Below are 56,876 nucleotides of genomic sequence, written 5' to 3' on the forward strand. Positions count from 1 at the left end.
TCGGCCCAAGCCCGGACTGGTCGGCACCGCGTAACCAGTAGGAGTGTGAACAAAATGGCGAGAGTCGACAAAGACAGCATTCGAAGCGGGCAGCAGGATGGTTCGGATCACATGCCGATGTTCCTGCGCTACCCCGCCGATCAGATCGATTTCGGCTATGAGATCGTTGCATCCAGTCTGACCAGTAAAGGTCATCGGCACGGCCCCGAAGGGTTGTCGCTGGTGGCGCGGGTTTACGAGTAACTTACCGTCCGGGCGGGTGGCTGACGACCCGCCCGGGCAGTTTCCCCTTTGGACATTCTAACCGGCCGCGGCACGATCACTTGCTTGCGGCGGTTGCGCGCAAGGCCGGCAGGCCGACCCCCGAGGCTTCGAACCCCCCATCGACAGCAACGGTCTGGCCGGTCAAGTAGCTGGCCTTGCGGCTGCACAAGAACAGGATCACCTCGCCGATCTCGGCCTCGCTGCCATAACGGTTCAGCGGGATGGCGTCGTGATAGGCGGTGATGATCTCGGGGCTGTGGACGGCCATGGCAAGCTTGGTCCGGACCGGGCCGGGGGCCACGCAATTGGCGCGAATCCCGTGTTCCCCCAGTTCCACCGCCTGCTGCCGGGTCAGTTGCATGACCGCCGCCTTGGACGTGCCATAGGCCACCCGCAGGGTTGAACCGCGCAGGCCCGAGATCGAGGCGATGTTGCAGATCGCGCCGCCCTGCCGCTTCAACAGCGGAATGGCCGCCTGGCTGACCAGGAATACCCCGTCCAGATTGGTCTGCATGACCCTGCGCCAGCGCTGGAAGCCGGTGTCCTCGATGGGGCCGAAATCGGCCACCCCGGCATTGTTGACCAGCGCATCCAGCCGGCCCGCCCAACCGGCAACCTCATCCATCATCTGGGCGACCTGCGCCTCGTCCGAGACATCGCAGGTAAAGGCGCGGGCGGCGGGGTTGGCCAGGTCGGCCTCGGCCACGGCCAGTTCCGGCGCGTCGCGATCGACCAGCGCCACCCGCCAGCCCTCGGCCAGGAACAGCCGCGCGGTGGCAAGCCCGATGCCGCGCGCGGCGCCGGTGATCAGGGCTGTGGGCTGGCTCATGGGGATTCTCCTCGGGTGATCGCGTCGCGCGGACGGCGAGTGTCGGGTCGGCAGGGGCGGCGGTCAAGAGCTGGTCGCCTGCGGGCCAGCAGCGCGTATCCCGCGCAGGCGCTGCGTCCGGGGACGATTGCGGCGACAGGGGACGATTGCGGCGACAGGGCGATCCGAGGGACTGAACCAAATAGTATGAAAACGATACAACTCTATATTTGCAACGTTACACTTTCTTCTATGCCCGGGCGATGCAACATGATAGTAACTCAACCGTGAGCGCTATCAGAGAATCTTGACCTGGGAGGATTGGATGGGAGTTTTCAACATTGTCATGTTCATCGGATTCACCGCCCTCGTGGCGGTGTTGTCCTATTACTGGACCAAGGGAACCGATGAGCATCATTCCGAGGGTTATTTCCTCGGCGGCCGCTCGCTGACCGCGCCGGTCATCGCCGGCTCGCTGCTGCTGACCAACCTGTCGACGGAACAGATCGTCGGCCTGACCGGCCAAGCCTATACCGAGGGTATCCTGGTCATGGCCTGGGAAACGCTGGCGGCCATCGCCATGGTGGTGACGGCGCTGGTGCTGCTGCCGAAATACCTGCGCTCGGGAATCTCGACCATTCCGGGTTTCCTCGAGGAACGCTATGACGCGCAGACCAAGACCATCACCTCGCTTCTGTTCCTGTCGGGCTATGTGATCGTGCTGTTGCCGATCGTGCTCTATTCGGGCGCGCTGGCCATGTCGACGATGTTCGACGTGCCGGGCCTCTTCGGGGTCAGCGAGACGGCAGCCTTGTGGATCACGGTCTGGGCCATCGGCATCATCGGCTCGATCTACGCGATCTTCGGCGGGTTGAAGGCGGTTGCGGTCTCGGACACGATCAACGCCGTCGGCCTGTTCCTCGGTGGCCTGCTGGTTCCGGTCTTCGGTCTGATGGCTATTGGCGGCGGCAGCATCTTCGAGGGTCTGAACGTTCTCTGGACCGAGAACCCGGAGAAATTCGACGCCATCGGCGGGCCGGAGGCCTCGGTGCCCTTCGCCACCATCTTCACCGGCATGATGCTGGTGCAGCTGTTCTACTGGGGCACCAACCAGGCGATCATCCAGCGCGCGCTTGGCGCAAAGAATCTGGTCGAGGGTCAGAAGGGCCTGCTTTATGCAGGCGTGATGAAGATCCTCGGCCCGATCATCGTCGTGTTGCCGGGCATCATCGCCTACCACTATTTCGAGGGCGGGCTGGACGTGGCAGATCAGGCCTATCCGAGCCTTGTCAGCGAGGTGCTGCCCTTCCCGTTGCGCGGCTTCTTTGCCGCGGTGCTGTTCGGGGCGATCCTCAGTTCCTTCAACTCGGCGCTGAACAGTTCGGTCACGCTTTTCGGGGTGGATATCTACCGCCAGTATTTCAAGCCCGAGGCCAGCGACGCGCAGGTGGTGAACGCGGGCAAGAATTTCGGCTGGGTCCTGGCCATTGCCTCGATGACCATCGCGCCCTTCATCGCCAATGCGCCGCAGGGTCTGTTCGGCTACCTTCAAGAGGTGAACGGCTGCTACTCGATCCCGATCCTGACCATCATCCTGGTCGGCATCTTCACGCGCAACGTGCCGCCGGTCGCGGCCAAGATCGGGCTGGCTTCGGGTGTGGGTCTCTACATCATCAGCCAGTTCGTGCTGAAGCCGATGGTCGGGGCCGAGAACTACCCCCACTTCCTGCATGTCATGGCGATCTTGTTCGTGCTGAACGTCTGCATCATGCTCTGGATCGGCAAGATGCGCCCGATGGTGCCGGCATACCAGCCGCGTGACAGCCGTGCGGTGGACATGACGCCCTGGGCCTATGCCAAGCCCTTCGGCGCGGCGATCGTGCTTGTGGTCGTCTCGACCTATTTCATCTTCACCTGAGCGGTCTGTTCCGACCACCCAAGATTGCGATCCGCCTCAGCCCCGGCTTTGGCGGATCGTGTTTTCCAGACGCGGCGCGTCAGCGGCTGCGGCATGGGCCAGATCGGCGAAGAAGCCGCGCAGGCCGACATAGAGGTTACGGATGGTCATGATGATCTCCTTTCGATCCGTGTTCCGATAGCGGTAACGTAAGGGATCTCAAAGGGTCGTAAAACGGCTGCGGGCGCAAAGCCGCTATGCGCCAAAAGGGATGCCGGGATCGGGGCTGCTGCCGCAGCAGCTCAGAACGGGCTGATCTCCTCGGGCCAGCGGCGGGGATAGCCCGTCACCAGCAGCAGCACATCGCTGCCCGGCAGCGCCTCGCGCATGTCGCGGATCATCCGCAGGTTCAGCGCATCGATCTCGGCCGCTGTCACCGGGCGCAGGGGGTCGTAATAGGCGGTAATGAGGAAGCTGCGCCCGGTCTTCATCACCGAAAGATCATGTAGCCGCCCGCCATCCTCTGCCAGTGCCGGGCGCAGGCTGCGCCGCGCCAGCGCCACCCGGTCGGGCGGGGCGGTGACCCCCGCCAACTCTCCCAGTCCGGCGCGAAAGCCGCTGAAATACTGCCCGATGACGGTGAGGCAGAGGAAGAGGACGATGATCGAATCGCCGACCGGTGCGATCACCGCCAGCGGTCCGTCGCGCAGGACATAGATCAGCGCCAGACCGACCCCGGCCGAGGCGGTGATGATGCCGTCAAAGGCCGAGGCCCGCGCCTCGAGCCGCAGGATGTCGCTCTGCCTCCCGGTCTTGATCCAGGCACTGCGATGGCTGAACCAGAGGCCAAGGCAGGTGCCGCCGATGATGACGAAATAGCCGATCATCGGGCCGAAGATCAGCGGCTCGGGCGGCGTTCCCGTGGCATAGTCGAAGATGTTCTTGGCTGCATTCGTGACCGCGAAGAGCACCAGCCCCAGAAGCGACAGGGAACGGAAGGTGATGAAGATCGCCTCGTCCGCTGCATAGCCGAAGGGCCTGAGCCGGTCCGGCCCGGCCTCGACCCGGCGGCTGATCCGCCGCCCCAGCAGGGCCGAGAAAAAGCCGATCAGCGAGAAGAGGCCATCCATCATGATGGCGTTCGAATTCGACAGGAACCCGGCCGCAAGCCCCGCCACCGCCATGAACAGATTTCCCCACATGGCCAGCGTCAGCGCGCGGGCCTCCAGCGGGCGCAGGTCGGGAGTGGTCGGCTCGGACATTCGGGCGCCTCGTCAGGTCATGCCGGGGTGTCCGACCTGGGTAGCCGCTGGGGCAGCGTTGGGCAAGGGCAGGGGCTGGCAGGATCAGGAACTGCCGGTCGTGAACAGTTGATCGAGGAAGGGATTGGTGAACAGGTTCGCGGCATCGTAGGATTGCAGGGTCGCGACCTGCCAGGCCCAGGTTGCATCGGCGGGGCGACCTGTGGTGCAGGTGTCGCGAATGGACTGGATCACCGCCGCATCGGTCCAGGCACCGCCGGGCACGCTATAGGCCCAGCCCTTCGACCATTCGACATTGGCGCGGAACCCGGTGCCGAAATGCGCATAGAACCAGGTCTCGAGCTCGGTATAGAACTGGTAGGCCCTTTGCGGGTCTCCGTCGGGAATGATGGTCAGGACATCGAACCAGCAGCCAACGTCCCAGCCATTCTGCTGGACAATCGGGTCGACACCGAGAGACGAAATCACCGGGCTTTGCGCCACTTGCCCCGGCGGCAGGCCCAGATGCGCGGTGTCGTCCAGCCCGGTCACCCGTATCTCGAGCGGCGAATTGATCGGCCAGAGGCTGTTCGTCTGATAGGACAGCAGCATGTCGGTGAACTTCGTCGTGACATCGGCGATCGCCTGCTGCACCTGATCGCGCTTCATCAGCACTGCATAGCCGTTCGCCGTTACCCGCAAGGTCTCGTCCTTGACATAGAGCAGCGTGTTCTTGGACTTGCCCCAGAGGTCCGCAACAGAGGTCAGCTGGCCGGCGGTGTATTGCGCCACTGTCGAGCAGAAGGTGGGGGTGATCTCGGGTGCCGAAGTCACCATCTGCCGCAACAGGGCGGTGATGAAACTGGGCAGATTGTCCGAGAACGGGTAGTTATAGGGTCCCGTCGCGATCGAGGCATAGGTCGGCTTCTTCGGCGAAACCGTCCACACCTTGAGCCAGGGAAAGCTGGGCTGCGCGGGATCAAAGGCCGGGAACCAGATCACCTCGATGCGGCCGGACTGCTGCAGGAAATCGCCGACGCTGCGCGCCGGATCCTTGCCGCCGACGGGTTGGGCAAACAGCGTCGTGGCCGGAATGTTCATGAAGCTCTGGCATCTCAGCATGTAGTTGTCAGTGACCTGCAGCGTCACCTCGGTCAGCAGCGCCCGACCGCAATGGGTCAGAAAGGCCTTGGCATCGGCATCTCCGCGACTGAAGCGACGCGCGGCATAGGTGCCGGTTCCGGGTTGGGTTACGATGGCGGTGAAGCCAAGGATCTGGTTGCTGAGCGAGCCATAGGGCAGGTTCAAATCGTCATGGGGCGGCGTTCGCACGCCCGTCCCGTGGCCGTTGATCGCCAGCACCCCGCCAACGGTTAGATTGCCCGGCGCCGGGATATGGGCAAAGCTGAAACCGATGTCGGGGTTCGGGCCGACCCGCGTGGTCTCGAGCGCGGTCATCAGGTCCAGCATGGTGCAGCCGGTCTGAACAGTGACCTGTGCGGGACTGCCGGCCGAGCCGGGGCTGATCGACAGGACCTTGTTCAGGTTGGTCCGCAGATCGACCAGCATGACATTGTCGGTCGCCTCGCCCTCGGTCACGGTCAGCGGTGACCAGCCATGGGCGACCCCGCGTGCCCGAACGGTAAATTTTGCCTGCGCCGCCCAGTTGCAGACGGCGACGACATCGGCCTCGGTCGCGGGGGTGCAAGTCCAGACATTCGGGACCGAGATCATCTGGGCCCAGTTCTCGTAGGTCTGGAGGGACACCGGAACATTCGCGGGAAAGCCCGCAGGCGCGCTGGTCGTGGCCATGGCAATGATCCTTGTTGCGGGTTGGCGATCGATCTGCCGGCACGGCGACATGCCATGTCGGCCCGGCAGACCGGTTGTCGCATCCGGAGGCTATTGCACCGAGACGAGGACCAGGTCGTTGTTCAACGTCGTTCCGCTGATGGCGTAATTGGCCGTGACCGTGCTGCTGGAGTCATAGTAGAAGATCTGGTTTGCGGTATTGTCGCTACCCCAGACGACAAAGGCATAAAGCGAAACCAGCGCCCCATCCGGCACGCCCGACTGGTCGGGTGACCGGCACTCGGTCTGCAGCACGGGATAGCCGGCCGTCCCGTCGGTATGGACCTTGTTGCCTTTCTCGTCCCAGAAGACGAACTGCAGTTTCACGACGAAACCGCCATCATTTTTCAAGCAGAAATTTCCGACTTTCTGTACCATTTTCTATTTCCTCCGATTGATGAATGATATGAGAAACCGGATGCCAAGCGCGTGGTGGCACCAGGTCGTGGGTTGTTGCGGTCCTTGCGTGCTGGCGCGGATAAAATGCCATATCACTCGGTCTATCGAACCGGTCGGCCTGCGCTGAAATGGTGAAGTAACCCCAAGTTGTATGGTGTGATCGAGAGAGATCACATTTTGGAGCGTTTTATGAAATTATCCTGAGCCTACTGTGCCATTAAGGCGCCAATAAGTTGAGTGGCTAGATTTTTGATTGAATTCTTGCGAGTTGTCAAGATTCGTCTAAAGGTGCGAACCATTTAGTTTGTCAATGATAAATAATAATATTTATTTCCGTTGCGAATGCGTGTCTTCGCGGAAAGCCAGTTCCAGCGAGAAACACGAGGTTCTTCGCAAGCAGCTTCCTGCAAGCCGCGCCGTCGGAACCCGAAGGGTGAAAACCGCTAACCGGGGGCTAATTGATTCTCAGAGGATAGGCTCAAGGCGGGATCGAGACCTGGGAAACGCGTGATCCAATCCAACGCCCACGAAAAAGGCCGCCCCTCGGGGCGGCCTTTCCGTTCTGCCAGAGGGCAGGGGGTGATTACATCATCCCGCCCATGCCGCCCATGCCGCCCATGTCGGGCATGCCGCCAGCGGCGCCCTTGGGTTCCGGCTTCTCGGCGACCATGGCTTCGGTGGTGATCAAGAGGCCAGCAACCGAGGCTGCATCTTCCAGCGCGGTGCGAACCACCTTGGCCGGGTCGATGACGCCGAACTTGAACATGTCGCCATATTCTTCGGTCTGGGCGTTGAAGCCGAAGGTCTTGTCGGTCGACTCGCGGACCTTGCCGGCCACGACGGCACCGTCAACGCCGGCGTTTTCGGCGATCTGGCGCATCGGCGCTTCCAGCGCGCGGCGCACGATGGCGATGCCGGCTTCCTGATCGGCATTGCTGCCTTTCAGATCGCCAAGGGCCTTGCCGCCCTGAACCAGGGCCACGCCGCCACCGACGACAACGCCTTCCTGCACGGCCGCACGGGTCGCGTTCAGGGCGTCATCGACGCGGTCCTTGCGCTCTTTCACTTCGATCTCGGTCATGCCGCCGACGCGGATCACGGCAACGCCGCCGGCCAGCTTGGCCACACGTTCCTGCAGCTTTTCCTTGTCGTAGTCCGAGGTGGTTTCCTCGATCTGCTGACGGATCTGGCCAACGCGGGCTTCGATCTCGGCCTTCTCACCGGCGCCGTCGACGATGGTGGTGTTGTCCTTGTTGATCGAGACCTTCTTGGCGCGGCCCAGCATGTCGATGCCGACATTTTCCAGCTTCATGCCCAGATCTTCGCTGATCACCTGACCGCCGGTCAGGATGGCGATGTCCTGCAGCATGGCCTTGCGGCGATCGCCGAAGCCCGGAGCCTTGACGGCCGCGATCTTCAGACCGCCGCGCAGCTTGTTGACGACCAGCGTGGCCAGGGCCTCGCCTTCGACGTCTTCAGCGATGATCAAGAGCGGCTTGCCCGACTGGATGACGGCTTCCAGCAGCGGAACCATCGGCTGCAGCGACGAGAGTTTCTTCTCGTGCAGCAGGATATAGGCGTCTTCCAGATCCGCGACCATCTTCTCGGGATTGGTCACGAAATAGGGCGACAGGTAGCCGCGGTCGAACTGCATGCCCTCGACGACTTCAACGTCGGTGTCCATGCCCTTGTTCTCTTCGACGGTGATGACACCCTCGTTGCCGACCTTCTGCATCGCGTCAGCGATGAAGCGGCCGATCTGGGTCTCGCCATTGGCCGAGATGGTGCCGACCTGCGCGACTTCGTCGCTGTCGTTCACCGGGCGGGCGGCGGATTTGATCGCATCGACGACCTTGGCGGTGGCCAGGTCGATCCCGCGCTTCAGATCCATCGGGTTCATGCCGGCGGCGACGGCCTTCATGCCTTCGCGGACGATGGCCTGGGCCAGGACGGTGGCGGTGGTGGTGCCGTCGCCGGCCTCGTCATTGGTGCGCGAAGCGACTTCGCGGACCATCTGGGCGCCCATGTTCTCGAACTTGTCCGACAGTTCGATTTCCTTGGCGACGGTGACGCCGTCCTTGGTGATGCGCGGGGCGCCGAAGGATTTGTCGATGACCACGTTGCGGCCCTTGGGCCCAAGCGTGACCTTGACCGCATCGGCGAGAATGTTCACGCCTTTCAGCATACGGTCGCGGGCGTCGGTGCTGAACTTAACGTCCTTACCAGCCATGGTGTCTCTCCTAGAATATCGTGTGAAATGAAGCGTCTGTCAGGGATCGGATCGGCAGATCAGCCGATGATGCCCATGATGTCGCTTTCCTTCATGATCAGCAGCTCTTCGCCATCCAGCGTGACCTCGGTGCCCGACCATTTGCCGAACAGGATGCGGTCGCCGGCCTTGACGGCGGGTGCGATCAGTTCGCCCGAATCCTTGCGGGCGCCTTCGCCGACGGCGACGACTTCGCCTTCAGCGGGTTTTTCTTTCGCGCTGTCGGGGATGATCAGGCCGCCCTTGGTTTTCTCGTCCGACTGGACGCGCTTGACCAGAACGCGGTCGTGCAGCGGTTTGAATGCCATAATGAACACTCCTGTGTTTCAGGTTGCAGTGCCGGTTGTTGGCACTCACCTGATGCGAGTGCCAATGGCGGATGATCTAGGGCCGTGGCTCCGACCTGTCAACGGGCGGGTCCGAAAATATCCGACGCGGCTCTCGGTTGTCAGGACTTTACCCATTCCGCCGCCCGCACTGGCCTGTCACGGCGCGCTATGCAATCCTCGCCGCCGAAATGACCGACCGGAGTTGCCCATGCCCCGCCTTGCCGCCCTGCTGACCCTTGCCCTTCTGGCCGCGCCCCTGCCGGCGCTGGCGCAGGATTGCGTGGGTCGGAACCTGATCGCGGATATGCCTGCAGATACCCGTGCGCTGCTGAACCAGGCGGTGGCGGGCGTGCCCTATCATCGCGGTCTCCTGTGGCGGGCGACCAAGGGCCAACAGCGCATCACCATGGTCGGCACCTATCACTTCCAGGACCCGCGACACGCGGCGATGATGGAACGGATGGAACCCGATCTGGCCGATTCCGCGCTGCTGATGGTCGAGGCTGGCCCCGAAGAAGAAGCCCAGCTGTCGCAAGCGCTGACCCGCGATCCCTCGCTGACGGTGACGACCGACGGCCCGACCCTGCCCGAGCGGCTGACCCCCGAGGAATGGAAGGTGCTGTCCGAGGCGATGGCCGAGCGCGGCACGCCCGCCGTCATCACCGCCAAGCTGCGCCCTTGGTATGTGTCGATGATGCTGGGCATCTCGCCCTGCATGCTGAAGGGTATCGCCAAGGATGGCGAGGTGCAGGGGCTGGATCACCTGCTGGTGGCGCGGGCCGAGGCGCTGGACCTGCCGGTCCGCGCGCTCGAGCCTTGGGATACCGTCTTCACCCTCTTCGCCGATCTGACCCCGGACGAGGAAGAGGACATGATCCGCGCCACCCTGCCGGCGGCGGGCTATGCCGATGACTATGCCGTCACCATGACCGATGCCTATTTCGGCGCCGATGTCTGGACCATCTGGGAATTCGGCCGCTTCGATGCCTATGACAAGTCGGGCCTCAGCCGGGCCGAGGTCGATGCGCAGATGCGCCTTGCCAAAAGAAAGCTGATGGATGACCGCAATGCCAGCTGGATCGCGCCGCTGACCAAGGCGGCCGCCGAGGCGGCAGCGAAGGGCAAGGGCGTCGTCGCGGGCTTTGGCGCGTTGCATCTGCCGGGCGAGCAGGGGGTGCTGCGGCTTCTGGAAAAGGACGGCTGGACCGTCGAGCGGCTGGACGGATGAGCGGGGCGGTGAAGCCCCGGCTGCACGTGCTGCGCGCGACATGGCGGCGGCATACGCGCATCATCCTTGCCGCCGCGCTTGGTCTGCTCGCCGCGCTGATCGTGCCGCTGGATCTGGGCAGCCGGGCGCTGGTCGGGGCGGACCTGTTCTTCTTGACCTACCTGGTGATGACCTCGCGGGTGATCCGGCACCTGACGCCCGAGGACCTGCGCCGCCATCATGGCGAGGATACCGACGAGGGCGCGCGACTGATCCTGCTGCTGGCCTTTGCCGGCGTGGCGGTCAGCCTGCTGGCGGTGCTGGGCGCGCTCTTGGGCCATGGCGCGCAGGGCCCATGGCTGCCGGTGCTGGCGGTGGCCTCGGTGCCGCTTGGCTGGGCCACGCTGCACACGGTCATGGCCTTCCACTATGCCGGGCTCTACTACGCCACCAGCGGCGACGGGCGCGATGCTGGCGGCCTCGGCTTTGCCAGCCGCAAGGGGGATAGCGACACGGATCCCGGTGTCTGGGAGTTCCTTTATTTCAGCCTGACCCTTGGCATGTGCGGCCAGACATCGGACGTGACGGTCGAGACCAGCGACCTGCGCCGGATCGTGGCACTGCATTCGGTTCTGTCCTATTTCTACAACACGGTGATCCTCGCACTGGCGGTCAATGCCGCGCTGGCCATCGGCGGTGCGGGCGGCAGCTAGCACCCGACGGCTCAGTCCTGACGCGCATCCTCGGTCACCGGTCGCACCTTGCGACCGCCGGGGCGTGAGGGCATCTTCAGCCCGTGCTCGGGGTCCTCGTCGGCCCCCTCGTCATCGGCATCGATCGGCGCCGCCGAGGGGCCATGGGCGAACCGCTCCATCAGCGCGTTTTCCAGCACCTTGTTCAGATCCTGCGAGCGCTGAACGTAATCGGCATTCTGGTCCAGCGGCAGGTCGGGCTTCCAGACCTCGGCCAGTTCGCGCAAGTTGGCCCGGTCGAGCTTGTAGAAGATCTTCTCCAGCTCGGCCGCCTCATATTCCGACAGGCCTGCGTTTTCAAGCACATAGCGCCCGACCCTCAGGCTGGAGTCGAACAGTTCGCGGACGATGTGATCGGCCCCGGCGGCGTAGAGCTGGTAGACCACCACCCGGTCGCGCGCGCGGGCGATGATGACCAGATCGGGCCGCTTCTCGCGGGCATAGCGGACGAGCTTGATGTTCGAGGCCGGGTCGTCCAGCGCGGCCACAAGGATCTGCGCCTTCTCCAGCCCGGCGGCGGCGAGGATCTCGGGCCGGGTCGGATCGCCGAAATAGCCCTTGAAGCCAAAGCTGCGCATCAGTTGGATCAGCTTCAGGTCATGGTCCAGCACCGTGGTCTGGAAGCCGGACATGGTGACCAGCCGGTTCACCACCTGCCCGAAGCGCCCGACGCCCGCGATGATGATCGGCTGCTGCTCGTCGATCTCGTCGGGGTCGTGATGCTCCGCGCCGTCGCCAAGCCGCTTGGCCACCTGATCGTAAAGGATGAACAGCAATGGCGTCGCCAGCATCGACAGCGCGATGACCAGCAGGAAACCCTGCGCCATGCTGCGCGTCAGGATCGCCAGCGAGGCGGCATAGGAAATCAGGACAAAGCCGAATTCCCCGGCCTGCGCCAGCGACAGGGTGAACAGCGAGCGGTCGCGGTCGGCCATGCCGGCCTGCCGGGCGATCAGGTACAGCACCCCGGCCTTGGCGGCGATCAGCAGCGCCGTGGCCGAGAGGATTGGGACCGGAGTGGCGGCCAGCATGTCGAAATTCATCCCCGCGCCGACGGTGATGAAGAAGAGGCCCAGCAGCAGACCCTTGAAGGGTTCGATCTGGCTTTCCAGCTCGTGCCGGAATTCCGAACCGGCCAGCATCACCCCGGCGAGGAAGGTGCCGAGCGCCGGCGAGAGGCCGACGAGGATCATCATCGAGGCGATGCCCACCACGATCAGCAGGGCAAAGGCCGTGTCCATTTCGCGCAGGCGGGCAGAATGGACATAGCGGAAGACCGGCCGGATCAGATATTGCCCGATCACGATCACCCCGGCCACGGCGGCCAGTGTCGTCAGCGCCGCGGCCCAGCCCGGCAGGCTGGCCATGATCGCCTGCGCGACGAATTCCTCGCCCCCGGCTCCGCCATTCTCGGCCGGGTGGCTGGCGCTGCGCTGGAAGGCCAGCAGCGGCATCAGCGCCAGCATCGGGATGACGGCGATATCCTGCGTCAGCAGCACAGCAAAGGCCGAACGCCCGCCGCCGGTCTGCATCAGGCTTTTCTCGGACAGGGTCTGCAGCACGATCGCGGTCGAGCTGAGCGACAGGATCATGCCGAGGACCAGCGAGACCTGCCAGCTTTGCCCGGCCAGCATGGCGACGGCAAAGATCAGCGCGATGGTGCCAAGGATCTGCGCACCGCCAAGACCCATCAGCTTGCGCCGCATGTTCCACAGGTTGCGCGGTTCAAGCTCCAGCCCGATGAGGAACAGCATCATCACCACGCCGAATTCGGCGATATGCTGCAGTTCCGACATCTCGCTGCCGGCCAGCCCCAGAACCGGGCCGATCAGGATGCCGGCAATCAGGTAGCCCAGCACCGACCCCAGCCCCAACCGCGCCGAGAGCGGCACGGCAATGACCATTGTAACAAGAAAAATCGTTGAAAGTAGAAGGAAATTTTCCATTAACGACCGTCGAGCACCGCCAGATCGCTGCTGCGCCCGCCCTTGACATAGGTGACGCGGCTATTGCCGATCGCGGTGATCGTGCCGCCATTGATGCGGTCGCCAAGACGCAGGGTGATGACCCGGCCATTCGACAGCCTGACCAGCGCCCGGCTGCCCTTGCCGGCGCCGATCGTGCCGATGATCTGGGTGCGGTTGATGGTGATGCCGTCCTTGACCGTGGCATTGGCGGCGACCCCTGCGGCAGTGGTGCCGCGCGGGACATTGGTGGCGACCTCGGGCTCGTTCTCGGCCTCGGGCGGGGTATAGGCCTGGTTCCTTTGCGCGGCGGCGCGGGCCTCGGCCTCGGCCTGCGCGCGGGCGCGGGCTTCGGCGGCGGCACGGGCCTGCGCCTCGGCCCGGGCATCGGCTGCCGCGCGGTCGCGGGCGCGTGCCTCGGCCTGGGCCTGCAACTGGGCATCCTCGCGGCGCTGCGCCTCGATCGCGGCGGCCTCATTGGCGCTTGGTTGCTGCGGCGTCGGGATCGGCGCGGCGGCGACCGCCGTTGCGGCGGCGGCGGCAGGCGCGACCAGCGCCACCACCCCGCGATTGCCGCTACGGCGCGGCGGCAGCGGCGACGAGGAAAGGGCGGTTAGCGCCCTGGCGCCGGGGGCGAGAGGACCCGAGGCGACGGCGGCGGCGATGGCCTTGTCGACCGCCGCGCCCGAGACACTGCTGCCACCCGCGCGGGCCGACAGCGAACCGGGCCGATGCGAAGGACGGGCCGAACGCGAAAGACCGCCGGTCGCTTTGGGCGAGCCGGCGGTGCGCTGCGGTTCAGATTGTGGCTTCTGCGCCGGTGGCGGCGATTCCCCCATCGCCGCCGCCACCGCATTGTTCACCGCCTTTTGCGTGCCGGCGCGCACATCGACCGGGCGCCGCACGGGCCGGGCATCTGCCAGCCGGATCACCGCATCACGCTCGGCCTTGCTCAGGCTGTCATTGCCGGCCTGCGCGGTGCGCAGGTTCTTCAGGATATCCTCGTAGTACCGGATTTCGTCGGGGGTCAGCGCCGCCTGCCGGGGTTTCTCGGCGTCGCGCGGCAGAAGGTTCATCGATTGCCGATCGGGGCGCGAGCGCGGTCGGGTCGAGCGCTGCAAGGCGTCGGTCGGGCGCTGCGCCGCAGGTGCCGGGGCGGCTGCCGGCTGCGCGACGGGTTCGCTCCTGGTGCGTCGGGTCGAGGACGGACGCGAGGGCGGACGGATCGCCGTCACCCGCGACGGCGCGGCTTGCGTGCGCTCGGCAAAGGGTCGGGGATTGGCGGGGACCACCGGGGTTGCGTCGTTCGCTTCCGGCGCGGCGGAACGGCGCGGCGGCGCGGCGGGCCGGGTCGAGCGGGTCAGGGCCAACGTGCGCAAGGGTGCGGGCTGGGTCGCACGCGGGGCCGGAGCAGCGGCTTTGGGCACCGCAGCTTTCCGGGCCGCAGCCTTGGGGGCAGGGGCCGCAGCCACCGGCGCCGGGCCGGACGTGTGCGTGGGCGTGTGCGTAGCTGCCGGGACCTGGGCCACGGGGGCTTCGGCAACGGCCTCGGCCTCGGCCTCGGGTTCCGCTGCGGGTTCAGCCTGCGCCTCGGTCAATGCGGCCCGCACGGCGCTTTCGCGCGCGGCCAGCGCCTCGTCAGTGGCAGCTTCCGTCTCGGGAGCGGCAGCGGCCTCGTTCACCGGCGCCGGGGATTCGACGGGCAGCACGGCGGCGGTGGCCGGCTCTGCCTCGGCGACCGGAGCGGTCACGGGGTCGGTTGCCGCGAGTTCCGCATCCGTCGGCACATCCGGTTCCTCGGCCATCTCGGCCTCGTCCACCGGCTCGGTCGTATCCTCGACCAGCGCCTCGTCCGAGACCGGCGCTGCGGCGGGTTCCGCGACTTCTGTGGCCGGGGCGGACGCGGCGATCTGATCGGCTGCGGGCGTCTCGGTCTTGCCGCCGAAGAACAGCAGCACCACGACCAGCGCCAGCATCAGCAGGCCCATCATCACCGTAAACGTGCTGGGCGCGCGGCTGTTCATCGCACGCGCCGCGCCGATCAGCGAAGCCATCGCGCCGGACGTGGCCGGCTCGGTCTCCTCGACCGCACGCCGGCTGCGGGCCTCGGCGGCGCGGCTGTGGAAGGCCTGCGCCCGGGGCGGCATGGTCTTGCCGGGGGTGGCCGGTTCGACCTGCGGGGCAAGGTGACGGATCACCTGGGCGTCAGTCTCGGCGGCCTCGGCTTCGAGCGTCTCAACCGGGGTCTCGGCGGGCAGCGCCGGACCAACCCGCAGGTTCCGGGGCGCGGGGCTGGCCGTTGCACCGCGTTCCGCCGCCACCGAAAACTCCGACATGATCGGACGCTTGGGCTTCGGAGCTGCGGTCACGGCCGGCTCGGCGGGATAGGCATGGGCGATCACCCGCGAGACGACCGGATCGGCCGAGGCCACCTTCGCCGGCGTCTCTGCCATGCCGGCAATGCTGGCCGAGGTGACGCCGGCGCGGCGCAGATCGGGTTCGGTGACAGTGCTGCGGCGGGTCAGGTCGCGGACTGTGGCCGAGGGGCCGAAATCGGGCTGGCCGGGAAAGCGGTCGTCACCCGGGCGGGCGATGAAGCCGGTCGGGCGGAACCCCTGGCTCAGCGCGAATTGCTCGGCCTCTTCCAGCGTGCGGCGGGCGACGGCGGCGATGCGCAGGCTGTCGGCCTGGTCCTCGCCTGCGGGCGCAAAGGCAAAGGCCAGATCGGCAACTTCATAGGGGGTCAGCCCCTCCAGCGCGCGGGCCACTGCCAGCGCCGGTTCCGGACCGGGCGGGACGGTCAACGTGGTGTAGAGGATCTGGTCATCGGGAATGACCAGCAGCGTATCGGGGCCGCCGGCCTGATCGGCCTCGGTCCCGTCCCGCTCGCGCAGGCTGCCCAGTTGCTGACTCAGATCGCCACGGGTGAAGCGCACGGACCCCAGCCGTCGCCAGCCCTCGGGGTCGCGCTTTTCCAGCACGACCTCCTCGTGGGTAAAGCTCATTGCGAATGCAGCGGTAAAATGCTTGGTCATGACGGTCTGCTAAGCCTCGGCGCGCGGGTTTGTCCCGATCTGGTGTTGTCTTCATGATTTACCTCAATTCCTTGTGTGGGGAAAGGGAAACTGGCGAAGCTGTGAACGCAAATCGATGAACAAATCCCTAAGATCGGCGTTCAGCGGGGCAGGCATCCCCCAACAGGAGTTACCAAATGAAATCACGAGACACCGCCGCCACCACGAGGCCCGTTCCGACCCGCAAGGCGCGCGGGCGGGGGATTCTGGCCGGGCTGCTGGCAGGCGCGGCGCTGATGGCTGCCGCCCCCGCGATGGCGGCGCCCGGCGACAAACCCGGCATGGGCGGGCATCAAGCCTGCCACGGCAAGGGCATGGGTCCTCACGGCGCCCGCATCTCTGTCACCGGCGAGGGCCAGGCACTGGGCCAGCCCGACATGGCGACGATCAATCTGGGCGTCACCACCCAGGCCGAGACGGCAGCGGCGGCGATGGCCGCGAATTCCGAGCAGCAGACGGCGGTGATCGCGGCGCTGACCGGATCGGGCGTCGAAGAACGCGACATCCAGACCTCGGGTCTGAACCTGACGCCGATGATGGACTATTCGCGCGAGGGCCAGCCGCCGCGCGTCACAGGCTACCAGGCGCAGAACATGGTGACGGTGCGGGTGCGCGACCTCGAGGGTCTGGGCGGCACGCTGGACGGGCTGGTCACGGCGGGCGCGAACGAGATCAACGGCATCACCTTCGGCCGCGACAATTCCGACGAGATGCAGGACGAGGCGCGCCGCGACGCGGTGGCCGATGCCCAGCACCGCGCCGAGGTGATCGCCGAGGCTGCCGGCCTGACGCTTGGCCCGGTTCTGACCATGCGCGATGTCGTCTATACGCAGGGCGGGCCCGAGCCGATGATGATGCGGCAGGCGATGGATGCCGGGGCCGCCAAGGCGGTGCCGGTGCAGGGTGGTGAGCTGACCATGATGGCGCAGGTCGAGATGCAGTTCGCGCTGCGCGACGAGGCGGCGATGGCAGAATGCGCCGCGATGGGTCCCGGGCAGGGCGAGCATGATGCCGCGCCCGAGGCTGGACCCGGGGCCGAACCCGAGCCCGAGGGCGAGATGCCCGAGGGCGAAGCACCGGAGGCCGAGGCACCCGACGCGGAGGCGGCGCCCTCGAACTGAGGTCAGGCCGAAGCTGTCACACAGCCGTTCGAAACACGGCAATCGAAAAGGCCCGGGGAAACGCTCCCCGGGCCTCGTCATCTGGGCAGCACTCTCAGGCCGTCGCCTTGGCCAGCGCCTGGTCCAGATCGGCGATCAGATCGCCCACATCCTCCAGTCCGATCGACAGCCGCACCACTTCGGGGCCTGCACCGGCGGCGCGCTGCTGATCCTCGTTCAACTGCCGGTGCGTGGTCGAGGCGGAATGGATCACCAGCGAGCGGGCATCGCCCAGGTTCGCCACATGGCTGAAGAGTTGCAGCGCATCGACCAGCTTGACCGCCGCCGCATAGCCGCCCTTGATCTCGAAGGTGAAGATCGCACCCGCGCCCATGGGATAGACGCGCTTCGCCGTCGCGTTCCAGGGCGAGGAGGCGAGGCCCGCATAGGTGACAAGGTTCACCCGCGGGTCTTTCTCCAGCCATTCGGCGACCTTCTGGGCGTTCTCGACATGGCGCGGCATGCGCAGGCCAAGGGTCTCGATCCCCATCAGCGTGTAATGCGCGCCCTGCGGGTTCATGGTCATGCCCAGATCGCGCAGCCCGATGGCGATGCCGTGGAAGGTGAAGGCGAGGTTGCCGAAGGTCTCGTGGAATTTCAGCCCGTGATAGGCGGGTTCCGGGGCCGAGAGGCTGGGGAACTTGTCGCTGGCCGACCAGTCGAAATTGCCGCTGTCCACCACCACGCCGCCGGTCACGGTCCCATTGCCGGTCATGTATTTGGTCAGGCTGTGGACAACCAGCGTCGCGCCCATCTCGAGCGGCTTGCAGAGATAGGGGGTGGCCAGGGTGTTGTCGACGATCAGCGGGATGCCGGCCTCGTTCGCGATGCCCGCGACGGCGGGGATGTCGGTGACATAGCCGCCCGGGTTGCTGATCGATTCACAGAAGATCGCGCGGGTGTCACCGTCGATGGCGGCGCGGACGGCCACGAGATCGTCGAGATCGACGAATTTCGCCGACCAGCCGAAGCGGCGGATGGTCTGGCTGAACTGGGTGACGGTGCCCCCGTAAAGCCGGGTCGAGGCGATGATGTTCAGCCCCGGTCCCATCAGCGGGAACAGCGCCATGATCTGCGCCGCGTGACCCGAGGAACAGCAGACCGCGCCGGCCCCGCCCTCCAGCGCCGCGATGCGGTTCTGCAGCGCGCTGACCGTCGGGTTGGTCAGCCGCGAATAGATATAGCCGACCTCTTGCAGGTTAAACAGTTTTGCCGCGTGATCGGCGTCGCGGAAGGCATAGGCGGTGGTCTGATAGATCGGCACCTGCCGCGCGCCGGTGGCGGGGTCGGCTGCGGTGCCGGCATGGATGGCGGTCGTGTCGAAGCCCTGGGTCATCTGGCTGATCCTCCTGTGGTCGCGGACAACCTAGAGGCCGAGACCCGCCCCCCGCAACGGGAAAACGGGGGGCAAGCGGCGGGACCAGATCAGTGCCTCTGGTCGCTTGCCGGCTGGCCGTGGTCCAGCACCGTGCCGGCTTCGGGCGCGGGTTCGTGGATCGGGCAGCGCCACAGCACCGCCACGACCGCGATCAGCGCAAAGCCCCAGGTCGGCAGGTCAAGGAAGGCCCCGACGACCGAGACCCCGGCCATGACCGGCAGCGCAAGGCTGCGGATGCCGTGGTGAAAATGCCGGTCGCGCGCCACCCAGAGCGCCAGCATGAACACCGCGAGCGGCAGGCCCAGCCACATCGCCAGCTCTGCCGGTGTCGCCTTGCTGTGATCGCTGGCCAGATCCAGCTCGGCCGCGACCCCGGCGCCCAGCACCGCGACCGAGCCGAAGATGAAGACATGGGAATAGCCCCAGATGAAGGCGGTCTTGGTATCGGCGCGGGGCAAGTGATCCTCTTCGGTGAAATAGAGCCAGAAGATCGCCAGCACCATCACCGCCCCGCCAAGCGCGACCACGCCCGGCCACATCAGGCCATCTTCGCCATACATCATGCTGAAGCCGACGCTGATCGCCAGCATGATCTCGCCCATCGAGATGATGGTCAGCAGGCCGTAGCGTTCGATGATGTGGTGGCGGTGAAAGGGCGTGGCGCCGGCGCGTTCGGCAAAAACGGGCACCGAGAACTCGATCAGGAAGACCAGACCGGCCCCGATGAAGAAGGCAGTCGAGCCGGGCGCGCAGAGCAGATAGACGAGGATCCAGCCGACCTGCGCGATCAGGATGCCGGCGGCAAAGCGGCGGCAGGTGGCGCGATAGGCGGGATTGCTGCTGGCCCTGAGCCACAGAAGCGCCATGGCGACCCGCATGATGCACCAGCCAAGCACGCCCCACTGCATGTCCAGCGTCTCGAAGATATGTCCGGCCCCGCCGGCGAAGATCAGCGCCCCGATCATGATGGTCATGGTCAAGAGCCGATAGAGAGGGCCGTCATTGTCGAAGGCGCTGGCGAACCAGGTGAAGTTCATCCACGACCACCAGATCGAGATGAAGAGGAAGAGGAAGCGCGGCAGCACCTCGATGCCATGGCCCCCGCTGATGCCGTGATGCAGCGCCGCCGTGACCGAGGCGATGGCGATGACGAAGACCAGATCGAAGAACAGTTCCAGCTGGGTGGCCGCGCGATGGTGCTGCGCGGGATTGCGGGCGGGAAGGGCGGGGAGGTGAACCATGAGAAGCCTCGTCGGGGATTGCCGTCCCAGATAGGAGGAGATTTCGCGGAAAACTCAAGCCTTCAGATGCGACGACCTGCCGCAGGCCCTGCTGCTGTCACGGCCAGAGGGTCATGGTCATAGATCCAGTCGAACCGCCCGGCCAGCCGCTCGGGCGAAAGGCGCGAGATCACCCGCAGCCCGGCATGGGCGACCAGCCGCTTTGGCCCGGTCAGGTGATAGGCGCGGGCATTTGCGCTGGCCAGCGCCACGACCTTCGTCGCCCGTTCGGCCCGGAGCGACTGGTATCGGGCCAGCGCGGCGGTCTGGTCTGGGTCAGCATCGAGACAGGCGGCCAGCACCGCCGCATCCTCGATCGCAAGCGCCGCGCCCTGGGCCATGAAGGGCAGGGTCGGATGGGCGGCATCGCCAAGGATGACGCGGCTGCCATCCTGCCAGCGCCGCGCGACCTCGTGGCGGAAAAGGCCCCAGATGCCGGTCTCGCTGACCCGAGCCAGCCAGTCGGGCACCGGCCCGCCGAAAGCCGCGAAGGCAGCGCGCAGATGGGCCGGGTCGTCGGCCTGCGACCAGCCCTCGGCCTGCCAGTCCGGGCGCTCGACCACGGCGACGATGTTGCGAAGTCCGCCAGCCAGCGGATAGCTGACCAGATGCCGTTTCGGCCCGAGGAACAGGTCGGCCCAGCCCGTGCCATCGGCGGGCGGTTCGGGGTCGCGGATCAACGCGCGCCACGCGGTCTGGCCGGTGAAGAAGGGCGCCTCGGTGCCGTTCAGCACCTGCCGCACCCGGCTGTTGATCCCATCCGCGCCGATGACCAGCGGCTCGCGCGGCAGGGCGTCGATCATGTGGCCAAGCCGCAGGGTCACGCCTTCGGCCTCGGCTGCGGCACCCAGCACCTCGACCAGCCTGGCGCGGTGAATCATGCGGAAGCGGGCAGCGGGGCGTCGCGCGGCAAGGTCGAGCCGGGCGATGGGTCGGCCTGCCGCATCCCACATCCGGACCCCGCGCCCGTTGACCGACACCGCATCCAGCGCCGGGCCGAGCCCCAGCGCCTCGAGCACCCGGCCCGCATTCGGAGAGATCTGCAGGCCTGCACCGACCTCGGTCAGCTCGGGCGCGCGTTCAAGCACATGCACCTCGGCCCTGCGCCGGGCCAGCGCCAGCGCGGCGGTCAATCCGCCAATGCCCGCGCCGATGAGGGTGGCCGGGCGGTCTTTCAGATTGTTGCCGCGTCGCGCAGACAGGACGGCTGGACTCGGACCCTCGGTGCTTTCCGACATGATCCTTGTCCTTTCGCCGTCCTTGTGCCGGGGCGTCGATCCCGCAGGTCGCCGCCCCGTCAGCAGTCCGGATCAGTCGTCCCGGTGAACGCGCTCGCGCCGCTCGTGCTTTTCCTGCGCTTCCAGCGTCATCGTGGCGATGGGGCGCGCGTCCAGCCGCTTGAGGCTGATCGGCTCGCCAGTCACCTCGCAATAGCCGTAATCCCCGGTTTCGATCCGGCGCAGCGCCGAGTCGATCTTGGAGACCAGCTTGCGCTGGCGATCGCGGGTGCGCAGTTCCAGCGCCCGGTCAGTTTCCTCGCTGGCGCGGTCGGCAATATCCGGCACGCTGCGGCCACTGTCCTGAAGTCCTTCGAGCGTTTCGGCGGATTGCTCGAGCAGTTCCTGCTTCCATGCCTGCAATTTGCGACGAAAATACTCTAACTGACGGTCATTCATAAAAGGTTCGTCCTCGGCGGGACGGTAATCCTGAGGCAGGAAGGTTTGAGCTTTCATATTTCCTCCGGCTCGGCCGGGACGTTGGGGGGTCCGGGTCCTCGAGCGGACCCATAAAGGAAGGAATCCCCCTTGTCGATATAAGTTAGGGTTAACGTCTGCGCCAATCTTGCGGGCGGCGGGACAGCGTCCTAGGTTGCCGCCGAGTTGGAGCAGGTTCAGGAGTCCTTACATGCAATTCACCGGCACCCGGGACTATGTCGCACCCCCCGAACTGGCCATCGCCGTCAATGCCGCCGTGACGCTGGAGCGACCCCTGCTGGTCAAGGGCGAGCCGGGGACCGGCAAGACCGAGCTGGCGCGGCAGATGGCCGCCGGGCTGGGCCTGCCGATCATCGAATGGAACGTGAAATCAACGACCAAGGCGCAGCAGGGTCTGTATGAATACGACGCGGTCAGCCGGCTGCGCGACAGCCAGCTGGGCGATGAACGCGTGCATGATGTCGGCAATTACATCCGCAAGGGCAAGCTGTGGCAGGCCTTCGATGCGCCGGGCAAGGTCGTCCTGCTGATCGACGAGATCGACAAGGCGGATATCGAGTTCCCGAACGACCTGCTGCAGGAACTCGACCGCATGGAATTTCACGTTTACGAGACCGGCGAGACCATCCGCGCAAGACACCGGCCGGTGGTGGTGATTACTTCGAACAATGAAAAGGAACTGCCCGACGCCTTCCTGCGCCGCTGCTTCTTTCATTACATCCGCTTTCCCGATGCCGAGACGTTGAAGCAGATCGTCAGCGTTCAATACCCCGGGTTGAAACCGCGCCTTCTGGATACCGCGCTGACCCAGTTCTTCGAGCTGCGCGAGGTGCCCGGGCTGAAGAAGAAGCCCTCGACCAGCGAGTTTCTGGACTGGCTGAAACTGATCCTGGCCGAGGATCTGGCCCCCGAGGATCTGCAGCGCGCGCCCGACCAGATCCTGCCGCGCCTGCATGGTGCGCTGCTCAAAAACGAGCAGGACGTGGCGCTGTTCGAGAAGCTGGCCTTCATGGCCCGGCGGCAGGGGCGGTAAGGTTGGCGATGCAGGTGACAGTCCGGCCGGTCACGGCTGCCGACAAGGCAGGGTGGCAGGCGCTTTACGACGGTTATCAGCGGTTCTACGAACGCCCCGACCTGCCGCAATCCTTTTTCGATCACGCCTTCGACCGGCTGCTCTCGGGCGATCCGCGCGATTTTCACGGGCTGGTGGCAGAGGAGGACGGGCAGCTGCTGGGGCTGACGCATTACGTCTTTCACCCCAATCTCTGGCGTCCGGAAGGGGTCTGCTATCTGCAGGATCTGTTCACCGCGCCGCAGGCGCGCGGCAAGGGCGTTGCGCGCGCGCTGATCGAGGCGGTCTATGCGGCGGCGGATGCCAAGGGCGTTCCTGCGGTCTACTGGCTGACGGCCGAGAATAACTATCCCGGCCGCATGCTCTATGATCGCCTGGCGGTGAAATCGCCCTTCATCCGCTATAACCGCCCGCTTTAGGCAGCCTTCTCGACGGCGGCGACGATGCCGTCGACGACCTCGCGCAACATGGTCTCGTCCTCGGCCTCGGCCATCACCCGGATCAGCGGCTCGGTGCCCGATTTGCGGATCAGCACCCGGCCCGAACCGTTCAGCCGCCGCTCGGCCTCGGCGATCACCGCCTTGACCGGTTCGGTCGACAAGGGATCGGCCCCGGCGGCATAGCGGACATTCTTCAGCATCTGCGGCACCGGGTCGAACTGGCTGACCAGCTGGCTGGCGGGCTGGCCGCTATCGGCCATGGCGGCGAGGAATTGCAGCCCCGCGATCAGCCCGTCGCCGGTGGTGGCGTAATCGGTCATGACGATATGGCCCGACTGCTCGCCGCCGAGGTTGAAGCCCTGACCGCGCATCCGCTCGACCACATAGCGGTCCCCGACCTTGGTCCGTTCAAGCCGCAAGCCGCGCCCCTGCAGATAGCGTTCGAGCCCCAGATTGGACATGACGGTCGCCACCAGCGCGCCGCCTTTCAGCCGGCCCGCATCGGCCCAACGGCTGGCCAGCAGCGCCATGATCTGGTCGCCATCGGCCAAACGGCCCTTTTCGTCGATGATCGCCACCCGGTCGGCGTCGCCGTCAAGGCTGATGCCCAGATCGGCGCCATGTTTCAGCACCGCTTCGGCGCAGGCCTCGGGATGGGTGCTGCCGCAGCCCTCGTTGATGTTGAGGCCATTGGGCTCGACCCCCACCGGGATCACCTCGGCGCCCAGTTCCCACAGCACATCCGGCGCGGCGCGATAGGCGGCGCCATTGGCGCAATCCACGACCACCTTCAGCCCGTCCAGCCGCTGGCCGGTGGGGAATGTGGTCTTGGCATATTCGACATAGCGCCCGCGCCCGTCATCGATGCGCTTTGCGCGCCCGATATTCTGCGGCTGCGCCAGGTCGAAGCTGCCGGCGACGATACGCTCGATCTCGGCCTCGGCCTCGTCGGACAGCTTGAAGCCGTCGGGGCCGAAGAACTTGATGCCGTTGTCCGCCGCCGGGTTGTGGCTGGCCGAGATCATGATCCCCACATCCGCCCGCATCGAGCGGGTCAGGAACCCCACCGCCGGGGTCGGCACCGGACCCAGAAGCAGCACGTTCATACCGGTCGAGGTGAGTCCGGCGGTCAGTGCGTTCTCGATCATGTAGCCCGACAGGCGGGTGTCCTTGCCGATCACCACGCGGTGGCCGTTGCGCCCGTCGCGGCGGAAATAGCGGCCGGCGGCGGCGCCAAGACGCAGCGCCATTTCGGCGGTCATGGGAAAGGTATTCGCGCGGCCCCTGACGCCGTCGGTTCCGAAAAGCTTCCTGCTCATTCTTGTTCTGCCCTGTACTCGTTGACGGCTGCCCAAAGCCGCAGTCCCTGTTTCATCATGGCCACGTCATGGACGCGGTGAATCTGTATGCCCTGCGCCAGCGCCTCGATGGTCAGCGCCAGGGTGCCCGGCCCGCGATCCGCTGCGACCTCGGCCCCGCCGACGGTGCCGATGAAGCGTTTGCGCGAGACGCCCAGAAGGATCGGGCAACCCAAAGCATGAAACAGCGAGATGCGCCGCAGGATGGCAAGATTATGCGCCTCGGTCTTGCCAAATCCAATGCCCGGATCGATCACGATCCGGTCGCGGCGAATACCCGCCTGAACCGCCCGGTCTATCCGCGCCTTGAGCGCGTCATAGACATCCAGGAGCACATCGCCGTAGCGCGGATCGTCCTGCATGGTCTCGGGCAGGCCCTGCGCGTGCATCAGGCAGACGGGAACGCCGGCCTCGGCCACGAGGCCGGGCAAAGCGGGGTCAAAGTCGAAGCCCGAGACATCGTTGACCATGCCCGCGCCGGTGTCCAGCGCCGCCCGCGCCACCCCGGCCTTGCGGGTATCGACCGAGATCGGCGCGCGGCCCCGCGCGGCGTCGATCACCGGCAGGATGCGCGCAAGCTCTCGATCCTGCGGCATCTCTGCCGCGCCGGGGCGGGTGGATTCGCCGCCGATGTCCAGAATATCGGCGCCATCTGCGATCAACGCCAAGGCCTGCGCGCCCGGATCATAGGCGCCGCCATCCGAGAAGCTGTCCGGCGTGGCGTTGACGATGCCCATGAGGCGCGGGCGATCGAGGGTGAGACCGAGGATCGGCGCGCGGGGGGCGGTCAGCGCAGCGATCACCTCGTCCGGGGCTGTGTCGCTAATGCGGGGCAACGCGCCGCGCTGAAGGATCTCGAGCTGCGAGAAGCGGGTCCAGCCACCGGCCAGCGGCCAGCGCCCGGTCAGGGGCGCGGGGATAGGGCGATAATAGAGCGGATCGGTCATGGCAGGCGGGCGATGGTGAGATCAGAGCCGGCAGGGGCGTCGGGCAGGGATGTGCCCTCGGGCAGGGCCAATTCCAGCCGCTCGGCATTCAGCCGCCCGGCCAGCCAGAGTGCAAGTTCTACAGTGTCGGCGGAAAGGGCGATCTCGTCGGCCACCATGCGATAGGGCGCCCAGACCGTGGACAAGCCATTGGCGATGGACCAGTCCATCTCGGTGCGGCTGTCTGAGACATCCAGCCCCAGCCGCCCGGCCAGCGCCCACGCCGCCTGATCCAGCGCCAGAAGCGCGATCCGGCGCTGATCGCCCGTTGACGGCAGCGGCAGGCCCGGCGCGGCGGGCACGATCACCGCCCCGGCGGGCGAGGTCAGCGGCCGGTCGGTGCCGAGATGGATCACCACGGGACGACGCGTCACGGCCTCGGCGGTGACCCGGCCCTTCTGGCGGATGATCGACAGGCCAAGCGCGCCGGGCACCCGGTCGAGCTTCTCGATGGTCACGTCGATCCGGGCGGCACGTGGATGGGCCAGCACCTCGGCGGCGATCTTCTCGGCCAGCGTTTCGAGCAGGTTGTAACGCTGATCGGCCAGTCCGGCGGCAACCGCATCGGTCAGCACGTCATAGGAGAGGATCTGATCCACCTGGTCGCCGGCGCCCGAAACCCGCTGGCCCAGTTCCACGGTCAGGTTGAAGCGCAGGCGTTGTGTCTGGCCGCGCTCGGACTGGAAGGCGCCGATATCGGCACTGACCAGATAATCGCGCAGATGAAGGCGGTCGGGGTGATCCATGCGCCCCGTTATCCGGCAATTCCCGCCCCGCGCAAGGGGGATCGGGCCCGTTGGTCGCCGGGGCGCTGGTATTCCAGCGTCAACCGATTACAAACGGTTTCCTGTTACCTTGACCGTTCCAAGTCCGAGTGCCCATGCAGATCCTGTCCTTCACCATCCACCTGTTCAGCGGTGCCTTGCTGCTGCTCTTTGCCGTGCGCTTCATGCGGGTGGGGATCGAGCGGCAATGGGGCGGCGGCTTGCAGAGCCGGCTGCGCGACGGTGCCGGCACGGTCTCGCTTCTGGCCAAGGGCGGGGTGCTGGGCTTCGTGCTGCAGGGCGCCACCGTGGTCATGCTGATGGCGGCGGGGCTGGTCGGCAGCAATACCATTCCGATGGTCTCGGCGGTGCTGCTGGCGATAGGGGCCGATCTTGGTTCGGCCTTGGCGGTGCAGGTGCTGACCCTGCCGATCAGCGCCATCGGGCCGCTGCTTCTGGTCGTCGGTGGCTGGCTTTATCTCAATTCGGCCGAGGCTGGGCGGCGCAATATCGGCCGGGTGATCCTCGGTCTGGGGCTGATCTTCCTGTCGCTGCGGTTAATCCGCGAGGCGGTCGAGCCGCTGCAGGCGCTGCAGAACGCCAGCGGCGTGATCGGCGCGCTGAATGCCGATCCGGTGACGGCGGCGATCTGCGGGCTGGTGCTGACGCTGTTGATGCATTCGAGCCTCGCCGCCATCCTGACCGGCCTTGCCTTTGCGGCGCATGGAGCGCTCGGGCCGGTGGCGGGGCTGGGCTTCGTGCTGGGCTGCAACCTGGGCAGCGCGCTGCTGCCGCTGTGGCTGCTGAGAAACGAGGCCGGGCCGGGGCTGGCCGTGGCCCGCATCGTGGCGAGCTTGCGCTGCGGGTTGGGGGTGGTGCTGACCGCCGGTCTGGCGTTGGCGGGCGAGCAACTGGCGGGGCAGGTCGAGCTTTCTGCCCATGACGCCATGCTGGGCGGGCATCTGGGCTTCAACCTGTTCCTGCTGCTTCTGGCCCCTCTGGCCCGTCGGATGGCCGGGCGGGCCGAGCGCCGGGATGCAACGGGCGCCCACGCCCGCTTCACCCTGCCGGCCGATACATCTGACCCGACTCTGATCGTGGTGGCGCTGAAGACGCAGGTGGGGCGAATGCTCGAGATCCTGTCGACCATGTTCGCCCGCGCCATCTCCCATCCCCCCAACGCCGAGGGTGTGCGCGAGGCCGAGCGGCAGCTGAACACGGCGCTGGCCGAAACCCGCAACGCCTTTGCCGGCCTGCCGGAACTGCCCGAGCGGCAGGCAGCCGAAGTGCAGAACGCGCTGGAATTCTCGATCCGGCTGGAACGCTGCGGCGACATGATCTCGGGCAAGTTCCTCGAGGTGCGCCAGCAGGTCGAAAGCGGTGAATACCGTTTCACCGCCGAGGGCGCGGCCGAGATCGACGGGCTGATGGAGGCGCTGGATACCGGCCTTCTACTGGCGCGCAACGTGCTCTGGACCGAGGACGAGGAGGCGGCGCGGCAGCTGGTGCTGCACAAGCAGCGAGTGACGGGGCTGGAACAGCAGAGCCGCAACCGGCATCTTCAGCGCGTGGGTTCCGGCAACCTGACCAGCCTCAGTTCCAGCAACCAGCATCTCGAGCTGATCGCGGCGGTGAAAGAGATCAACAGCAAGCTGGCGACGGTCGGCTATGCGGTGCTGGAACGTCAGGGCCAGCTGGAGGCGACGCGGTTGAAGCCCACGGAGACCACCCTGCCGCCGCGGGCGCAGGCGGGATCGCAAAACTGACAAGGCGGGACCGAAGCCCCGCCTTGCCGATTTTCTACAGTTGGATGCGCTGACGCGAACCTCAGTTCGAGGCGATGCGCTGGCCGGTGCGATAGAAGATGTGACGGCCGATGCGGACGGTGCGCTCGAAGCGGCGCGACCAGGCCGGGCGCACGGCGGGGGTGTGGAAATAGGTGGCGCCGCCGGTCAGGTTGCCGGTGCCGCCCGCAAGGGCATTCTCGGCCACCTGCCGCACGCGCAGATAGGCGGCCTTGCTGCGGATGGTCTTGCGACCGCCGATCGTGTAGCTGAACTGGCTCGGCTGGTTGATGACGCCGCAGACCGAGTTCGGGAAACGACCGCTGGCGACGCGGTTCAGGATCACCTCGGCCACGGCGGCCTGACCCTGGCGACCCTCGCCGCGGGCCTCGAAATACAGCGCCTCGGCCATGCAATCCAGATCGCGGCCGGAATAGGCGGTGGTGGCGCGGGTCTTGTAGACCTGTTCCGGCCCGCCGGCGACCTGCACCGGCTCGGCATCGACATAAAGCAGCGGCTTGGGCCGCGGCATATCCATGGGCGCTGCGATTCCGTGCAGCGCCTGACCATCCGAAGAATAGACAGAGGGCAGGCCAGTGGCATTGGCCGAACCCGCAACAACCGCGGAAACAATCGCAACAGAGAGACAATGACGCATCAGCTTTGGCAGCAGCGAGTGCATGATCGGACCTGTATCGTCGTTTACATTGATGGGCCTGGTGCGGCCCGGGAACCGGTCAGAGCAGATGACCGGCTGAACTTCGACGATCTGGATAGGTGCAAGCGCGCCCGGCGATCTAGCGCACAGATGGGTGAGTTCCGGTTTCGCGATGCTGCAGCGCAGAATTGGCGATATCTCGCCGAGCCTCACGGCGATAACTGGCGAGAATCAGCAATTTGCACCCGATATTAGGACCGCTTCGGGCCTAATCGGGGAACCGTTTCGGGGGTTTATGGTCCGAATCGTTGTAGCTCGCCCGAATCGATTCCTGCGCGCCTGCCAACCTCGCGACCGGTACACGAAAGGGAGAGCAGGAAACATAGGAAAAGCCGGCGCGATGGCAGAATGCGATCGATTCCGGGTTGCCGCCATGTTCGCCACAGACCGACAGCGTGATGCCGGGCGTCTTCTGACGCGCACGCTCGGCCCCGATCATCAGCAATTCGCCCACACCCTCCTGGTCGAGGATGTGGAACGGGTCCTCGGCATAGACGCCCTGGCCAACATAGGCGCCCATGAAGCGCCCGGCATCATCGCGCGACAGGCCATAGGTCATCTGCGTCAGGTCATTGGTGCCGAAGGACAGGAAGGCGGCATGGGCCGCGATGTCGCCGGCGCGCAGGGCGGCGCGCGGGGTCTCGACCATCACCCCCAGCCGATAGGTGAAATCGGCGTGCATCTTGTTCCTGACCTCGGCGGCCACGGCATCGACCCGGTTCTTGACCAGCTCGACCTCGCGCATGGCCGAGACCAGCGGGATCATGATCTCGGGCACCACGGGGTCGCCCTTGCGACCGGCCAGCGCGGTTGCCTCGAAGATGGCGCGGGCCTGCATGTCGTAGATCTCGGGCATGACGATGCCGAGGCGGACCCCGCGCATCCCCAGCATCGGGTTGAACTCGGACAGCGCATCGACGCGGCGCATGACATCCGACAGCGGCAGGTCCAGCGACTCGGCCAGCTCGCGCATGCCCTCGCGGTCATGGGGCAGGAATTCGTGCAAGGGCGGATCGAAGAGGCGGATCGTGACCGGCAGCCCGGCCATGATCTCGAAGAGCGCGGCGAAATCGTCGCGCTGCATCGGCAGGATGCGCGCCAGCGCCAGCCGCCGGTCCTCGGGCTTGTCGGCAAAGATCATCTCGCGCATGGCCGGCAGGCGCTCGGCGTCGAAGAACATGTGCTCGGTCCTGCAGAGGCCGATGCCCTGCGCGTTGAACATGCGCGCGGTGCGGGCATCCTCGGGCGTGTCGGCATTGGCGCGGACATCGATCTGGCGGAACTCGTCGGACCATTCCAGTAGCTGCGCGAAACTGTCATCCAGCGCCGGTTCCAGCATGGCGGCGGCGCCGGCCAGCACCTCGCCGGTGGTGCCGTCGATGGTGATTTCCTCGCCCTCGCGGAAGCTGCGGGTGCCGGCGCGCAGGGTGCGGGCGCGCGGGTCTATGCTGATCCCCGAGGCGCCAACGATGCAGGGCAGGCCGAGGCCGCGCGCGATCACCGCGGCGTGGCTGGTCATGCCACCGCGCTCGGTCAGCACCGCGACCGAGGCGTGCATGCCGCGGATATCCTCTGGCACGGTCTCGCGGCGGACCAGTACACAGGGCTCGCCCCGCGCGGCGCTGGCCTGGGCGGCGGTGGCCGAGAAGACGATCTTGCCGGTGGCGGCGCCGGGGCTGGCATTGATGCCGCGCGCGATCAGGTCGCGCGGCGCGCGCGGATCGACCTGGTGGTGCAAGAGGTCCGACAGCGCCCGCGGCTCGACCCGCATCAGCGCCTCTTCCGGCGGGATGATCCCGTCCTTGGCCAGCGCCACCGCGATCCTGACCGAGGCGCGCGAGCTGCGTTGCAACCGCACCGCGTCGATGATCGAGACGCGGCTGTCATTCACCACGAAATCGATCATCATCTCTTCGCGCAGACGCTCGCGCGCGGCGACGCCAAAGCGGACCAGGTCGGCAAAGACCTCGGGCGCGGCCTCTTCCAGCGAAAGCCCGCGCGGATCGCGGGTCAGGTAAAGCGTCTCGGCGGCGGCGGTGCGCACGCTGCCCTGCATCTGGCCACGGAAGCGGCCGGTGATGCGCGGCGCGCCAGTGACCGGGTCGCAGAACTGAATGGTGCCTGTGCCGCAGAAGCCCGGGCCGATCCCCAGCGCCATTTCCTGCACCACCAGCCCCAGCGGCGCATCGGCCGGCGCGCCCTTGGCCTGGCGCAGCAGCCGCGCGGTCGGACCGTCCCAGGCCCGCGCCATCGAGCGCAGCACCTCGGCCAGTTGCACGGCGGGGTTCTGCGGGAATTCCTCGTCCATCTCGTCGGCATAGGTGCGCAGCGCCTCGCGCAGCGCGCCCTCGCCCTCTTGCGCGAACATGTCAGGGTCGAGGCGGGCGATGTGGATGGCATATGCCTGCACGAAGCGCAGGTAGATGGCATCGGCGGCCTCGGCCCCGATCCGCCCGATCAGCCCCTGGTGGCAGTTGTCGTTGATGCCGACGTTCAGCACCGTGCCCGGGCCGCCCCATTCGGGGTTCAGCGCCGAGGGCCGCACGCTGACCAGCCCGCTGGCGGGCTGGCCGGGGCATTCGGTGCTGCTGAGCAGGCTCGCCAGCATGTCGATGTCGGGCGGATGGCCGGCGGCGATCTTCTGCACGCTGTCGGCGGAAATCGCATGGCTGCGCGGCACCGGCAGTTCCATCCGCACCAGCCGCTGCAGGCATTTGGCGCGCCAGCCATGACGTGTCCGGTCGATCCCCGCCGAAGGCGTGATCAGGGTCGCGTCAATGGGTGCCGCCGTCATCATAACCCCATAGGAATAGCGCGTTATGGCAATGCTGCAAGTGCGAACAACACGGCGGCGGCGAAATCGGCACCGAACGGGGGCCGCCGCCCGAGGGCGGCAGCGGCGTTACAGCCAGTCCAGCACCACCTTGCCGGCCTCGCCCTTGCGCATGGCGGCGAAGCCGGCCTCGAACTCGTCGATCGGCAGGCGGTGGGTGATCAGCGGCGTCAGATCCAGGCCCGACTGCACGAAGGCGATCATCTTGTACCAGGTCTCGTACATCTCGCGGCCATAGATGCCCTTGAGATGCAGCATCTTGAAGATGACCTTGTTCCAGTCGATCTCGAAGCCGGTGGGCGCAATGCCCAGGATGGCGATCTTGCCGCCATTGTTCATCAGGTCGATCATCTGGCGGAAGGCGGGTGCCGCACCCGACATTTCCAGACCGATATCGAAGCCCTCGGTCATGCCGATCCGCGCCATCACTTCGCGCAGGTCCTCGGCTCTGGTGTCGATGGCATAAGGCACGCCCAGCTTGCGCGCGAGATCCAACCGGGTGGGGTTGATGTCGGTGATCACCACCTTGCGGGCCCCGGCGCGCTGCGCCACCAGCGCGCCCATGATGCCGATCGGCCCGGCACCCGTCACCAGAACATCCTCGCCCACGCAATCAAAGCTCAGCGCGGTATGAACGGCATTGCCGAACGGATCGAAGATCGCCGCGATCTCGTCGGGCACGTCCTCGGGGATCGGCACGACGTTGCTTTCCGGAAGGCACAGGTATTCGGCAAAGGAACCGGCGCGCTGAACACCGACGCCCAGGGTGTTGCGGCACAGATGCCCACGCCCGGCGCGGCAGTTGCGGCAGGCGCCGCAGGTGATGTGACCCTCGCCCGAGACGCGCTGCCCCGGCCTGAAGCGGGTGACGGCGCTGCCGGTATCGGCGATGACGCCCGAGAACTCGTGACCGGTGACCAGCGGCACCGGCACGGTCTTCGCCGCCCAGGCATCCCAGTTCCAGATATGCACATCGGTGCCGCAGATCGCGCTTTTGCCGACGCGGATCAGCACCTCGTTCGGGCCGGGCTCGGGAACCGGCACCTCTTCCATCCACAGGCCGGGCTCGGGGCGCGACTTGACCAGCGCGCGCATCATGTTGCTCATTGGATCACCTTCAGCTCGCGGCCGGTTTCGATGAATGCGGCAATGGCCGCCGACAGGTCGGCCTCGCTGTGGCCCGCCGACATCTGGGTGCGGATGCGGGCCTGTCCGCGCGGGACGACGGGGAAGGAGAAGGCGGTGACATAGACGCCGCGTTCCATCATGCGGGCGGCAAACTCGCCGGCCAGATGGGCATCGCCCAGCATCACCGGGATGATCGGATGCCCGGCACCGGCCAGCGTGAAGCCCGCCGCGCCCATCTCTGCCCGGAAGCGTTCGGCATTGGCAGTCAGCCGCGCGCGCAAGTCGTCGCCCGCATCGATCAGGTCCAGCGCGGTCAGCGAGGCACCGGCGATCACCGGCGCCAGCGTGTTCGAGAAGAGATAGGGCCGCGAGCGCTGGCGCAGCATCTCGATCACCGGCGCGGGACCGGCGACATAGCCGCCCGAGGCGCCGCCAAGCGCCTTGCCAAGCGTGCCGGTGAGGATTTGTACCCGCTCGGCGACGCCGTGCAGGGCAGGGGTGCCGCGCCCGCCGGGGCCGGTCAGGCCGACCGCGTGGCTGTCATCGACCACCATCGTCGCATCATAGCGCTCGGCCAGTGCGCAGATCGCCGGCAGATCAGCGATCACCCCGTCCATCGAGAAGACGCCGTCCGTCACGATCAGCCGGTTGCGCGCGTCCTTCGCGGCAATCAGGCAGGCTTCCAGCTCGGCCATGTCGTTATTCGCATAGCGATGGCGCTGCGCCTTGCAGAGCCGCACCCCGTCGATGATCGAGGCATGGTTCAGCGCGTCCGAGATGATCGCGTCCTCGGGGCCGAGGATGGTTTCGAACAGGCCGGTATTCGCGTCGAAGCAGGAGGAAAAGAGGATCGCATCCTCGGTGCCCAGAAACCCGGCGATGCGCGCCTCGAGTGCCTTGTGCTCCTCCTGCGTGCCGCAGATGAAGCGGACCGAGGCCATGCCATAGCCATAGCGGTCGAGCGCGGCATGGCCGGCGGCGATCAGGTCGGGATGGTCGGCGAGGCCAAGGTAGTTGTTGGCGCAGAAGTTCAGCACCTCGCGGTCCGGCTGCACCTCGATGCGCCCGGCCTGCATCGAGGTGATGACACGCTCGGTCTTGAAAAGGCCATCGCTGCGGATCTGCTGCAATTCCGAGGTGAGGCGATCGGTCAGGCTCATCCCTGGGCTCCCTGAATCTTTACGATTGCCCCAGCTAGGTGTCAGGGCTTGATGCCGTCAACCGAGGATCGAGTGAATTCTGCCGCAAATCCGGGCAGATCGCGCGTCGCGCCCGGATCGCCCGACGGAAAAGGCCCGCCGGATGAACCGGCGGGCCTTCCATGGTCGCTCTGGCAGGGCTGGTCAGGCACCGCCCTCCACGATCGTCACCTTGGCCATATAATCGGGCGTGGCGACCGCGCCGTTGGCATTGCCGTCGCCCTTGGTGATGGCGTTCAGCACGTCCCAACCGTCGACCAGCTGGCCGACGACGGTATATTGCCCGTCAAGGAAGGTTGCCGGGGCCAGGTCGATGAAGAACTGGCTGTTGGCGCTGTTCGGGTCCTGGCTGCGGGCCATGCCGACGGTGCCGGCCTGGAACGAGACATCATTGAACTCGGCCGCGAGGTCGGGCAGGTCCGAGCCGCCCATGCCGGCCATCTTGGTGTCGCCACCCTGCTTGCCGTGCTGGACGTCGCCGGTCTGGGCCATGAAGCCGTCGATGACGCGGTGGAAGACCACGCCGTCATATTTGCCCTCCTTGGTCAGCGCCACCAGGCGCTCGACATGCTTGGGGGCCTTGTCGGCATAGAGGTCCAGCGTGATGGTGCCCTTGGCGGTGCCGTCGGCGCCGGCAACCTCGATCACCATGTTCGGGCCGGGACCGTCGGTGACACCGGGCAGACCCTCGGCCAGAACCGGGGTCGCCAGCAACAAAGCGGGGATCAGGGCCAGCTTACGCATCGGCGGCAACCTTGACCGAGATCATCCGGTCGGGATTTGCAGGCGGCTCGCCCCGGGCGATCTTGTCGACATGTTCCATGCCGTCGATGACCCGGCCGTAAACGGTGTATTGCCCGTTCAGGAAGTCATTGTCCTTGAAGTTGATGAAGAACTGGCTGTTGGCGCTGTTCGGGTTCGACGAACGCGCCGCCCCCAGCGTGCCACGCGAATGGGGCAGCTTGGAAAACTCGGCCGGCAGATCCGGCAGGTCCGAACCACCCGTGCCCGAACGGCCCGGATTGTAGTTCTTTTCCATGTTGGCGTGCTGCACGTCGCCGGTCTGGGCCATGAAGCCGTCGATCACCCGGTGGAAGGCCACGTTGTCATAGTGACCGGCGCGGGCCAGCTCCTTCATCCGCTCGGCGTGCTTGGGCGCCACGTCGGGCAGCAGCTCGATGGTCACGGGACCATCCTTCAGCGTGATGATGATGGTGTTCTCGGGATCCTTGATCTCGGCCATGGGGCCCTCCTTCAGGTTGGACATGGCAACGCAGATAGGCGTCGCCGGGTGAAAGAGCAACGCGGAACCACAGTCGCGCGTTCAATGCGGGGTTCCGGTTGACGAGATTGTCAACTTGCGGGACAAGCCCGGCGACTAACCATCGCATTCGTGTTCAAGAGGATCGACCATGGCTGACTTCAACACCATCGATGACCTGGATCTGGACGGCAAGGTCGTGCTGACCCGCGTGGACCTGAACGTGCCGGTCGAGAACGGCAAGGTCAGCGACACGACGCGCATCGACCGCATCGTGCCGACGATCAAGGACATTCAGCAGAAGGGCGGCATCCCGGTGCTGCTGGCGCATTTCGACCGTCCCAAGGGCAAGCGCGTCGACAGCATGAGCCTTGCGCAAGTGGTGCCGGCGCTGGAAGCCGCGCTGGGGCAAGGCGTGGTCTTTGTCGAGGAGGCCATCGGCGGCACCGCCAAGCGCGCCGTGGCGGCGCTGCAGCCGGGCGATGTGGCGCTGCTGGAAAACACCCGCTTCTACGAGGGCGAGGAAAAGAACGACGCCACCTTCGCCGCCTCGCTTGGCGCGCTGGGGCAGGTCTATATCAATGACGCCTTCTCGGCCGCGCACCGCGCCCATGCCTCGACCGAGGGTCTGGCGCGGCTGATGCAGGCCGGTGCCGGGCGGCTGATGGAGGAAGAACTGAAGGCGCTGGATGCGGCCCTTGGCAAGCCCGAGCGTCCGGTGGTGGCCGTGGTCGGCGGGGCCAAGGTCTCGACCAAGCTTGAACTGCTGTCGAACCTGATCGAGAAGGTCGATCATCTGGTGATCGGGGGCGGCATGGCCAACACCTTCCTGGTCGCCAAGGGCATCGAGGTCGGCAAGTCGCTGGCCGAGCGCGACATGGCCGATACCGCCCGCGAGATCCTCGAGAAGGCCGAAAGCACCGGCTGCACCATCCATCTGCCGGTGGATATCGTGGTGGCGCGCGAGTTCAAGGAAGGTGCCGAGAACGAGGTTCTGCCGGTCGATCAATGCCCGGCCGATGCGATGATCCTCGACGCCGGGCCCGAGACGGTGGCGGCGGTGCGCGATCTCTTCACCCGCTGCCGCACGCTGATCTGGAACGGCCCGCTTGGCGCCTTCGAGATCGCCCCCTTCGACCGCGCCACCAATGCCGCGGCGCGGGCGGCGGCCGAGGCGACCAAGGCTGGCACGCTGGTATCGGTCGCGGGTGGCGGTGATACGGTCGCGGCCCTGAATCGCGCCGGAGTGGCCGATGACTTCACCTTCATTTCAACGGCGGGCGGCGCTTTCCTTGAATGGATGGAGGGCAAGGAACTGCCCGGTGTCGCGGCGCTGAAGGCCAAGCGCGCCTGATCCTCGTCACGCGACTGACGAAAGCGGAACCGGCGGCAGGGTCATCCTGCCGCCGGTTTTTTCGTCGCACCGCAAACCCTGTCAACGCTGGTTGAAGAGCCAGTCGAAGAAGGCACCATATTGCCCTACCGCCGCCGCCGGGTGGTGAATATGGCCGGCACTGGCCGGGCTGTCGGCGGCTGTCACCGCCGCGCCCTGGCCGGCTGCCTCTGCGGCCACGACCTTCTCGGCCCGCTGGCCCGGCGCGGTTGCTTCGATCCTTGTCACGACGTCTCCATTTCCCGGGGCTCTGGGCGCAACCCTCTGGATCGGGCGCGACTGCCATGCTGCATGCTTCGGCCAACCGGGCGGCTTCGCCCGGGCAGTGACCTGCGGCCTTGCTGCGAAACTGGGTCCCTGTGGCATCTGTTTCTCCCGACACTCCCTGGCACAGAGAGATTACCATTTCGTAAAGGCTTGGCGTGTCTCGAATAATTAAACTTGGATTGGCCGTTTCGGGCGTCGCGATGGCCTCGGCACGCGGTCCTCGGCCGATCGCGACAGCCGTTAGCGCGATCAGCGTTGCCCTTGCCGGGCGGTCTGCTAGGAAACCCGCAACGTGAAAAGGGGACTCCAAGATGAAGACGACGCGTACCGTCAAGCAGATCCTGTCGAAATACGAAGGCGAGACGCCGGGCGTGAAGGCCCAGTTGAACCGGATCATGATGACCGGGCGGCTGGCCGGCACCGGCAAGATGATCATCCTGCCCGTCGACCAGGGTTTCGAGCATGGCCCGGCGCGGTCCTTTGCCCCGAACCCCGACGCCTATGACCCGCATTACCACTACAAGCTGGCCATCGATGCCGGGCTGAACGCCTATGCCGCGCCGCTTGGCATGATCGAGGCCGGCGCCGACACCTTTGCCGGCCAGATCCCGACCATCCTCAAGGTCAACAGTGCCAATTCGCTGATGTCCGAGACGGCGGGCAAGAACCAGGCGATCACCGCCGGCGTCGACGACGCGCTGCGCCTTGGCTGCTCGGCCATCGGCTTCACCATCTACCCGGGTTCGGACATGGCACTGGACATGTTCGAGGAAATCTCGGCCATGCGCGAAGAGGCCGCCGCCAAGGGCGTGGCCACGGTGATCTGGTCCTATCCGCGCGGCGAGGCCATCACCAAGGATGGCGAGACCGCCATCGATGTCGCCGCCTATGCCGCGCAGATCGCGGCGCTTTTGGGCGCGCATATCATCAAGATCAAGCTCTCGACCGATCACCTGATGCTGGGCGAGGCCAAGAAGGTCTACGAAAAGCAGGAGATCGACGTCTCGACCCAGGCCAAGCGCGTGGCCCATTGCATGCAGGCGGCCTTTGGCGGCCGTCGCATCGTGGTCTTCTCGGGCGGAGCGGCCAAGGGCGCCGACGCGGTGTATGACGATGCCCGCGCCATCCGCGACGGCGGCGGCAACGGCTCGATCATCGGCCGCAACAGCTTCCAGCGCTCGCGCGAGGACGCGCTCGACATGCTGGGCAAGCTGGTGGACATCTACAAGGGCGCCTGATTTCTCAGGTTTCCTGACCGGTTGGAGGGGGCGTTCGCGCCCCCTTTTGCGTTCTGGTGGCTGCAACTCACCCAATCGCTTGTTTGCGCTGGTCAGGTGAGGTCGCATTCGGGCATCGAGGCGGCGGGTTCCCGCCTTGCGGTGCGCGGGCGGTCTGATTAACTCGGGTGCGAACAGCGAGGTGCCCGATATGGCCGACGATCCCCTTGTCATCTTCACCCCCTCGGGCAAGCGCGGGCGAGTGCCGGCCGGCACGCCGGTGCTGGAGGCCGCGCGGAAGCTGGGGGTCGATCTGGATTCGGTCTGTGGCGGGCGGGGCATCTGCTCCAAATGCCAGGTCGCGCCGGGCAAGGGAGCCTTTCCGAAACATGGCGTGACCGTGGCCGAGGATGCGCTGACCGGGATCAATGCTGTCGAGGAGCGTTATGACCGCATTCGCGGGCTGAAGCCCGGGCGACGGCTCGGCTGTCAGGCGCGCATCCAGTCGGACGTGGTGATCGACGTGCCGCCCGAAAGCCAGCTGCACCGGCAGGTGATCCGCAAATCCGCAAGCGAGCGGGTCATGGTCATGGACCCGGCGGTGCGGCCCTTCTATGTCGAGGTGGTCGAGCCCGATCTGGATGACCCGACGGGCGATTTCCAGCGTCTCTCGATGGCGCTGGAGGAACAGTGGCAGATCAAGGGCCTGCACGCCGACCTTGAGGTCCTTGCGCGGATCCAGAAAGTGCTGCGCAAGGGCGAGTGGAAGGTAACGGCGGTGGTCTGGGACGATGGCCGCCAGCCGCCGCAGCTGATCGACCTGATCCCCGGACTGCTGGATGGGCCGCTCTACGGGCTGGCGATCGACCTCGGCTCGACCACCATCGCCGGGCATCTGGTGGCGCTGGATGACGGGCGGGTGCTGGCCTCGTCGGGGCTGATGAACCCGCAGATCCGCTTTGGCGAGGACCTGATGAGCCGGGTCAGCTACGCGATGATGAACCCCGGTGGGGCCGAAGAGATGACCACGGCCGTGCGCGACGGGCTGGGCCATCTGGCCACCGCGCTGGCCGAGGAGGCGGGGGTGGAGCCTGCGCGGATCGCCGAGGCCGTGGTGGTCTGCAACCCGGTCATGCATCACCTGATGCTGGGCATCGATCCGGTCGAGCTGGGGCAGGCGCCCTTCGCCCCGGCGACCTCGGATGCGCTGGTGCTTAAAGCGGGCGAGCTGGGGCTGAAGATCGCGCCCTCGGCCCGGGCCTATGTCCTGCCGATCATCGCCGGCCATGTGGGGGCGGATGCCGCCGCCGTCGTGCTGTCGGAACAGCCGCAGAAATCCGAAAGCCCGGTGCTGATCGTCGATGTCGGCACCAATGCCGAGATCGTCCTGGGCGACAGGACCCGGGTGCTGGCCTGTTCCTCGCCCACCGGCCCGGCCTTCGAGGGGGCGCAGATCAGTTCCGGCCAGCGCGCCGCGCCGGGCGCGATCGAGCGGGTGCGGATCGATCCCGTGACCAAGGAGCCGCGCTTCCGCATCATCGGGGTCGAGGCATGGTCGGACGAGCCGGGCTTTGCCGAGGCTGCCAAGTCCACCGGCATCACCGGCATCTGCGGCTCGGGCATCATCGAGGCGGTGGCCGAGATGCGCATGGCCGGTCTGGTCGATCCTTCGGGCCTGATCGGCTCGGCCGAGCAGGTGGGCACTGCGCGTTCGGTACCGCAGGGGCGGACCCACAGCTATGTTCTGCATGACGGCACCGCCGAGGGCGGGCCGCTGATCGCCGTGACACAGGGCGATATCCGGGCGATCCAGCTGGCGAAATCGGCGCTTTATGCCGGGGCGCGGCTGTTGATGGACGAGTTCGGTATCGAGACGCTGGACCGGGTGGTGCTGGCCGGCGCCTTCGGCGCGCATATCTCGCCGCTGCATGCGCTGGTTCTGGGCATGATCCCGGATTGCGCGCCCGAGCGCGTGACCAGCGCCGGCAATGCGGCGGGGACGGGGGCGCGGATCGCGCTTTGTTCCCGCGCCGCACGGATCGAGATCGAGGAAGAGGTCCGCCGGGTGACGCGGATCGAAACCGCCATCGCCCCGCGCTTCCAGGAACATTTCGTCGCCGCCAACGCCATCCCGCACGCCAGCGATCCCTATCCCGGACTGGTCGGGCAGGTGAGCCTGCCCGATGTCAGCTATAACACCGCGGGCGACGACCGGCCGCGGCGGCGGCGGCGGTAGGGGGAAGCGTCGGAGCAGCGGCCTGCCGGCCCAGCACGGGTCCAACCGGTCAGCGGCGACAGCCATGTTGGACATCGCTCGCGCCGTGGAAGAAAGACAAGCAAGGCCGATCGCCGCAGGCCGTGGCTGTCGCCAATATGCTAGTTGTCTTGTTGTCTTGGGAAAATTGGCGGAGAGGGTGGGATTCGAACCCACGGAACCCGTGAAGGCTCAACGGTTTTCGAGACCGCCCCGTTCGACCACTCCGGCACCTCTCCGCGCTTTGGTGTGGTGAGGCGGGAATTAGACGGGCGGGGGTTGAAGCGCAAGGGGGGTTCGGCGAAAAAAGCCAACTGAAATGCGAAAGGCCGATTCTTCATGAACAGGATGCTCATGCTCCTCGGATTTCTGGCCGGGGTAGGGCTGGCGATGCCGGCTGGTTCGGCTCTGGCCGAGAGCCGGATCGAGGCGCCCGGGGCCTCGGTCGAGGCGCGGCTGTGGCAGGCGTTGCGGCTGGACGAGATGCTGGTGGTCATGCAGGACGAGGCGCTGAACCAGGGCGACGAGATGGCCGAGATGCTGTTCGAGCAGGGCAGCGATGCCGGCTGGCGCAAGCGGGTCTCGGCCATCCATGATCCCCGGCGGCTGAGCGGGCTGCTGCACGCCGCGCTGACCGAGGCGCTGGCTGAAGAACCGGTCGAGCTGAACCGGACGGCACTGGATTTCCTCGAGGCGCCGCTGGGGCGGCAGGTGGTGGAACTGGAGTTGCAGGCGCGCCGGGCGATCATCGACCAGGATACCGAGGACGGGGCCATCGCCGCCTTCCAGCAAGCGCTGGACATCGAGGCACCGCGTCTCACGACGATCAACCGGCTGATCGAGGGCGCCGACCTGCTGGAACCGACCATCGCCGCTGCGCTGAACGAGGCCTTGGCCTTTTCCAGGGGATTCGGTGCCGAGGGTGGCTTCACGATGCCGATGACCGATGCCGAGATGCTGGAGGAAACCTGGGCCCAGGAACCCGACATCCGGGCGATGATCGAGGAATGGCTGCCGGCCTACCTGATGCTGGCCTATTCGCCGCTGAGCGACGAGGACCTGGCGCGCTATGCCGATTTCGCCACCTCCGAGGCGGGGAAGGGCCTCTGGTCCTCGGTCAACGGCGCCTACGAGCAGGTCTATACCGCGATCTCGCGCGAGATGGGCGCGGCGGCGGCGTTGCATATCGCGGGCAGGCAGCTCTGATGTCCGAGGTGGTTCTGGTCGGGCCGTTGGCCCATCCCTCGCTGCGGGAAGCCCTTGGACTCGCCGGGCGCGAGATGACGCTCGAGGGGCGGCTGGTCGGCGGCCAGCGCGCCGGGATCGACCGGCATGGCTGGCCGGTCTGGCAGCAGGGGCCGGGGCAGGTGGCGGCGCTGGCCGTGACGATGACGCCGCGGCTCGCGCGCTACGCCGCGGTGATGGGCCTCGCACCCGTGCCGCACCAAGGGCTGCGGATGATGGGGGCGGCGGCGCAGGGGCCGGGCGGGGTGGCCTGGTCGGCGGATCGCTGGCCGGCCGATCTGGTCGCGGGAATCGCCCGCGCCGTTCTGGCAGCGCCCGAGGACCGCAGCCCGGCCGAGATCGCGCGGCGCCTGCCGATGATCGGCACCTGGATCGACAGCACCTTGCGCGCGGCGGCGGACCCGCTGACCGGCGGCGACCTTGCCGGCTTTGACCCGGACGAGCCCGGTCCGCTCTGGCGGGTCGAGAACCGGGCCGAGCCCTATGCCGATTTCTTTGCCGTCGAGGAGATGCATCTCAGCCACCGGCTGCATGGGGGTGGCTGGTCGCCGGTGGTCAAGCGCGCGGGCTTTGTCATGGGCGATGCGGTCGTCGTGCTGCCATGGGACGCGAAGCGCGACCGGGTGCTGCTGATAGATCAGTTCCGCGTCGGCCCGGCCATGCGCGGCGACCGCCAGCCCTGGATGCTCGAGGCCATCGCGGGCCGGATCGACGTGGGCGAGACGCCCGAGATCGCCGCCCGGCGCGAGGCGCTGGAAGAGGCGCAGCTGCCGTTGGGGCGGATGTTCCCGGCGCTGCACCACTATCCCAGCCCCGGCGCCATCGGCGAATACCTCTATTGCTACGTGGCCGAGGCCGATCTGCCCGATGATGCGGGCGGCATTCACGGGCTGGACAGCGAGGCCGAGGATATCCGCAGCCATCTGGTCTCGACCGGTGAGCTGGCGCGGCTGGTGATGGAGGGACAGATCAGCAACGGGCCGCTGGCGCTGCTGGCCCTGTGGTTCCAGGCGCGGCTGCCGGATCTCAAGCGCGCGATTGCGGAGGCGTGAGCGTGTTTGATCGGGGCGCGGGCTTGCCCCGCTCGGTCGGGCGCGTATAGGAATGGGGCGACGTGCCGCGCACCCATAAGACAGGAAGGACACCGTCATGCGCATTTGCCAGGACCTCGCCGAAGCCATCGGCAACACCCCACTGATCCGGCTTCGCCGGGCCAGCGAGGAAACCGGCTGTGAAATTCTGGGCAAATGCGAGTTCATGAATCCGGGCCAGTCGGTCAAGGACCGGGCGGCGCTGTACATCATCAAGGATGCGGTGGCCTCGGGCCAGTTGCGTCCGGGCGGCACCATCGTCGAGGGCACGGCGGGCAATACCGGCATCGGGCTGGCGTTGGTCGGGGCCTCGATGGGCTTCAAGTCGGTGATCGTCATTCCCGAGACCCAAAGCCAGGAAAAGAAGGACATGCTGCGGCTGGCAGGTGCGACGCTGGTCGAGGTTCCGGCGGCGCCCTACAAGAACCCGAACAACTATGTCCGCTATTCCGGCCGTCTGGCCGAGGCGCTGGCCAGGACCGAGCCGAATGGCGCGATCTGGGCCAACCAGTTCGACAATGTCGCCAACCGCATGGCCCATTTCGACACCACCGGCCCGGAGATCTGGGACCAGACCGGCGGCAAGGTCGATGGCTTTACCTGCGCCGTGGGCTCTGGCGGGACGCTGGCCGGGGTCGCCATGTACCTGCAGCCCAAGGGCGTGAAGATCGGCCTGGCCGATCCCGAGGGCGCGGCGCTGCACAGCTTCTACACCGAGGGCGAGTTCGCCAGCCCCGGCGATTCCATCACCGAGGGCATCGGGCAGGGGCGCATCACCGCCAATCTCGAAGGCTTCACCCCCGATTTCAGCTGGCGCATCCCCGACAGCGAGGCGCTGCCGATCATCTTCGACCTGGTCAAGGAAGAGGGGCTGGTCATGGGCGGCTCGACCGGCATCAACCTTGCCGGCGCAGTCCGCATGGCGCGAGAGATGGGGCCGGGCCATACCATCGTCACGATCCTCTGCGACTATGGCAACCGCTACCAGACCAAGCTGTTCAACCCCGATTTCCTGCGCGCCAAGGGCCTGCCGGTGCCGGATTGGCTGGTGGCCGAGAAACCCGACCTGCCCGAAGTCTTCGAGGGCTGATCCACCATGCGCCAGTTTCTTCTTTCCGTCATCCTGACGGTCCTGATCGCTATTGCCTCGCCGGTGCTGGCCCAGAACCCGGCCGAGATCAATTATGACCAATGGGACCAGCAGGCGGCACAGGCCGAAGGGCTGCTGGACGGCGACAGCGCCTCGCAGGATCAGCTGACCCAGATCCGCGCGCAGATGATCGACTGGCGCAACCAGTTCCAGCAGGGACAGAACGCCAACGGCCCGCGTATCGAGACTGTGAAGGAACAGATCGCCGCGCTTGGTCCGGCCCCGGCCGAGGGCGCCAGCGAGGATGAAGAGATTGCCGCCCGGCGCAAGACGCTGAACGACCAGCTCTCGACGCTGCAGGCCCCGCGCCTCTCGGCGGTCGAGGCCTTCAGCCGCGCCGATTCCATCATCAAGGAAATCGACAGCCAGATCGCCGACCGCCAGGCGACCGAGCTGGCGCAGCTTTCGCCCTCGCCGCTTCTGCCCTCCAGCTGGACCGAAGGGGTCAGCGAGGCGGTGAAACTGGCCAGCGGCGTGACCAGCGAGACCGCTGATCTCAGCGCCAAGGCCGGGGGCTGGGCGCAGATGCGCGACAAGCTGCCGCTGGCCTTCGGCTATGTGCTGCTGGCGTTGGTGCTGTTGACCTATGGCCGGCGCTGGATCGAGGCCTTGCCCTCGCGGCTGTCGGCGCGGGCGTCGGAACATTCGCGCGCGGTCGTGGCCTTCCTTGTCTCGTTGGGGCAGATCGCGCTGCCGATGCTGGGCGTGTTCCTGGCGATCCGGGGTCTGGATGCGACCGGCTGGTTCGGCAACTGGTCGCGGCCATTCCTGCTGGCGCTGCCCGGTGCAGGGGTGATCTTCTTCGGCGCGCGCTGGCTCGCGCGGCAGATGTATCCGCGCCACGCGGTCGCCTATGACACGCTGAACATGCCCGAGCGCAAGCGCGCCATTGCCCGTAACTGCACCAATCTCCTCGGCCTCGTCTTCGCGCTGCATCACATCCTGTCCAGCGCTTTGCTGCCGCAATCGGGGATCTATGAAAGCGGCGATGCGCAGGTCGACCGGGTGCCGATGACCTTCGCGCCGGGCGCGACCTCGGTCTGGCATTTCGTCATGATCGTGATCGCCGCCGTCCTCTTGTTCCGGCTGGGGAACGTGCTGCGCAAGATGCCCAGCTACAACCCGCCCGAATCCGTGCGGATGCGCGACCGGGTGCTGGCCATCGCCGGCGCGGGGTCGCGCCTGGTCGCGGTGCTGACCGTCGGCCTTGCCGCCTATGGGCTGATCAACCTCGCCAATGCGGTGATCTGGCCGTGGCTCTTTACCCTGTCGCTGATCAGCTTCCTGATCCTGATGCAGGACCTGATCGCCGATATCTTCGACATGCTGTCGCAGGGGCAGGAAGGCGCACGCGAGGGGCTGGCCCCGCTGATGGTGGGTGCCGGGCTGGTGCTGCTCAGCGTGCCGGTCTTCGCCGTCATCTGGGGGGCGACCGGCACCGATCTCGCCGAATACTGGAACCGGATCCAGCAGGGCGTGACCTTCGGCGGCATCAACCTGTCGCTGTTTGGCCTGCTGAAATTCATCGTCGTATTCGCCCTCGGCTATGTCATCACCCGCGGCGTGCAGCGGGCGCTGCGCACAGCGGTGCTGCCCAAGACCCGGCTGGACGCGGGCGGGCAGAACGCGCTGGTCTCGGGCCTCGGCTATGTCGGGATCTTCCTCGCGGCGGTGCTGGCCGTCACCTCGGCGGGGATCGACCTCAGCTCGCTGGCCATCGTCGCCGGTGCGCTGTCGGTGGGTATCGGCTTTGGCCTGCAGAACATCGTCTCGAACTTCGTCTCGGGCATCATCCTCCTGATCGAGCGGCCGATCAGCGTCGGTGACTGGGTCGACGCGGGCGGTCAGCAGGGCATCGTCAAGCGCATCTCGGTCCGCTCGACCTCGGTCGAGACCTTCGACCGGACCGAGGTGATCGTGCCGAACAGCGATCTGGTCAGCCAGCCGGTGACAAACTGGACGCGTTCGAACCGCAATGGCCGCGTCATCATCCCGGTCGGCGTCGCCTATGGCAGCGACACCCGCAAGGTCGAGCAGATCCTGCGCGAGATCATCGAGGACCAGCCGACGGTGATGATCGACCCGCCGCCTGCCGTGCTGTTCCGCGCGCTTGGCGCCGACAGCATGGATTTCGAGATCCGGGCGATCCTTGCGGATGCCTCGGGCGGGATCGGCGTCACCTCGGACGTGCTGCACGCCGTGGTGCGCCGCTTTGGCGAGGAAGGGATCGAGATTCCCTTCGTCCAGCGCGACATCTGGCTGCGCAATCCCGAGGCGCTGGCCCATGCGGGGGCCGAGGCGGCAATGGCCGTTGACGAGGCCGAGAAGAAGATCGCCGCACCGGTCGAAACACCCTCGGCACCTGCGACACCGAACAACGCCGACCCGCGCCTGACCTTCGATGCCGATATGGACGGGGCCGATGGGGATGGCGGTGACGGAGATGGCGGGCGCTGATCCGGGCGCCCGGCTGACCGACGCGCGGCGCTATTCCGCCGCGTGATCCTTGCGCCCGGCCTCGGGGCCCGTCAGCGGGGCGACCGTCTCATTGGCCGTCTCGCTGGCCGAACTGCCCGAGATTTCCTCGTCGGTCATGCCATCCTCGGGAAGCCCCTCGCGTGACAGCATGACCGCGACGGGGCGCAGCCAGGGGATATGTGCGCAAACGATCATCAACGCCACCATTATCGGCACGGCCAGGAACATTCCCGGTACGCCCCAGACCGCGCCCCAGAAGGCGAGGCTGAGGATGATGCCGAAGCTCGACAGCCGCAAGGTCTGGCCCAGAAGCATCGGGTCCAGCACATTGCCGATCAGGAATTGCGTCAGCGTGCAGGCCAGCCCGACCAGCAGCGCCAGCGTGATGTCGCCCGACAGCACGAAGGCCAGCAGGAAGGCGATGACCGTGGCGATGATCGAGCCGACCGAGGGGATGAAGTTCAAGACGAAGGTCAGCATCGCGACCGGCCCGGCCAGTTGCAGACCGGCGACCGTGAAGATCACCCAGACGATGGCCGCGGTGACCAGGCTGACGGCGGCCTTGACCACGAGGTAGCGGTTCACCCGGTGCATGATCGAGGCAATGATCGCCCGAACCTGCCGCGCCTTGACCGGGTCGCCGGTCAGCCGTTCGATCTTGACCGGGAACCAGGCGCGCTCGGCGAACATGAAGCCGACGAAAAGGATGACCAGAACCGTGCCCGACAGAAGTCCCGAGGCGCTGCCCGCCAGCGAGCGCAGCCAGCCGGTCAGGTCGAAATTGTTGAACGCCGCCTGCGCCGCCTCGGTCACGTTCGGCCCGAGCTGCGTGGTCAGCGCCAGCAGCGCCGCCTGTGCCTGCTCGGCATAGTTGATGGCGGTCAGCGCCACCTCGTTCACCTGCGAGACGATGGTGGTCGAAAGCCACAGAAGCCCCAGCGCGATCCCGAGTAGCGCCAGCGTTGTCGCCAGCCAGTTCGAGACCTTCTGCCGCGCAATGGCGTTGATCGCGTCCGAGGTCAGCGAGAAGATGATGATGGCAATGGCCAGCGAGATCAGGATGAAGCGCGACTGCACCAGAAGGAACAGCAGCACCGAAAAGGCGATGATCCCCAGAAACCCGGTTTGCAGTCTCTCGCGGAGCACGGATTCGGTGGGGGTGGTCACGCCTGCTGTTTCCTCATTCGGGGCCGGATGCGCCAAGGCTGGCGCATCCCCATCCCAAACCCAATTCCGCAAGCCGTCAAGTGCGGGCCGTGCCAGCCGGCCCGCGATGCGGCTTACTCCTGATCGCCGCTCTTGGTTCCCGCGTCCGGGGCGATGTTGCCATCACCTTCGGCAGCCTCGTCAGCCTCGGCCTGTTCCTGCTCGGCAATGCGGGCGACCGAGACGACTTCCTCGCCATTGGTGGTGTTGAACACCCGCACCCCGCCGGCGCTGCGCGAACGGAAGCTGATCCCGTCTACCGGCACCCGGATCGACTGACCGGTCGAGGTGGCCAGCATGATCTGGTGATCAAGTTCGACCGGGAAGCTGGCGATCAGCGCCCCGCCGCGCATGGCCTTGTCCATCGCCATCACGCCCTGACCGCCGCGTCCGCGCACCGGGTAATCGTGGCTGGAGCTGATCTTGCCCGAGCCCTTGGCGGTGATGGTCAGGATCAGGTCCTCGGCCGCCGACATCTCGGCATAGCGTTCCTGGGTGATGCTGCCTTCTTCGACGGCATCCTCGTCCTCGTCGGCCTCGGCCCCGTCATCCAGTGCACCGGCCACGGCACGGCGCATCTTCAGATAGGCGGCGCGCTCGGCCGGGTCGGCCTTGGAATGGCGCACGATCGACATGCTGACGAGGCTGTCGCCCTCGGCCAGTCGGATGCCGCGCACGCCGGTCGAGTCGCGGCCCTTGAAGACGCGGACGGCTGTGGTCGGGAAGCGGATCGCCCGCCCTCCCGAAGTGACCAGCATCACGTCGTCATCCTCGGTGGCCATGCGCACGCCGATCAGCTCCACCCCCTCGGGCAGCTTCATGGCGATCTTGCCGTTGGATTTCACATTGGTGAAATCCGACAGCGCGTTGCGGCGCACATCGCCCTCGGAGGTGGCGAAGATCGCCTGGTAGCTGTCCCATTCCGCCTCGGGCGCATCGACCGGCATCAGCGCGGCGATGGAGACCCCCAGTTCGATGGGCAGGATGTTGACGATGGCCTTGCCCTTGGCGGTCCGCCCGCCAAGCGGCAGGCGCCACGTCTTCAGCCGGTAGACCATGCCATCGGTGGTGAAGAACAGCAGTTCCGTATGGGTATTGGCGACGAACAGCGTTGTGACCACGTCGTCTTCCTTGGTCGCCATCCCCGACAGGCCCTTGCCCCCGCGCCGCTGCGCCCGGAAATCGGCCAGCGGGGTGCGCTTGATGTAACCGCCCGAGGTGATGGTGACGACCATGTCCTCGCGCTCGATCAGGTCCTCGTCGTCCATGTCGCCGGACCAGTCGGAGATCTCGGTGCGGCGCGGGACGGCGAAGAGTTCCTTCACTTCGCGCAGCTCGTCCGAGATGATCGCCATGATCCGCTCGCGCGAGGCGAGGATGGCCAGGTAGTCGCGAATGGCATCTGCCAGTTGCTGCAGCTCGTCGGTTACTTCCTGCACGCCAAGCTGGGTCAGCCGCTGCAGGCGCAGGTCAAGGATGGCGCGGGCCTGGATCTCGGACAGGTTATAGGTGCCGTCCTCGTTGACCGGGTGCAGCGGGTCGTCGATCAGCCGCAGGTATTCGATGATCTCATGGGCAGGCCAGCGCCGCTCCATCAGCCGCTCGCGGGCCTGGGCGGCATCGGCCGAGGACCGGATCGTCGCCACCACCTCGTCGACATTCGAAACCGCCACGGCCAGACCGCAAAGCACATGGCTGCGCTCGCGCGCCTTGCGCAGTTCATAGGCGGTGCGGCGGGCCACGACCTCTTCGCGGAACGAAATGAAATAGGTCAGGAAGTCGCGCAGGGTCAGCTGCTCGGGACGGCCGCCGTTCAGCGCCAGCATGTTGGCGCCGAAGCTGGTCTGCATCTGGGTGAAGCGGAACAGCTGGTTCAGCACCACGTCGGGCGTTGCGTCACGCTTCAGCTCGATGACCACGCGGATGCCGGTGCGGTCGGATTCGTCCTGCACATTGGCGATGCCCTCGACCTTGCGCTCTTTCGCCAGTTCCGCGATCCGCTCCTGCAAGGTCGCCTTGTTCACCTGATAGGGGATCTCGTCGATGACGATGGCAAAGCGGTCCTTGCGCAATTCCTCGATATGGGTGCGGGCGCGCACGATGATGCTGCCGCGACCCTCCAGGTAGGCCTTGCGCACGCCCGAGCGTCCCAGGATCATCGCGCCGGTCGGGAAGTCGGGGCCGGGGACGATCTCCATCAGCCGCTCGGTCGGCAGATCCGGGTTCTCGATCAGCGCCAGCGTGGCATCGACCACCTCGCCGAGGTTATGCGGCGGGATGTTGGTCGCCATGCCGACGGCGATGCCGCCGGCGCCATTGACCAGCATGTTGGGGAAGCGCGCCGGCAGCACCGTCGGCTCGCGGTCCTTGCCGTCATAGTTGTCCTGGAAATCGACGGTTTCCTTGTCGATATCCATCAAGAGGTAATTCGCCGCCTTGGCCATGCGCACTTCGGTATAGCGCATCGCCGCCGCCGGATCGCCGTCCATCGAGCCGAAGTTGCCCTGACCGTCCAGAAGCGGCAGGGACATGGAAAAGTCCTGCGCCATGCGCACCAGGGCGTCATAGATCGCGGCGTCACCGTGGGGGTGGTATTTCCCCATCACGTCGCCGACGGGACGCGCGGATTTGCGATAGGGCTTGTCGAAGGTATTGCCGCTTTCATCCATCGCGTAGAGGATGCGGCGATGCACCGGCTTCAGCCCGTCGCGCAGATCGGGGATCGCGCGGCTGACGATGACCGACATGGCATAGTCCAGGTAGGACGTGCGCATCTCTTCGGAAATGTCGATGACCGGCCCGTCATGGACCATCACGGCACGCCCGGACGCCCCGTTTTCTTCGCCGTTTTCACCGGTGTCCGGCTGGTCGTCGTCGCGGTTGTCTGCCACTGGTCTGCCTCAATATCTATTGCTTAACGATATAACGACGACAGCATCTGGATGCAATTGCGCAGCGGGCGCTCGGGTCGGGAAAAGCCCGGAATCCCCCTGATTTCAGGGGGATTTGAGGCAGATTATTCGTGCAGGCGCAGAAGGCCGGCGGGGGCAGGCTCAGGCCGCCGCGCCCCGGCGCAGCGACATCGCCCAGACCAGCGCCAGACCGGCCGAGCAGAGCATGTTCCAGCCCGCCATCGACAGGCCGAGGAAGCGCCAGGCGACCTCGTCGCAGCGCACCACCGGGGCGGCCTGCAACTGGGTCATCAGGTCCTTGGTCGAGAGCGTCGTCAGGTTCGACACCCCGCCCGAACAATGGCTGGGACCGGGCCACCAGCCATATTCGACGCCGACATGGTAGAGTGCCAGCCCCATCGCCACGCCCGCCGCCGCCATGCCCAGCATCGCCAGCGCGCGGCGAAAGCCGGTAAACCAGATCAACAGGCCAAGCGCCGCCGCCACCACATGCGGCCAGCGCTGCAGGATGCACAGCTCGCAGGGCGCATAGCCGATGGACTGGAACACAAGCGCGGCGGCCAGAAGCGCGGCGGAACCCAGGCCGGCGATCGTGGCGATATGACGTGAGTCCTGCGGAAACATCAGAGGTACCTCAATGAAAGGAAGCCGCCGATCAGGCAGACCGTGAAGATGGTGAAGACGAGGCCAAGCCGGTTCTCGATGAAGTCGCGGATCGGCACGCCGTATTTCCACAAGAGGCCCGCCACGATGAAGAAGCGCAGGCCCCGCGCGAAGATCGAGGTCAGGATGAAGACCGGCAGCGACAGGCCGGTCGCCCCCGAGAAGATGGTGATGACCTTGAACGGGAAGGGCGTCACGCCCGCGAACAGCACCGCCCACAGCCCGTATTCGTTGAACCGCGCCGACAGCTGTTCGAAAGCATGTTCCTTGCCATAGGCGGTCAGCACCCATTGGCCGACGCTGTCCATCAGAGTCGCCCCGATCCAGTAGCCCAGCAGCGCGCCCAGCACCGAGCCGATGGTGCAGACCAAGGCGATCTGGAACGCCTTCTCGCGCCGCGCCAGGACCATCGGGATCATCAGCACGTCGGGGGGGATCGGGAAAACCGAGCTTTCGATGAAGCTGACGCCGAACAGCGCCCACATGGCATGGCGGTGGCCGGCAAGGCCCATCGTCCAGTCGTAAAGTCGGCGCAGCATCGCGTCCCCGTTCCTTGTTATGCGGCAGTTGACCCTTGACGGCGGCGGCGTCAAGCCGCCTTGCCCGCGCTCGCGACGGATTGATCGCACCGGCGGCTCTGCCGGAGGGGTTGCGCAAAGCCTTGGCAAGCCCGGCGTTTTCGGGAAAACTCGGCGGGACCTGTCAGGGAACTGGCGGGGCCAGCCCGGCGTTTCAGCGCCATGATCGCGCCGCACCGGCGTGCAAACACTGACAGGGAAGGACCGCAGGCATGGAATGGCGGGGGCGGCGCGGCAGTCGCAACGTGGAAGACCGGCGCCGGATGAGCGCCGGAGGCGCGGGCGGCATTGGCATCGTCGGCATGTTGGTGGTGCTGGCAGTGGGCTATTTCTTCGGCATCGACATTTCGCCGGTGGTGCAGGGCCTCGATCAGGGCAGCAGCCAGGTTCAGACGGGCGAGCTGTCCGAGGCCGATCAGCAATATGGCGAGTTCTCCTCGGTCGTGCTGGCCGATACCGAAGAGGTCTGGGGGCAGGTTCTGCCCGAGCAGGCGGGCATGGATTATGCCGCACCCACGCTGGTGCTGTTCCGCGGTGCGGTGCAATCGGCCTGCGGCGGGGCCTCGGCAGCCATGGGGCCGTTCTATTGCCCGGGCGATCGCAAGCTGTATCTGGATACGCAGTTCTTTGACGTGATGTCGCAGCGCATGGGTGCGGGCGGGGATTTCGCCGCCGCCTATGTGATCGCGCATGAGGTCGGCCACCATGTGCAGAACCAGCTGGGGATCCTCGGCAAGGTGACGCAGGTGCGCCAGCAATCCAGCGAGCGCGACTCGAATGCGCTGTCGGTGCTGACCGAGTTGCAGGCCGATTGCTTCGCCGGCATCTGGGCGGCCCATGCCAGCCAGCAATTCGGCTCGATCGAAGAGGGCGACCTGGAAGAGGCGCAGAACGCCGCGCGCGCGGTGGGCGATGACGTCATCCAGTCCAGCGCCGGCCGCACGCCGATGCCCGACAGTTTTACCCATGGCAGCGCCGAGGAGCGCCAGGAATGGCTGATGCGAGGCTTCCGCACGGGCGATCTGGCGCAGTGCAACACCTTCGCCGAGGCCGGGCTGTAGCGGTCCGTCAGGGACGCGGCAGATGCGGGCGGCGGGGACCATTCACCGTCGCCCAGTCCGGCCAGAGGCCCAAGCGCTCGATCCCGAGCAGCACCAGACCGACGGCGATGATGCAGAAAACCAGCATCACCATCCGCTTGCTGGGAGGGTTCCGGGCCCAACGCGAAGCGCGGACCAGCCAGATCAGGTTGTTCATGGCGCCGCCTTTTTGCTATGCCCGCCCCATCCTATAGTTACCCCAGACGCAAAGTCACGAGATCGCCTTGCCCCAGACCAATGACAGCCGCGTCCTGCCCTATAGCGCGCGGCAGATGTATGACCTTGTTGCCGACATCAACCGCTATCCCGAATTCCTGCCCTGGAACAGCGCCGCCCGCATCCGCTCACGCCAGCTGCGCGACGATGGCGCCGAGGTGGTCGAGGCCGACCTGGTCATCAGCTTCAAGGTATTCCGCGAACGCTTCGGCAGCCGGGTGGTGCTGTGGCCGACCGATACCGATGGCCCGCTAAAGATCGATACCGAGTACCTGGATGGCCCGTTCAAGTACATGCGCAGCGGCTGGACCTTCACCGACCTGCCCGAGGGCGGGTGCCGGGTCGATTTCCATGTCGATTTCGAATTCAAGAACGCCATCCTGCAGAAGCTGATCGGCGTGGTCTTCGGCGAGGCCATGTCGCGGATCATCCGCGCCTTCGAGGACCGGGCCCGCAAGCTCTATGCCTGAGCCCGATTCGGGGCTATTCTTCGCACATGTTTAGACGTCGCACCTTACAGGCCGGTCTGGCCGCCATCTCCGCGCTGCTCCTGTCGCGGCAAAAGCTCTCCGCCGCGCAAGGGGGTTCCGTGCCCGAGTTCAGCTTTCCCTCGATCGATGGCGGCACGCTCGCCATGTCCGACTGGCGCGGCAAGCCGGTGCTGGTGGTGAACACCGCCTCGCTATGCGGCTTCACCCCGCAGCTCGCGGGGATGCAGGCGCTGCACGAGGAGTTCGGTCCCAAGGGGCTGGTGGTGCTGGCCACGCCTTCGGACGACTTCGCGCAGGAACTGGACGACGCCAAGAAGGTCAAGGAATTCTGCACGATCAACTATGGCATCACCCTGCCGATGAGCGACATCATCCATGTGGCGCGGGGTGACGTGCATCCCTTCTATGCCTGGCTGAAGGACACGCATGGCTATGCCCCGGCGTGGAATTTCGGCAAGGTGCTGCTGGGGCCGGAGGGGCAGGTGGTCCAGACCTGGGGATCGATGACCAAGCCCGAATCCGAGGATATCCGGGCCGCCTTCGCGCCCTACCTGTCCGCCTGACCCCGCGCCGCGTCGTGCAGCGCGCAATCGTCGGCTAGATGCCGGCGCAGCGCCGCCTCGGTTTCGGCTGACAGCGGCGCGTCAACGGCCGGGGAGCTGTTCAGCCGCTCCAGCGTGATCTCGCGCTTCAGCGTTCGGGCGAGGAAATCGGTCAGATCGCCCATGTCCTCATAGCGATACATCAGGTCGGCACCGACCCGGCCGTCCTTGCCGGTCAGGAAATCGCTCTGGGTGCCGATCCGCGCAGAGGGCGCGCGTTCGCCGGGTTTCATCACCTCGGCCACGAAATCCTCGAAGGTAAGACCCCGGGTGCTGGCCGGGCGGCCAGCCAGTTCGTCGCGATGGCGATAGCGATACCAGCTGCGCAGCCGGTCCACCGGATCGCGGATGACGGCTATGGTGCGGAACTCGGCGGCCTTGCCGTCGAACAGCGGGGCCAGCCGGTTCTGCCAGCCCCGCAGGTTCATGTGCTTCAGATGCGGCGGGTTGCGCAGCACCAGATCGGCGTCACGCTCCAGCGCGGCTTCCAGCGCGGTGCTGCCGGTCTTGGGGACCGACAGCAGCACCAGCCGTGCTTGGGCAAAGACCAGCAAGCCTCAGTCCGACAGCGCCGAAACCAGCGCCTCGGCCTTGTCCGTCCGCTCCCAGCTGAAGGCGGTGCCGCCCTGCAGCGCATAGGGATCGCGACCGAAATGGCCATAGCTGGCGGTCGGGCGGTAGATCGGATGCAGCAGGTCCAGATCGCGGATGATGGCGAAGGGGCGCAGGTCGAAGACCTCGCGCACGGCCTTGATGATCTGGTCTACGGGCTTGGTTTCCGTGCCGAACGTGTTCAGGCTGATCGAGGTCGGCTGCGCCTCGCCGATGGCATAGCTGACCTGGATCTCGCAGCGCCGCGCCAGACCGGCGGCGACGATGTTCTTGGCCACCCAACGCCCGGCATAGGCCGCCGAGCGGTCAACCTTGGACGGATCCTTGCCCGAGAAGGCGCCGCCGCCATGCCGGGCCATGCCGCCATAGCTGTCGACGATGATCTTGCGCCCGGTCAGCCCGCAATCGCCCACCGGCCCGCCGATGACGAACTTGCCGGTCGGGTTGATGAAGAACTTGGTTTCGGGTGACAGCCATTCCGCCGGCAGGACCGGCTTGATGATCTCTTCGATCACCGCCTCGCGCAGATCCTTCAGCGCGATATCGGGGCTGTGCTGGGTCGAGAGCACGACCGCATCGATGCCCTCGGGGCGGCCGTCATCGTCATAACGCATCGTGATCTGCGATTTCGCATCCGGGCGCAGCCAGGGCAGCACGCCGTTGCGGCGGACCTTGGCCTGACGCTCGACCAGCCGGTGCGCATAAGTGATCGGCGCGGGCATCAGCACATTGGTTTCGTCCGAGGCATAGCCGAACATCAGCCCTTGATCGCCGGCCCCCTGATCCTCGAGGGTTTCGCGGTCAACCCCTTGATTGATCTCGGGGGATTGCTTGCCGATGATGTTGATGACCGAGCAGGTCGCGCCATCGAAACCGACCTCGGACGAGGTATAGCCGATATCGTTGATGACCCCGCGCACGATCGATTCCAGATCGACCCAGGCCGAGGTGCTGATCTCGCCCGAGATGATGGCGACGCCGGTTTTCACCATGGTCTCGCAGGCCACGCGGGCGCGGGCATCCTCGGCCAGAATGGCGTCAAGGATGGCATCGGAAATCTGGTCGGCGATCTTGTCGGGATGGCCCTCGGAGACGGATTCCGAGGTGAAGAGCGAATATTCGGTCATGGTCTCAGTACCGGTAGTGATCGGATTTGAACGGGCCCTGGGGCGTCACGCCGATATACTCGGCCTGCTCGGGCGACAGCGTGGTCAGCTTGACGCCGATCTTGTCCAGATGCAGCCGGGCAACCTTCTCGTCCAGATGCTTGGGCAGGATATAGACCCCCGGCGCATAATCGTCGCCTTTGGCGTAAAGCTCGATCTGCGCCAGCACCTGGTTGGTGAAGCTGGCGGACATGACGAAGCTCGGATGGCCGGTGGCATTGCCGAGGTTCAGCAGACGACCCTGCGACAGCAGGATGATGCGGTTGCCCGAGGGCATCGCGATCATGTCCACCTGGTCCTTGATGTTGGTCCATTTGTGGTTCCGCAGGGCAGCAACCTGGATCTCGTTATCGAAATGGCCGATATTGCCGACGATGGCCATGTCCTTCATCTGGCGCATATGCTCCAGCCGGATCACGTCGCGGTTGCCGGTGGTGGTGATGAAGATGTCGGCGCTGCCCGCGACATCCTCGAGCGTCACCACCTCATACCCGTCCATTGCCGCCTGCAGCGCACAGATCGGATCGACCTCGGTCACCTTCACCCGGGCACCGGCGCCGCGCAGCGATGCCGCCGAGCCCTTGCCCACATCGCCATAGCCGCAGACCACGGCAACCTTGCCGGCCATCATCACGTCGGTGGCGCGGCGGATGCCGTCGACCAGCGATTCCTTGCAGCCATACTTGTTGTCGAATTTCGACTTGGTGACGCTGTCATTGACGTTGATCGCCGGGAAGGGCAGCAGGCCCTTCTTGTGCAGGTCATAGAGACGGTGAACGCCGGTGGTGGTTTCCTCGCTGACGCCCTGGATGGCGTCGCGCTGCGCGGTGAACCAGCCGGGCGATTGTGCCAGACGCTTCTTGATCTGCGCGAACAGCGCTTCTTCCTCTTCACTGGTCGGCGTGTCGATCAGCCCGGTCTCGCCGGCCTCGACCCGCGCGCCCAAGAGGATGTACAGCGTCGCATCGCCGCCATCGTCAAGGATCATGTTGGCGGTGCCGGGCGCGTCGCCCTTGGCCGGAAACTGGAAGATCTGGTCGGTATAGGCCCAGTATTCGGCCAGCGTCTCGCCCTTGATGGCAAAGACCGGCACGCCCGAGGCGG

48 protein-coding genes and 1 tRNA gene (1 of these 49 running past the window's edge) are annotated in these 56,876 nt (G+C 66.3%); 18 read left to right on the plus strand and 31 right to left on the minus strand.

What is annotated here, in order from left to right:
* The first annotated feature begins 54 nt into the window (after positions 1-54).
* Complete coding sequence (locus tag Q1A36_RS07320) at positions 55-243, plus strand: hypothetical protein (RefSeq protein ID WP_299841509.1); 189 nt, start codon at positions 55-57, stop codon at positions 241-243.
* 76 nt (positions 244-319) lie between these two features.
* Here the strand turns inward: Q1A36_RS07320 and Q1A36_RS07325 are convergent, their stop codons facing one another.
* Positions 320-1,093, minus strand: a complete 774-nt coding sequence (locus tag Q1A36_RS07325) for an SDR family oxidoreductase (protein WP_299841511.1) — start codon at positions 1,091-1,093, stop codon at positions 320-322.
* Positions 1,094-1,397: 304 nt separating this feature from the next.
* On the opposite strand from Q1A36_RS07325, the gene Q1A36_RS07330 reads away from it, so the two are divergent.
* On the plus strand, positions 1,398-2,990 hold the full coding sequence (locus Q1A36_RS07330) for a solute:sodium symporter family transporter (protein ID WP_299841513.1): 1,593 nt from the start codon (positions 1,398-1,400) through the stop codon (positions 2,988-2,990).
* Positions 2,991-3,271: 281 nt separating this feature from the next.
* Here the strand turns inward: Q1A36_RS07330 and Q1A36_RS07335 are convergent, their stop codons facing one another.
* From Q1A36_RS07335 to groES, 5 genes are all read right to left on the minus strand, one after another.
* Positions 3,272-4,231: a cation transporter gene (locus tag Q1A36_RS07335; protein WP_299841515.1), complete on the minus strand. Its 960-nt coding sequence runs from the start codon at positions 4,229-4,231 to the stop codon at positions 3,272-3,274.
* A gap of 84 nt (positions 4,232-4,315) precedes the next feature.
* Entirely contained in the window at positions 4,316-6,022 is a 1,707-nt protein-coding gene (locus Q1A36_RS07340) for a cholesterol oxidase substrate-binding domain-containing protein (RefSeq protein WP_299841517.1), read from the minus strand.
* 90 nt (positions 6,023-6,112) lie between these two features.
* The gene (locus Q1A36_RS07345; protein WP_299841519.1) at positions 6,113-6,388 is read right to left on the minus strand and encodes a hypothetical protein; all 276 of its coding nucleotides are present in this window, start codon (positions 6,386-6,388) and stop codon (positions 6,113-6,115) included.
* A gap of 655 nt (positions 6,389-7,043) precedes the next feature.
* Entirely contained in the window at positions 7,044-8,690 is a 1,647-nt protein-coding gene (gene groL / locus Q1A36_RS07350) for a chaperonin GroEL (protein WP_299841521.1), read from the minus strand.
* Between the two features lie 59 nt (positions 8,691-8,749).
* Complete coding sequence (gene groES / locus Q1A36_RS07355; RefSeq protein WP_101751823.1) at positions 8,750-9,037, minus strand: co-chaperone GroES; 288 nt, start codon at positions 9,035-9,037, stop codon at positions 8,750-8,752.
* A gap of 229 nt (positions 9,038-9,266) precedes the next feature.
* Between groES and Q1A36_RS07360 the strand changes: the two genes are divergently transcribed.
* Both Q1A36_RS07360 and Q1A36_RS07365 read left to right on the plus strand, forming a co-directional pair.
* Positions 9,267-10,286 (plus strand): TraB/GumN family protein, encoded by a 1,020-nt coding sequence (locus Q1A36_RS07360; protein ID WP_299841523.1) that lies wholly within the window; start codon positions 9,267-9,269, stop codon positions 10,284-10,286.
* Positions 10,283-10,978, plus strand: a complete 696-nt coding sequence (locus tag Q1A36_RS07365; RefSeq protein WP_299841525.1) for a DUF1345 domain-containing protein — start codon at positions 10,283-10,285, stop codon at positions 10,976-10,978. The genes Q1A36_RS07360 and Q1A36_RS07365 overlap by 4 nt, the downstream gene beginning before the upstream one ends.
* An 11-nt stretch (positions 10,979-10,989) precedes the next feature.
* Here the strand turns inward: Q1A36_RS07365 and Q1A36_RS07370 are convergent, their stop codons facing one another.
* Both Q1A36_RS07370 and Q1A36_RS07375 read right to left on the minus strand, forming a co-directional pair.
* Positions 10,990-12,963: a monovalent cation:proton antiporter-2 (CPA2) family protein gene (locus tag Q1A36_RS07370; RefSeq protein ID WP_299841527.1), complete on the minus strand. Its 1,974-nt coding sequence runs from the start codon at positions 12,961-12,963 to the stop codon at positions 10,990-10,992.
* The gene (locus Q1A36_RS07375) at positions 12,963-15,986 is read right to left on the minus strand and encodes a hypothetical protein (RefSeq protein ID WP_299841529.1); all 3,024 of its coding nucleotides are present in this window, start codon (positions 15,984-15,986) and stop codon (positions 12,963-12,965) included. The genes Q1A36_RS07370 and Q1A36_RS07375 overlap by 1 nt, the downstream gene beginning before the upstream one ends.
* A gap of 206 nt (positions 15,987-16,192) precedes the next feature.
* Between Q1A36_RS07375 and Q1A36_RS07380 the strand changes: the two genes are divergently transcribed.
* Positions 16,193-17,176, plus strand: a complete 984-nt coding sequence (locus Q1A36_RS07380) for an SIMPL domain-containing protein (RefSeq protein WP_299841531.1) — start codon at positions 16,193-16,195, stop codon at positions 17,174-17,176.
* Between the two features lie 94 nt (positions 17,177-17,270).
* Here Q1A36_RS07380 and Q1A36_RS07385 read toward each other — a convergent pair whose 3' ends face one another.
* From Q1A36_RS07385 to dksA, 4 genes are all read right to left on the minus strand, one after another.
* The gene (locus Q1A36_RS07385; protein WP_299841533.1) at positions 17,271-18,551 is read right to left on the minus strand and encodes an O-acetylhomoserine aminocarboxypropyltransferase/cysteine synthase family protein; all 1,281 of its coding nucleotides are present in this window, start codon (positions 18,549-18,551) and stop codon (positions 17,271-17,273) included.
* A gap of 89 nt (positions 18,552-18,640) precedes the next feature.
* Complete coding sequence (locus Q1A36_RS07390; protein WP_299841535.1) at positions 18,641-19,834, minus strand: low temperature requirement protein A; 1,194 nt, start codon at positions 19,832-19,834, stop codon at positions 18,641-18,643.
* 62 nt (positions 19,835-19,896) lie between these two features.
* Complete coding sequence (locus Q1A36_RS07395; RefSeq protein WP_299841537.1) at positions 19,897-21,111, minus strand: FAD-dependent monooxygenase; 1,215 nt, start codon at positions 21,109-21,111, stop codon at positions 19,897-19,899.
* Between the two features lie 72 nt (positions 21,112-21,183).
* A complete protein-coding gene (dksA, locus tag Q1A36_RS07400; RefSeq protein WP_101751814.1) occupies positions 21,184-21,606 on the minus strand; it encodes an RNA polymerase-binding protein DksA in 423 nt (140 codons plus the stop codon).
* Between the two features lie 172 nt (positions 21,607-21,778).
* On the opposite strand from dksA, the gene Q1A36_RS07405 reads away from it, so the two are divergent.
* The gene (locus tag Q1A36_RS07405; RefSeq protein ID WP_299841540.1) at positions 21,779-22,621 is read left to right on the plus strand and encodes a MoxR family ATPase; all 843 of its coding nucleotides are present in this window, start codon (positions 21,779-21,781) and stop codon (positions 22,619-22,621) included.
* Positions 22,622-22,629: 8 nt separating this feature from the next.
* The gene (locus Q1A36_RS07410) at positions 22,630-23,079 is read left to right on the plus strand and encodes a GNAT family N-acetyltransferase (protein WP_299841542.1); all 450 of its coding nucleotides are present in this window, start codon (positions 22,630-22,632) and stop codon (positions 23,077-23,079) included.
* On the opposite strand, the gene glmM is transcribed toward Q1A36_RS07410, so the two are convergent.
* Genes glmM through Q1A36_RS07425 form a run of 3 tightly spaced genes read right to left on the minus strand, consistent with a single transcriptional unit; the run spans position 23,076 to position 26,190 of the window.
* Positions 23,076-24,419: a phosphoglucosamine mutase gene (gene glmM / locus Q1A36_RS07415; RefSeq protein ID WP_299841543.1), complete on the minus strand. Its 1,344-nt coding sequence runs from the start codon at positions 24,417-24,419 to the stop codon at positions 23,076-23,078. The two genes, Q1A36_RS07410 and glmM, sit on opposite strands and share 4 nt — an antisense overlap.
* Positions 24,416-25,405, minus strand: a complete 990-nt coding sequence (folP, locus tag Q1A36_RS07420) for a dihydropteroate synthase (protein WP_299841545.1) — start codon at positions 25,403-25,405, stop codon at positions 24,416-24,418. Before folP ends, glmM begins: the two co-directional genes overlap by 4 nt.
* A complete protein-coding gene (locus tag Q1A36_RS07425; RefSeq protein ID WP_299841546.1) occupies positions 25,402-26,190 on the minus strand; it encodes a dihydroneopterin aldolase in 789 nt (262 codons plus the stop codon). Before Q1A36_RS07425 ends, folP begins: the two co-directional genes overlap by 4 nt.
* Positions 26,191-26,324: 134 nt before the next feature.
* Here Q1A36_RS07425 and Q1A36_RS07430 point away from each other — a divergent pair, with 134 nt between their 5' ends.
* Positions 26,325-27,974, plus strand: a complete 1,650-nt coding sequence (locus Q1A36_RS07430; RefSeq protein WP_299841616.1) for a Na/Pi symporter — start codon at positions 26,325-26,327, stop codon at positions 27,972-27,974.
* A gap of 61 nt (positions 27,975-28,035) precedes the next feature.
* On the opposite strand, the gene Q1A36_RS07435 is transcribed toward Q1A36_RS07430, so the two are convergent.
* The 6 genes from Q1A36_RS07435 to Q1A36_RS07460 form a co-directional block, all read right to left on the minus strand.
* Entirely contained in the window at positions 28,036-28,530 is a 495-nt protein-coding gene (locus Q1A36_RS07435; protein WP_299841548.1) for a cell wall hydrolase, read from the minus strand.
* A 388-nt stretch (positions 28,531-28,918) separates the two neighbouring features.
* Complete coding sequence (locus tag Q1A36_RS07440; RefSeq protein WP_299841550.1) at positions 28,919-31,504, minus strand: putative PEP-binding protein; 2,586 nt, start codon at positions 31,502-31,504, stop codon at positions 28,919-28,921.
* Between the two features lie 108 nt (positions 31,505-31,612).
* The gene (gene tdh, locus Q1A36_RS07445; RefSeq protein ID WP_299841618.1) at positions 31,613-32,638 is read right to left on the minus strand and encodes an L-threonine 3-dehydrogenase; all 1,026 of its coding nucleotides are present in this window, start codon (positions 32,636-32,638) and stop codon (positions 31,613-31,615) included.
* 8 nt (positions 32,639-32,646) lie between these two features.
* A complete protein-coding gene (locus Q1A36_RS07450; protein WP_299841552.1) occupies positions 32,647-33,831 on the minus strand; it encodes a glycine C-acetyltransferase in 1,185 nt (394 codons plus the stop codon).
* Between the two features lie 183 nt (positions 33,832-34,014).
* Complete coding sequence (locus Q1A36_RS07455) at positions 34,015-34,614, minus strand: peptidylprolyl isomerase (RefSeq protein ID WP_299841554.1); 600 nt, start codon at positions 34,612-34,614, stop codon at positions 34,015-34,017.
* Positions 34,607-35,113, minus strand: coding sequence for a peptidylprolyl isomerase (locus Q1A36_RS07460; protein ID WP_101754173.1), 507 nt, complete (start codon positions 35,111-35,113; stop codon positions 34,607-34,609). The genes Q1A36_RS07455 and Q1A36_RS07460 overlap by 8 nt, the downstream gene beginning before the upstream one ends.
* 169 nt (positions 35,114-35,282) lie before the next feature.
* Here Q1A36_RS07460 and Q1A36_RS07465 point away from each other — a divergent pair, with 169 nt between their 5' ends.
* Positions 35,283-36,485 (plus strand): phosphoglycerate kinase, encoded by a 1,203-nt coding sequence (locus Q1A36_RS07465; protein WP_299841557.1) that lies wholly within the window; start codon positions 35,283-35,285, stop codon positions 36,483-36,485.
* A gap of 81 nt (positions 36,486-36,566) precedes the next feature.
* Here Q1A36_RS07465 and Q1A36_RS07470 read toward each other — a convergent pair whose 3' ends face one another.
* Positions 36,567-36,752, minus strand: a complete 186-nt coding sequence (locus Q1A36_RS07470) for a hypothetical protein (RefSeq protein WP_299841559.1) — start codon at positions 36,750-36,752, stop codon at positions 36,567-36,569.
* A gap of 350 nt (positions 36,753-37,102) precedes the next feature.
* Between Q1A36_RS07470 and Q1A36_RS07475 the strand changes: the two genes are divergently transcribed.
* Positions 37,103-38,029 (plus strand): class I fructose-bisphosphate aldolase, encoded by a 927-nt coding sequence (locus Q1A36_RS07475; RefSeq protein ID WP_299841561.1) that lies wholly within the window; start codon positions 37,103-37,105, stop codon positions 38,027-38,029.
* A 190-nt stretch (positions 38,030-38,219) separates the two neighbouring features.
* Positions 38,220-40,244, plus strand: coding sequence for an ASKHA domain-containing protein (locus Q1A36_RS07480; protein WP_299841563.1), 2,025 nt, complete (start codon positions 38,220-38,222; stop codon positions 40,242-40,244).
* A gap of 167 nt (positions 40,245-40,411) precedes the next feature.
* Here Q1A36_RS07480 and Q1A36_RS07485 read toward each other — a convergent pair.
* A tRNA-Ser gene (locus tag Q1A36_RS07485) sits at positions 40,412-40,501 on the minus strand.
* Positions 40,502-40,601: 100 nt separating this feature from the next.
* On the opposite strand from Q1A36_RS07485, the gene Q1A36_RS07490 reads away from it, so the two are divergent.
* The 4 genes from Q1A36_RS07490 (at position 40,602) to Q1A36_RS07505 (ending at position 46,205) form a co-directional block, all read left to right on the plus strand.
* Positions 40,602-41,468 (plus strand): hypothetical protein, encoded by an 867-nt coding sequence (locus tag Q1A36_RS07490; protein ID WP_299841565.1) that lies wholly within the window; start codon positions 40,602-40,604, stop codon positions 41,466-41,468.
* Complete coding sequence (locus Q1A36_RS07495; protein ID WP_299841567.1) at positions 41,468-42,559, plus strand: NUDIX domain-containing protein; 1,092 nt, start codon at positions 41,468-41,470, stop codon at positions 42,557-42,559. Before Q1A36_RS07490 ends, Q1A36_RS07495 begins: the two co-directional genes overlap by 1 nt.
* A gap of 97 nt (positions 42,560-42,656) precedes the next feature.
* Positions 42,657-43,688 carry a cysteine synthase A gene (locus tag Q1A36_RS07500; RefSeq protein WP_299841569.1) on the plus strand — a complete coding sequence of 344 codons (1,032 nt, stop codon included), beginning with the start codon at positions 42,657-42,659 and terminating at the stop codon, positions 43,686-43,688.
* A gap of 6 nt (positions 43,689-43,694) precedes the next feature.
* Positions 43,695-46,205 (plus strand): DUF3772 domain-containing protein, encoded by a 2,511-nt coding sequence (locus Q1A36_RS07505; RefSeq protein ID WP_299841571.1) that lies wholly within the window; start codon positions 43,695-43,697, stop codon positions 46,203-46,205.
* 30 nt (positions 46,206-46,235) lie between these two features.
* Here Q1A36_RS07505 and Q1A36_RS07510 read toward each other — a convergent pair whose 3' ends face one another.
* The 4 genes from Q1A36_RS07510 to Q1A36_RS07525 form a co-directional block, all read right to left on the minus strand.
* Positions 46,236-47,372, minus strand: a complete 1,137-nt coding sequence (locus Q1A36_RS07510) for an AI-2E family transporter (protein WP_299841573.1) — start codon at positions 47,370-47,372, stop codon at positions 46,236-46,238.
* A gap of 134 nt (positions 47,373-47,506) precedes the next feature.
* Positions 47,507-50,245, minus strand: a complete 2,739-nt coding sequence (gyrA, locus tag Q1A36_RS07515; protein WP_299841620.1) for a DNA gyrase subunit A — start codon at positions 50,243-50,245, stop codon at positions 47,507-47,509.
* 240 nt (positions 50,246-50,485) lie between these two features.
* Positions 50,486-50,968, minus strand: coding sequence for a disulfide bond formation protein B (locus Q1A36_RS07520; RefSeq protein WP_299841575.1), 483 nt, complete (start codon positions 50,966-50,968; stop codon positions 50,486-50,488).
* A complete protein-coding gene (locus tag Q1A36_RS07525) occupies positions 50,968-51,546 on the minus strand; it encodes a YqaA family protein (protein ID WP_101751775.1) in 579 nt (192 codons plus the stop codon). Before Q1A36_RS07525 ends, Q1A36_RS07520 begins: the two co-directional genes overlap by 1 nt.
* Before the next feature lie 251 nt (positions 51,547-51,797).
* On the opposite strand from Q1A36_RS07525, the gene Q1A36_RS07530 reads away from it, so the two are divergent.
* Entirely contained in the window at positions 51,798-52,646 is an 849-nt protein-coding gene (locus tag Q1A36_RS07530) for a neutral zinc metallopeptidase (RefSeq protein ID WP_299841579.1), read from the plus strand.
* 7 nt (positions 52,647-52,653) lie between these two features.
* On the opposite strand, the gene Q1A36_RS07535 is transcribed toward Q1A36_RS07530, so the two are convergent.
* Positions 52,654-52,842, minus strand: a complete 189-nt coding sequence (locus Q1A36_RS07535; RefSeq protein WP_299841581.1) for a hypothetical protein — start codon at positions 52,840-52,842, stop codon at positions 52,654-52,656.
* 67 nt (positions 52,843-52,909) lie between these two features.
* On the opposite strand from Q1A36_RS07535, the gene Q1A36_RS07540 reads away from it, so the two are divergent.
* The gene (locus Q1A36_RS07540) at positions 52,910-53,371 is read left to right on the plus strand and encodes a type II toxin-antitoxin system RatA family toxin (protein ID WP_101751772.1); all 462 of its coding nucleotides are present in this window, start codon (positions 52,910-52,912) and stop codon (positions 53,369-53,371) included.
* Between the two features lie 26 nt (positions 53,372-53,397).
* On the plus strand, positions 53,398-53,955 hold the full coding sequence (locus Q1A36_RS07545) for a glutathione peroxidase (protein ID WP_299841586.1): 558 nt from the start codon (positions 53,398-53,400) through the stop codon (positions 53,953-53,955).
* On the opposite strand, the gene Q1A36_RS07550 is transcribed toward Q1A36_RS07545, so the two are convergent.
* The 3 genes in view from Q1A36_RS07550 to ahcY are tightly spaced (at most 4 nt apart) and all read right to left on the minus strand, a layout consistent with a single transcriptional unit that may run on beyond the window.
* Positions 53,940-54,548, minus strand: a complete 609-nt coding sequence (locus tag Q1A36_RS07550; protein WP_299841588.1) for a sulfotransferase family 2 domain-containing protein — start codon at positions 54,546-54,548, stop codon at positions 53,940-53,942. The genes Q1A36_RS07545 and Q1A36_RS07550 overlap by 16 nt on opposite strands.
* A gap of 3 nt (positions 54,549-54,551) precedes the next feature.
* The gene (gene metK, locus Q1A36_RS07555; protein ID WP_101751769.1) at positions 54,552-55,733 is read right to left on the minus strand and encodes a methionine adenosyltransferase; all 1,182 of its coding nucleotides are present in this window, start codon (positions 55,731-55,733) and stop codon (positions 54,552-54,554) included.
* A 4-nt stretch (positions 55,734-55,737) separates the two neighbouring features.
* Positions 55,738-56,876, minus strand: partial view of an adenosylhomocysteinase gene (gene ahcY, locus Q1A36_RS07560; protein WP_299841591.1) — the 3' portion only. Its footprint extends 268 nt past the window's final position; only the last 1,139 of its 1,407 coding nucleotides appear in the window; its start codon lies off the right edge, out of view; the stop codon is at positions 55,738-55,740.

This window comes from uncultured Paracoccus sp. (assembly GCF_947487305.1).
In the GTDB taxonomy this organism is placed as follows: domain Bacteria; phylum Pseudomonadota; class Alphaproteobacteria; order Rhodobacterales; family Rhodobacteraceae; genus Paracoccus.

Excerpts from the sequence above, each read along its gene's own strand:
- Q1A36_RS07500 (WP_299841569.1), top strand. The coding sequence starts at position 42,657 with ATGCGCATTTGCCAGGACCTCGCCGAAGCCATCGGCAACACCCCACTG.
- Q1A36_RS07520 (WP_299841575.1), bottom strand. The coding sequence starts at position 50,968 with ATGTTTCCGCAGGACTCACGTCATATCGCCACGATCGCCGGCCTGGGT.
- Q1A36_RS07335 (WP_299841515.1), bottom strand. The coding sequence starts at position 4,231 with ATGTCCGAGCCGACCACTCCCGACCTGCGCCCGCTGGAGGCCCGCGCG.
- Q1A36_RS07460 (WP_101754173.1), bottom strand. The coding sequence starts at position 35,113 with ATGGCCGAGATCAAGGATCCCGAGAACACCATCATCATCACGCTGAAG.
- Q1A36_RS07505 (WP_299841571.1), top strand. The coding sequence starts at position 43,695 with ATGCGCCAGTTTCTTCTTTCCGTCATCCTGACGGTCCTGATCGCTATT.
- folP (WP_299841545.1), bottom strand. The coding sequence starts at position 25,405 with ATGACCGATCCGCTCTATTATCGCCCTATCCCCGCGCCCCTGACCGGG.
- Q1A36_RS07465 (WP_299841557.1), top strand. The coding sequence starts at position 35,283 with ATGGCTGACTTCAACACCATCGATGACCTGGATCTGGACGGCAAGGTC.
- Q1A36_RS07435 (WP_299841548.1), bottom strand. The coding sequence starts at position 28,530 with ATGGATATGCCGCGGCCCAAGCCGCTGCTTTATGTCGATGCCGAGCCG.
- Q1A36_RS07410 (WP_299841542.1), top strand. The coding sequence starts at position 22,630 with ATGCAGGTGACAGTCCGGCCGGTCACGGCTGCCGACAAGGCAGGGTGG.
- groL (WP_299841521.1), bottom strand. The coding sequence starts at position 8,690 with ATGGCTGGTAAGGACGTTAAGTTCAGCACCGACGCCCGCGACCGTATG.
- Q1A36_RS07380 (WP_299841531.1), top strand. The coding sequence starts at position 16,193 with ATGAAATCACGAGACACCGCCGCCACCACGAGGCCCGTTCCGACCCGC.
- Q1A36_RS07480 (WP_299841563.1), top strand. The coding sequence starts at position 38,220 with ATGGCCGACGATCCCCTTGTCATCTTCACCCCCTCGGGCAAGCGCGGG.
- Q1A36_RS07390 (WP_299841535.1), bottom strand. The coding sequence starts at position 19,834 with ATGGTTCACCTCCCCGCCCTTCCCGCCCGCAATCCCGCGCAGCACCAT.
- Q1A36_RS07535 (WP_299841581.1), bottom strand. The coding sequence starts at position 52,842 with ATGAACAACCTGATCTGGCTGGTCCGCGCTTCGCGTTGGGCCCGGAAC.
- glmM (WP_299841543.1), bottom strand. The coding sequence starts at position 24,419 with ATGAGCAGGAAGCTTTTCGGAACCGACGGCGTCAGGGGCCGCGCGAAT.
- Q1A36_RS07525 (WP_101751775.1), bottom strand. The coding sequence starts at position 51,546 with ATGCTGCGCCGACTTTACGACTGGACGATGGGCCTTGCCGGCCACCGC.
- metK (WP_101751769.1), bottom strand. The coding sequence starts at position 55,733 with ATGACCGAATATTCGCTCTTCACCTCGGAATCCGTCTCCGAGGGCCAT.
- Q1A36_RS07530 (WP_299841579.1), top strand. The coding sequence starts at position 51,798 with ATGGAATGGCGGGGGCGGCGCGGCAGTCGCAACGTGGAAGACCGGCGC.
- Q1A36_RS07475 (WP_299841561.1), top strand. The coding sequence starts at position 37,103 with ATGAAGACGACGCGTACCGTCAAGCAGATCCTGTCGAAATACGAAGGC.
- Q1A36_RS07545 (WP_299841586.1), top strand. The coding sequence starts at position 53,398 with ATGTTTAGACGTCGCACCTTACAGGCCGGTCTGGCCGCCATCTCCGCG.
- Q1A36_RS07365 (WP_299841525.1), top strand. The coding sequence starts at position 10,283 with ATGAGCGGGGCGGTGAAGCCCCGGCTGCACGTGCTGCGCGCGACATGG.
- gyrA (WP_299841620.1), bottom strand. The coding sequence starts at position 50,245 with ATGGTCCATGACGGGCCGGTCATCGACATTTCCGAAGAGATGCGCACG.
- dksA (WP_101751814.1), bottom strand. The coding sequence starts at position 21,606 with ATGAAAGCTCAAACCTTCCTGCCTCAGGATTACCGTCCCGCCGAGGAC.
- Q1A36_RS07450 (WP_299841552.1), bottom strand. The coding sequence starts at position 33,831 with ATGAGCCTGACCGATCGCCTCACCTCGGAATTGCAGCAGATCCGCAGC.
- Q1A36_RS07495 (WP_299841567.1), top strand. The coding sequence starts at position 41,468 with ATGTCCGAGGTGGTTCTGGTCGGGCCGTTGGCCCATCCCTCGCTGCGG.
- Q1A36_RS07340 (WP_299841517.1), bottom strand. The coding sequence starts at position 6,022 with ATGGCCACGACCAGCGCGCCTGCGGGCTTTCCCGCGAATGTTCCGGTG.
- Q1A36_RS07375 (WP_299841529.1), bottom strand. The coding sequence starts at position 15,986 with ATGAGCTTTACCCACGAGGAGGTCGTGCTGGAAAAGCGCGACCCCGAG.
- Q1A36_RS07325 (WP_299841511.1), bottom strand. The coding sequence starts at position 1,093 with ATGAGCCAGCCCACAGCCCTGATCACCGGCGCCGCGCGCGGCATCGGG.
- tdh (WP_299841618.1), bottom strand. The coding sequence starts at position 32,638 with ATGCGCGCGCTGGTCAAGTCGCGCCCCGAGCCCGGCCTGTGGATGGAA.
- Q1A36_RS07455 (WP_299841554.1), bottom strand. The coding sequence starts at position 34,614 with ATGCGTAAGCTGGCCCTGATCCCCGCTTTGTTGCTGGCGACCCCGGTT.
- Q1A36_RS07440 (WP_299841550.1), bottom strand. The coding sequence starts at position 31,504 with ATGACGGCGGCACCCATTGACGCGACCCTGATCACGCCTTCGGCGGGG.
- Q1A36_RS07395 (WP_299841537.1), bottom strand. The coding sequence starts at position 21,111 with ATGTCGGAAAGCACCGAGGGTCCGAGTCCAGCCGTCCTGTCTGCGCGA.
- Q1A36_RS07370 (WP_299841527.1), bottom strand. The coding sequence starts at position 12,963 with ATGGAAAATTTCCTTCTACTTTCAACGATTTTTCTTGTTACAATGGTC.
- Q1A36_RS07360 (WP_299841523.1), top strand. The coding sequence starts at position 9,267 with ATGCCCCGCCTTGCCGCCCTGCTGACCCTTGCCCTTCTGGCCGCGCCC.
- Q1A36_RS07430 (WP_299841616.1), top strand. The coding sequence starts at position 26,325 with ATGCAGATCCTGTCCTTCACCATCCACCTGTTCAGCGGTGCCTTGCTG.
- Q1A36_RS07490 (WP_299841565.1), top strand. The coding sequence starts at position 40,602 with ATGAACAGGATGCTCATGCTCCTCGGATTTCTGGCCGGGGTAGGGCTG.
- Q1A36_RS07425 (WP_299841546.1), bottom strand. The coding sequence starts at position 26,190 with ATGGATCACCCCGACCGCCTTCATCTGCGCGATTATCTGGTCAGTGCC.
- Q1A36_RS07385 (WP_299841533.1), bottom strand. The coding sequence starts at position 18,551 with ATGACCCAGGGCTTCGACACGACCGCCATCCATGCCGGCACCGCAGCC.
- groES (WP_101751823.1), bottom strand. The coding sequence starts at position 9,037 with ATGGCATTCAAACCGCTGCACGACCGCGTTCTGGTCAAGCGCGTCCAG.
- Q1A36_RS07405 (WP_299841540.1), top strand. The coding sequence starts at position 21,779 with ATGCAATTCACCGGCACCCGGGACTATGTCGCACCCCCCGAACTGGCC.
- Q1A36_RS07320 (WP_299841509.1), top strand. The coding sequence starts at position 55 with ATGGCGAGAGTCGACAAAGACAGCATTCGAAGCGGGCAGCAGGATGGT.
- Q1A36_RS07330 (WP_299841513.1), top strand. The coding sequence starts at position 1,398 with ATGGGAGTTTTCAACATTGTCATGTTCATCGGATTCACCGCCCTCGTG.